Below are 57,671 nucleotides of genomic sequence, written 5' to 3'. Positions count from 1 at the left end.
AAAATTATCCAAACAAGCATTGGAACAAGGCTGGACGGATGATTATAAGAAACGTATTGAACGGTTGAATAAAAAGCTTGCTAGACAGTAATTAAAATCGACTAATCTCTAACGTGTGAAAAAACTCCCCCTTACGATGTAAGAAAACTATGCCTGCGCGTATTGGTTAAGAAACTCAGAGTGTGAACCTCTTTGACGTCCGCAACGTTATTTTCATTCAGCATGACCTTCAAATATTAATACGTAATGATAATAAGCTTAGAAGTTAACCACTCTCACACTTGTCATTTATGTTATTCACAAAGCGAATAGTCGCGTCAATAGCGACTTTATTGCAGGTTCATTCAACGCTGCTGGCAAGGCAAAGGGCTGTTTGAGGGCGTTTGTTATCCCACGTTGAGGTTATTTAGAATATATCTAAGCCACAATAGCATTTGCTCATTTGCATAAGCGTCTCACGAGAGTGGCTCAGTTGACATTGCCGCCCTAGTCTCGACGGATATAGGCCGGATTTTTTTCTAGGAAGGCTTGGGCGGCGGTAATGGCTACCACGGCTTTAGAATTAAACTCGCGTTGGTACAAAGTGTATACCACAAATAAACTGGCCAAAATAAATATCCCAGGATGCATAAACCAGCACAATGCGGCCATGGAATAATAATAAGATCGTAGGCCGTAGTTATATGAATGTGCAGCTTGATCTTGCACAACAGCCATTTGCCTTGCGTAGCCAAGTGCATTTTTATCGGTGCCAGTTTTATCTAATGGCGCGGCCCCAATCATGATATTCACAAAACCATATTGACGCATAGACCAAGTAAATTGGAAAAAAGCTAGCACGAAGATACCAGCTAAAAGAGCCAGTTTGACTTGGACCAAGGCATGGTTAGGCGATGAGGTAAAAGGAATAGAACCAATAACAGTTTCAAGCTTTTCCACTTGCGAAAAAAGCGTTAATACCCCCGCAATGATCAGTAAGGTTGTGGAAGCAAAAAATGCAATATTACGCTCTAAATTAGCCAACAATGCCGCTTCGGCCACACGTATTTCTTTGGCGATAACTTGTGACATCCAATGTATGCGCTGCTGATGCATCACTCGCGCAATACAGTTGGTGTTTTTCGCTTTACGTTTGGCAAAACTGGTATAACCGATCCAACTGACCAAAAATACACTTAACGCTAGCGCATCTAACCAAGACATAACCATACTGATTAACCCGCGTAATAATAAATAATAGATTGATTATGCATTAGATTTCATCATGCTAAAATCAGTTTGTTTGTTGAGCGGTTAAATAGCTCACTCATTAAAAGGGACTTGGACAAACATAATCGATCCTTTGTTCGGTCACTGGATGAGTAAAAGATAATCCACTAGCGTGTAACATCAAGCGACTCGACATCTGCTGAGAATGTTCATTATAGTACAAGTCACACCCTAAAATAGGATGACTGATTTGTTGGCTGTGCAAACGTAACTGGTGTGTACGTCCAGTTATAGGGGTAAATTCCACTCGGGTAGATATCCCCTCTTGATGTCGCTTTATTACCTGGTATTGACTGTGAGCGAGCTTGCCATGGTGATGACACACTTTCATTAACGGAAAATGCTCGCTGTCTTTGGCTATCGGTAACCTAATATCACCAAAGTCGTTAACTACATCGCCATAAAGTATAGCGGTATAGTGTTTAGTAATAGTGCGCTGCTGAAACTGTTTTGTTAATAATCCATTGATGACTTTGTTTAATGCCACCAGCATGATGCCAGAGGTACCAAAATCAAGTCGATGTACTAAGGTTGCCGTAGGAAAATCTTGCACTAAACGATAGTGTACTGAATCCTTATTTAATGGATTTTTCCCCGAAAGACTCAATAAACCTGTTGGCTTATTGATAAGCAGTAGATGTTCATCTTGGTATAAAACATCAATAATTCCATCACAAGGTGGCGCAATAAATTCAGTCATAATATTTCGTCAGCATATCTTAATAACCATCATATCTTAGTAACATGATATTTGTGATAACCATATCGTAGTCGCCATACCCAATGAGTAACATCTTAGCAGATGTCCTACCTTGAGCGGGACAACAATAAAAAAGGTGGCTAATAAGCCACCTTTTTTCATATTCACACAACAGCATACAGAATTAAGTTCGTAATTTTGCCAACTGCTGATGCTGCTCATCCACTAGCTTGGCTAAACTGTCACTGCTTTGCTGAGCGCTGTCGGCAAGCTGTGACAATTCTGATGCAGAATCCGAAATACCAGTAATGTTACGATTAACCTCTTCGGTTACCGCACTCTGCTCCTCTGCGGCGGTAGCAATATGCGTCACCTGACCAGACACCTCGTTAATTTGTTCTACAATGGCATTAAGCGACTGCAATGCCAGCTGAGTTTGCTCTACGGCTTTTTGTGCACCTTGAGCGCCTTTATCAATAATACTCGAAGCATTTTTAACTTCTTTTTGTAACGATTCAATTAAGGTACTAATTTCATTAGTCGACTTTTGCGTTCTAGACGCTAGAGTCCTCACTTCATCAGCAACAACAGCAAAACCTCTACCTTGTTCTCCGGCACGGGCCGCCTCAATCGCTGCGTTTAGTGCTAATAGATTAGTTTGTTCAGCAATCGAACTGATCACCTCTAAAATACGGCTAATATTGGAGCTACTTTGCGACACCATGCCCACCGCTTTCTGAGCTTGCTCAGAATCTGTCGACATACCTTCAACAAACACCATAGCCTGGGTTAAACGCGTCTGACCATCTTTAACATTGACAGTCATTGACTCGGTTTCCATTGCCGTTTGCTCAGAAGCTTTTGCCACTTCTAGCGCGGTAGCACTCATTTGATTAACCGCAGTAACCACACTTTCAATTTCGCCATATTGACGATTAACACTTTCGCGAGTGTGCTTAGCAATGTCTGCCGACTTAATACTTTCTTGCTGTGAGCGGTCTGCAAGCACTTTTAGTTCGGAGATCAGATAACGTAATTTCGCAATAAAGGCATTGATACCACTGCCAAGAGCAATTAATTCCGCATGGGATTCAACTTCAATCGATTGGGTTAAATCACCTTCTGCACTGGCAAGGTTCTCAACCCTAGCTTGGATCATATTAAGCGGCGAAATAATGCTCTTAATCACCAGACTGATAATCAATACAGCAATAGCGGTAACTATGATGCCTATGGTTAGCAGTAAACTCCCCAGCGACGTTGCCATCTCATTCATGGCAGTGTTCATATCATCAACCGCCATAAATGCGTTACTTTTTGGCGCTTCAATAATTAATGACCAAGTCGCATTGGCGATAGGAATATTAATAGGATAAGCCACAGCGATAGTATTGGGCTCATTAACAAACCCCGATGAATTGTTTAACGCCAACAGTTTTTTGGCCAATTCTGGCCCTACAGACTCACTCAAGGGTCTAGCAAGCTTTTTATAATGACTGGCAGCGACCACAAATCCTTTTTGGCTCACCAAGGTCACCTTGGCCTCTCCACCATATAAGCTTTTAGATAATTCCATGATCATGGTTTGAAATATCGGCAAATTAATATCTGCACCAACTAAACCTTTAAATTGGTTATCAACAATCACAGGCACGGTTAGCGAGGTCATTAACGCTGTATTACCTGGGGTGATTTCGTATAAATAAGGCTCCATTAAACAAGGCTTCTTAGTATCTTTCGCGCATAAGTACCACTCTGCTTCGCGCATACCAAACTCATTTAACGTCGTAATATATTTTTCAGCAGCATCATCAACTTGGTTCTGCTCAACAGTGCCATCATCATTGCGAGTATAATATATTTCCATGGTGCCCGAGCTCACGACACTGTGAGGTGCACCTTGAGTGTATTCACTATCAAGACCATCATAACCATTTGGTTCAAATTGCGCGTACATAGATGACAGTTGGCTATTTTTTTGAAGTATTGCAGCGACAGACAACTCAACACGTTCACGACTTAAAGGATCTTTTTTTGAGCTTTGCTCAAGTAAGCCAGCAAATGAAAAAGGGATCCTATAGGCCTCATTAATAAATCCCGCCACTCGTTCGCCATATTCCCCGGCTCTTGCTGACAGTTTGTCGTTAATCTCTTGCTTTAGCGCTATCTCTACTTGTGTGGCTAACTCAGCATTTTTTTCTTTTAATCCCAGCCAGAGACTTAGAGAAAGTGAAATTACTGTGACAATAAATAATGTCGAGGTGATCCATAACAACTTTGACCTAATGGATAATTCCTTCATTCAAGTGGGCTCCTGCTTTAGTATGATTTTTAGATATAAATAAAGTGTAGTCAGCTTTAAAAATTAAGTTTGTTTAATCCAAAAAAAATCCCACAAAAGCAGGATTTTATTTATTCTAGATCATAAAAAGACTGGTTATTTAAACACCGCTTGAAATGTGGTATCCATAATCGCCAGACCGGCATCAATTTGTGTATCAGGCGCTGTTAACGGAACTAATACACGAATAACGTTACCGTAGGTGCCACATGACAATAAAATAAGCCCACGGCTTCGCGCTTCAGCTAAAATTTTGCCACTATACTGCGGCGCAGGCTCACCGTCTTCCATCAGCTCAATGGCGATCATTGCACCTAAGCCTCGAACATCAGCAATTTGCGGGTATTTAGCCTGCATGTCGGTTAATGCTGATTTGAGTTTGTTACCCACTTGATTGGCACGGGCTAACAATTGCTCTTCTTCAAACACTTCGATAACGGCTAATGCCGCAGCACAAGCAATAGGGCTACCACCATAAGTGCCGCCCAAACCACCTGCAGTAACGGCATCCATCACTTCGGTTTTACCAGTAATGCCTGATAATGGGAAACCACCGGCAATTGACTTAGCAAAGGTAGTGATATCTGCTGCTACGCCCATTTGCTCCATCGCAAAAAACGTGCCTGTACGACCCGCACCGGTTTGCACTTCATCAGCGATTAATACAATGCCATGGGCGTCACAGAGTTCACGTAGACGTTTCATAAATGATGGCGTCACGGCGTAGAAACCACCTTCGCCTTGAACGGGTTCTAAAATGATGGCAGCAATATCAGCAGGCTCAGCATCATTTTTAAAAATGCGCTCTATCGATGCCATAGCATCGTCTTCAGACACGCCATGCATTTCACATGGAAATTCAGCTCTAAACACGTTAGCTGACATTAAGCCCATGCCTTTACTGTAGGGGGCAACTTTGCCAGTTAATGCCAGGGCAGCAATAGTGCGACCATGGTAACCAGATGTAAATGCAATAACCCCCGCTCGTTTGGTATAAGCCCGCGCGACTTTAACGGCGTTTTCAACCGCTTCCGAACCACTGGTGAACAACGCGGTTTTTTTAGCAAAGTCACCAGGCACCAGATGATTGAGTTTTTCACACACTTCAATGTAACTTTCGTAGCCAAGCACCATAAAACAAGTATGTGAGAACGCCTCTAACTGCGCTGCCACTGCTGCTTTAACTTTAGGGTGTAAATGGCCGGTGTTAAGTACGGCGATACCACCTGCAAAATCAATATATTCACGGCCTTCAACATCCCATACTGTGGCGTTTTCCGCTCGTTCAGTAAAGATTGGGTGGATCTGTCCTACACCTTGAGCCACTGCCGCTTGGCGACGTGCCATTAGTCCATCATTTGTTTTAGTCATTGCCCACTCTCTTAAACTGACATGCAGATATATTTCATTTCCAGGTATTCTTCGATACCAAACTTTGAACCTTCACGGCCTAACCCAGACGATTTAATACCACCAAAAGGTGCTACTTCAGTCGAGATTAATCCTGTGTTGACGCCAACCATGCCATATTCAAGCGCTTCAGCAACCTTGTACACTAACGAAATATCACGACCGTAAAAATACGCCGCTAAACCAAACTCAGTGTCGTTTGCTTGCTTGATCACATCATCAACATCATCAAACTTAAACAATGGAGCCAAAGGACCAAAAGTCTCTTCGGTTGCCACTAACATCTGGCGTGTTACGCCGGTTAAAATAGTCGGTTCGAAGAAATAGCCACCAAGATCATGAGGTTTACCACCAGCAAGGATCTGCGCACCTTTTGCTACAGCATCATCTAAATGAAGCTGAACTTTTGCTACGGCATCGGCGTTGATCAATGGTCCAGTGGTTACACCCGTTTCTGTACCTAGTCCCACTTTAAGCTTAGCCACCGCGACAGCGAGACGTTGCGCAAATTCATCGTAAACGCCCGATTGCACATAAATACGATTGGCACACACACAGGTTTGACCCGCATTACGATATTTGGCAATCATTGCGCCTTCAACGGCAGCATCAATATCTGCATCATTGAATACGATAAACGGTGCATTGCCACCTAGCTCAAGTGATAGTTTTTTCAGTGTTGGCGCGCATTGCTCCATCAGTTTAATACCAACTGGTGTTGAGCCAGTAAACGATAACTTACGCACAATTGGGCTGTCGCACATGGCCTTACCGATGGCGATTGAGTCACCGGTAACCACACTAAATACACCTGCAGGAATACCAGCACGCTCAGCTAACTCGGCTAATGCTAATGCGGTAAATGGCGTTTGCGGCGCAGGCTTAACGACCATAGTACAACCAGCAGCTAATGCTGGCGCGGCTTTACGAGTAATCATAGCCGCAGGGAAATTCCATGGTGTAATCGCCGCGGTAACGCCAACAGGCTGCTTAATAACCGTAATACGTTTATCTGCTTGATGCCCAGGAATAGTATCGCCATACACACGCTTAGCTTCTTCTGCAAACCATTCAATAAAGGACGCGGCATAAGCCACTTCACCTTTAGCTTCGGCAAGTGGTTTGCCTTGTTCTGTGGTCATCAATAGTGCTAAATCATCGCTGTGTTGCAACATTAGCTCAAACCAACGACGCAGCTTTTGGCCGCGATCTTTTGCGGTTAATGCTCGCCACGCTGGTAGCGCCGCATTTGCAGCATCGATAGCCGCAAGTGTTTCGGCATTGCCCATCACAGGAACATGACCAATGACCTCATGCGTGCCAGGATTCGCTATGGCAATCGTTTTACCACTATCGGCATTGCGCCACTGGCCATTAATGTAGCACTGTTGACGTAATAAACTTGGATCGATTAATTTCACAATATTCTCCTAAACTGACGTTTGTACTCAACCTACTCGCACTCTCTCTACCAGTACGTAAAGCAGGTTAAATTCCAAACTTATCTCTAAGGGTGTAATACCAAGCGCCTATGGCACTAAACGGTACACGCATAGCATGACCACCAGGGAATGGATAATGAGGTAATGCGGCAAAAGCATCAAAACGTGTGGCTTGACCATTAAGCATTTCAGCAATCAGCTTACCCGCCAAATGAGTGTAGGTAACCCCATGGCCACTACAGCCTTGTGAGTAATAAATATTGTCGCCAATACGTCCCACTTGCGGTAAACGCGACAAGGTCATTAAAAAATTACCTGTCCAAGCGTAATCCACCTTAGTCCCTTTTAATTGCGGGAAGGTCTTTAATAACTTAGGCATAATTAAGGCTTCAACGTTAGCAGGATCGCGTGCGCCGTAAACTACGCCGCCACCAAATACCAGGCGTTTATCTCCGGTAAGGCGGTAATAATCTAATAGATAATTACAATCTTCTACGCAATAATCTTGTGGCAGTAAACTGGCTGCCATTTCATCAGACAATGGTTCAGTGGTGATCACCTGAGTACCACACGGCATGGATTTAGCTTGCAGCTCTGGCAGTAACTTTCCTAAATATGCATTACCTGCAACTACCACGTATTTACACTTAACTTGGCCCAGCGCGGTATGCACAATCGGTGAAGCACCGTCATCTACCTTTATAACAGCAGAGTCTTCAAAAATTAGCCCACCAAGAGATTCAACCGCACGAGCCTCGCCTAAAGCAAGGTTTAGAGGGTGAATATGACCACCGCTTTTATCGAGCAAACCACCAACATATAAATCGGTATTGACGACATTACGTATGCCATTATGATCGAGTAACTCTAAATGATTGTTATGACCATGCGCTTCCCATAAGGATTTTTGACCTTCTAAATGACGCATTTGTTTTGCGTTCATGGCGGCAAATACACCGCCATCTTTTAGATCACAATCAATGTTGTATTTGGCAATACGATCACGAATAATTTGGCCACCTTCGAATGCCATTTTACCAAATAACTTAGCTTGTTCTTTGCCGACAACACCTTCAATAGAATCAATATCGCGACTAAAAGAATTGACGATTTGACCACCGTTTCGACCGGATGCTCCCCAGCCAATCCTTGCTGCTTCAAGCACCACAACTTTCATGCCGCTTTCTAATAAATGTAACGCAGAAGACAGCCCGGTATAGCCCGCGCCAATGATACAAACATCTGTTTCAATTATAGATTCTAAGCGAGGGCGTTCAACTTTATCATTAGCCGACGCGGCATAATATGAACTAGCATGAGGTGTGGCGGACATAGCACTTCCTTTATAGGTTCAAAACGTAAAACAACTGATTCATCCTACACTTAAGCAAATTCAAAAACTAGCATTTACTATGAAATTTTTGACACTTTGTAGAATATATTAAACACCCACGTAATCAAAATAGCGTAAAAACATTTGAGTAGCAGACATAGCGAATAAAAAAGCCATACTGATGTCAGTATGGCTTTTAATCTTGGTCTATTGAATGATGTTATTCCATCGCAGCTTTGGCTTTTTTCTCTGCTCGGCGGGCTAAATACCAAGACAGGAAAGCAACCAAGGACACAGCTAAAATAATAATTGTCGCTAGCGCGTTAATCTTAGGTGATACCCCTAAACGCACAGACGAAAACACGACCATTGGCAAGGTTGTAGAACCCGGACCAGAGGTAAAGCTGGCAATCACTAAATCATCTAATGACAAACTGAATGATAATAACCAACCAGCAATAAGAGATGGGGCTATCATGGGTATGGTAATCAAAAAGAAGGTTTTTAATCGCGTTGCACCTAAATCCATCGCAGCTTCTTCAATTGATAAGTCCAGTTCACGCAGTCTTGACGACACCACCACAGCAACATAAGCCGCACAGAAAGTAGAGTGAGCAATCCACACGGTAAACATGCCACGCTCAGTGGGCCAGCCAAAGGTTTCTGATATCTGTACAAATAATAATAATAACGACAAACCGGTGATGACTTCTGGCATAACCAAAGGAGCAGTAATCATATTAGACAGGGTTAACTTAGCCCATGAGCGTCTAAAACGGGTCATAACAAATGCCGCCATCGTACCAATTATCACCGCCATAGTAGAACTGTAAAAGGCGATGCGTAAACTGGTCCAGACGGCATTTAATATTTGCTCATCTTGAAATAGTTCGCCATACCATTTAGGTGAAAAACCTCCCCATACGGTAACCAATTTTGATTCATTAAATGAATAGATCACCAAAATAAGCATTGGCGCATATAAAAATATCAATCCAAACCACAACATCACTTTAGAGAAACTTAAGTTCTTCATAGATCGTTCTCCATGTTGCGTGACTGATATCGATGGAACAAGGTAATCGGGATAATCAGTAACGCTAACATCACAATGGCTAATGATGACGCTACAGGCCAGTCGCGGTTATTAAAGAACTCTTGCCACAACACCTTACCAATCATTAACGTGTCTGGGCCGCCCAGTAATTCAGGAATAACAAACTCACCTACCGCAGGGATAAATACCAACATAGAGCCAGCGATAACACCGCCCTTTGATAATGGTAGAGTGATTTTCCAGAAGGTATTAAGACTGCTAGAGCCTAAATCTGAGGCCGCTTCAATTAAGCTTAAATCCAATTTAACCAGAGTGGCGTACAGCGGCAAAATCATAAACGGCAGGTAGGCATAAATAATACCTATGTACACAGCAAAGTTAGTATTGAGCATTTGTATCGGTTCTGAAATAACCCCTAACCACATCAAGGCATTATTAATTAGACCGTTATTGCTTAAAATACCCATCCAGGCATAAATGCGGATCAAAAATGAAGTCCACGATGGCAGCATGACCAACAGCAGTAATACCGCCTGCATCTTTACTGGAGCACGGGCAATGGCATAAGCCATTGGAAAACCGAGTACCAGACACCCAATAGTGGCAAAGAAAGCCATTTTTAATGAGGTCAGATAAGCCATGTAATACATCGAATCTTGCAATAACAATAAATAGTTACCCAAGTTAACGAATATATTGAGTGCCTCATCTACATAATTAAATGTTGCCTCGTAAGGTGGAATCGCAATCGCAGCAGTAGAAAAACTAATCTTTAGCACAATGGCGAACGGTAAGGCAAAAAACAATAACAACCATAGGTATGGAATCCCCATGGTGAGATGTCGGCCTTTGAATATTTTCAATGGATTCTTCATGAGTTCAATACAACCCCGCTGGTGTCTTCCCAACTGATGTAAACCTCTTCTTCCCATGTAGGATGATCGGCGCGGCGTTCACGATTAATCATTGAGCATTGGACAATTTGATTGTTTTTTAACTTAATGTAATACACTGATAAGCCACCAAGATAAGCAATATCATGCACTACACCATGAGCCCAGTTGTAATCACTTTCGGGCTTTTGACGGCTAATAATGGTTTTTTCTGGGCGCAAAGCTAAAAATACATGTTTATTTTCAAGGCTGGTTGAAATACCGTGACCAATATAAAACAGCTGCGATAAGGTTGGAGACTTAATGATTGCGTGGTCAACTTCATCTTCGATGATCTCACCATCAAATAAATTAACCGTACCAATAAACTCTGCCACCATTCGACTGGCCGGCGACTCATAAATATCCATTGGGCTGCCAGTTTGTGCAATCCACCCTTCATGCATAATAGAAATGCGTCCAGCCATGGTCATGGCTTCTTCTTGGTCGTGGGTAACCATCACACAAGTCACGCCTACCGCTTCTAAAATATCGACCACTTCTAACTGCATTTGCGTACGCAGCTTTTTATCTAATGCGCCCATTGGCTCATCAAGTAATAATAATTTAGGTCGTTTCGCTAACGAACGAGCGAGTGCCACACGCTGACGCTGGCCACCTGATAACTGATGCGGTTTGCGTTTACCGTACTTTTCCATGTGCACCAGTTTAAGCATTTCTTTAACCCGCACGGCAATATCAGCCTTGGGCATTTTGTCTTGCTTTAATCCAAAAGCGATATTTTGCTCAACCGTCATATGCGGAAATAATGCATATGATTGGAACATCATATTAATAGGACGCTCGTATGGCGGCATATCAGTTATGTCGACACCATCAAGGAAAATACGCCCTTCACTTGGCTTTTCAAAGCCCGCTAACATACGTAATAAAGTTGACTTACCAGAACCTGAACCACCCAGCAGCGCAAATATTTCGCCACGATTAATGGTTAACGACACATCGTCTACTGCACGGACGTCGTCGAAAATTTTACTCACACGCTCAATTTTAAGCAGTACTTTATCTTGCGTCTTTGTGATTGGTTTATTGGTGACGCCCGAGGTGTTTACCATAATACTGCTCCGCCTTTTTGGAGTGTGCATACCACAACAGAAAAGTCTGTTTCAGGGCACACGTAACAATCTGTTAGATGGCTAAATTAGCCAATAAATACATAAATATGTTTAAAAAACAGGGCGAGAAACTCGCCCTGTTATGAGCGAGAAAGGTTATTGACCTGACTTCACTTTAGTCCAAGCACGTGTGACTACACGTTGAATTTTTAATGGACGAATATCACCAATATATAACTTATCAATTACCGATTGAGGTGGGTAAATGGCTGGGTCATTACGGATAGCTTCGTCAACTAATGCTTGTGCTGGTGCGTTAGGATTTGCGTAAGCAACATAGTTACTGATAGGTGCAATCACTTCAGGGCGAAGTAAATAGTTTATCAGCTTATGGGCGTTATCAATGTTAGTGGCATCTTGTGGAATAGCTAACATATCAAACCATAAGTTGGCGCCTTCTTTTGGAATAGAATAGCCAATCTTATTACCGTTACCGGCTTCATCTGCACGTGCAGCTGCTTGGAATACATCACCAGAGAAACCAAACGCGACACAAATATCGCCATTCGCTAAATCAGAGATGTAGCGTGATGAATGAAAATACGTGACGTAAGGACGTACTTTTTCCAATACTTCGGCGGCTTTTTCATAATCATCAGGATTTTTACTGTTAGGATCTAAGCCTAAATAAATCAGCGCTTGAGGTAACATATCATCAGCAGAATCTAACATCGAAAAACCACATGATGCGATTTTTTCTGCGTACTTAGGATTAAAAATTAACTCTAGAGAATCAAATGGCGCATCTTCACCTAATACCGCTTTGACTTTATCGATATTGTATCCGATACCATTAGTGCCCCATAAATAAGGGATTGCATACTGGTTATCGGGATCGGCTTTTTGAAGCTGTTTCATTAAATCAGGCTTTAAGTTGGCATAATTAGTCAACTTAGCGCGATCAAGTTTTTGAAAAGCGCCCGCTTTAATTTGCTTTGCTAAAAAGTGATTAGACGGAACAACAATGTCATAACCGCTGTGGCCAGAAAGTAATTTTGCTTCAAGTACTTCATTGCTGTCGAACACGTCATAAATGACATGAATACCGGTTTCTTTCTCAAAATTGGCTAAAGTATCTTCGGCAATATAATCCGACCAGTTGTACATTTTAACCACTTCCTGAGCCTGAATAGCGGTGCTAGCAAACACACCTGCTGTAATTAAGGCCACTGTGGATAGTTTGTTTAATAGCTTCATACTTTCTCCCTTTTGGATAATGGTCAGAATGGTACTGACATTCGTTTTTTTCGCTAGATCTTAACAGCGTGTAAAATCTTCTTTCTATTGAAAGAAATTATCCAATGCTACAACTTAACTATGCATCGGTATGGTTAACGCAACATCACTTTCGCCTTTCACTGTGAATACTATCAAAAACATTTTCGATTACTAGATCTGCTAAATGCAATTGGTTAAAAAATCACTATATCGCAATAATCATTCAGTAATTATGTATTAGTTGAGTATATTTAGGTGTTGATAAGTGTCATTTAATGCTTGGGTTGCTTTACTCACTAGCTCGTCAATTTCTGCGTGGCTAATGGTTAATGGTGGCGAAATAATCATAGTGTCGCCGACCGAACGCATAACTAAACCATGAGTGATACACGCATCGCGGCAATATGTTCCAACACCGACCTTGGCGTCAAATCGCTGCCGTAATGCTTTATCTTTCACTAACTCTATGGCGGCAACTAAACCAATGCCGCGAACCTCACCCACTAATGGATGTTCGGCCAATTGTTGTAAGCGCGACTGTAAATACGGCGAACTATCATTTGCCACACGTTCAACTAATTTTTCTTGCTCAATAATACGAATATTCTCTAATGCAGCGGCAGCGGCAACCGGATGACCGGAATAAGTAAAACCATGGGTAAATTCGCCACATTCTTGCTTAATAACGTCTGCCACTTTGTCTGACACAATCACCCCGCCCATTGGCACATAACCCGAAGTCATGCCTTTGGCGATAGTGATGAGATCAGGCTGCAAATCATAATACTCTGCCGCAAACCACTTTCCGGTGCGGCCAAAGCCGCTGATCACTTCATCAAGAATAAATAAAATATCGTATTTGGCTAAAATGCGTTTTATTTCAGGCCAATATGTTGAAGGTGGAATAATCACCCCACCCGCGCCCTGAAAAGGTTCAGCAATAAACGCGGCAACATTGTCTTCGCCTAGCTCAATGATTTTGGCTTCTAATGCCTGTGCTGTTTGTAACCCAAATGCTTCAGCAGACAAGTCTTTGCCCTCTGCATACCAATAAGGTTGCGCAATATGCACCACACCAGGAATAGGTAAATCACCTTGTTCATGCATGCCAGACATACCACCTAAACTGGCCCCGGCAACCGTTGAACCATGGTAAGCATTCACTCGACTGATAATGGTTTTCTTGTTTGGCTTACCTTTTAAATCCCAATAACGTCGCACCATGCGCAAATTAGTGTCATTTGACTCAGAGCCTGACCCGGTAAAAAACACATTATTCATGTGCGCTGGAGCCAGAGAAGCAATTTTTTGAGCTAACTCAATTGCAGGAGGATGAGAGCATTGAAAAAAACTATTATAAAAAGGTAGCTTCTGCATCTGCTGGCTGGCGGCATCAACGATTGACTGGCGACCATAACCCACATTGACACACCATAAACCTGCCATCGCATCGAGCAGTTTATGTCCCATTACATCCCACAAATAGACGCCATCTGCACGTTCAATCACCCGAGTCCCTTTTTCGGCTAACCCCTTTGAGTCGGTGAATGGATGAATAAAATGTTGTTTATCTGCAGTTTGCAGACGCTCAAGCTCATGTTGCTGGCTCATCGCATCTGTCGGTAATGGGTTTGGCATACTGGTATCCTTACAAACAGGTAACAAATTAATGTTTATTTGCTACCTGTTGTTATCCACAAACATTAGTAATCTAAGTTAACGTTCTCAACTATCATTACACGGTTAATAATAAGAACTCACGTTCCCATGAACTTACAACGCGTCTAAAGTTTTCAAGCTCTGCTTGCTTAACCGCCACAAAACCTGTGGTAAATGATTGGCCTAGATACTCAATACAAGCATCACTGGTTTGCATCGCAACTAACGCTTCTTCTAAGGTCAAAGGTAAGCAGTTGTCATTATTAGTACGGCTTTCGTTTGACTTGCCGGTCACAGGCGTAGAAGGTTTTAAATCATCAACCATACCGATATAACCACATAATAAGCTGGCAGCAATCGCGAGATAACAGTTAGCATCGGCACCTGGAATACGGTTTTCAATACGACGATTTTGTGGTGATGATTCTGGAATACGTAAGCCACAAGTACGGTTTTCAACGCCCCATTCAAGGTTTACGGGTGCAGATGTACCAGGCAAGAAACGGCGGAACGAGTTAGCACTTGGCGCCATTAACGGTAACAATTCTGGAATGTACTGTTGTAAGCCCGCAATGTAGCTAAGGAATAATTTGCTTTGAGTACCATCTTCTTTAGTGAAAATATTTTTACCGGTTTTAATATCAAGCACGCTTTGGTGAATGTGCATTGCACTACCAGGCTCATCGGTAACTGGCTTGGCCATGAACGTGGCACACACATCATGCTTTAACGCAGCTTCTTTCAATGTACGCTTAAAAATGAACACCTGATCGGCTAATGACAATGCATTGCCATGGCTGAAGTTAATCTCCATTTGTGCCGGACCGTCTTCATGGATCAAGGTATCAATATCAAGGCCTTGAACTTCACACCAGTCATACATGTCTTCGAACAAAGGATCATATTCGTTAGCAGCGTCGATAGAGAAAGACTGACGTCCAGCTTCTGGGCGACCAGAGCGACCAATAGGTGGCTTAAGCGGTAAATCATGGTCGTCAGAGCGTTTGGTGAGGTAGAATTCCATTTCTGGCGCAATAACCGGTTCCCAGCCTTTATCTTCATAAAGCTTTAGTACTTTCTTCAATACATTACGCGGTGACAGTTCAATCGGGTTGCCCATACGATCATAACAATCGTGAATAACCTGAGCGGTAGCTTCAACAGTCCATGGCAGCATGAAAACAGCGTTTTCGTCTGGCACACAAACAAAATCGATATCGGCATCATCAAGAAGTTGATAGTAAATCTCATCATCGATGAAATCACCAGTCACTGTTTGTAACAACACACTCTCAGGTAAACGCATGCCTTTTTCTGATACAAACTTATCTACTGGGGCTATCTTGCCACGTGCAATCCCAGTCATGTCACTGATAACACATTCAACTTCGGTAATTTTTTTGTCTTTCAAAAAAGCGATTAACTTATCCATTTTTATCTCACTTGTGTTGCCGCATAATGTCTACAGGCTTGTCCGAATGCTTCGAAAATAGCAGTATAGAATGCATTTTCAGTTACTTTCCATTCTGGATGCCATTGAACACCTAATGCAAAATTTTTAGCATTTTTAACAGAAAATGCTTCGACTAATCCGTCTGGAGCGAATGCTTCTGGCTGTAACCCCTCACCAAGACGATCAACGCCTTGAGTATGAACAGAGTTAACCTCTGCGGTGTTACAGCCCCATGCATCGTGAAGAAGCCCGCCAGCGACAAGATTTACTTGATGCGAAATACCATATTGTTCATCTAAAGGGGCTTTCTTATCTTCACGATGTTCAATATACGTGCCAACTTCATGTAGCTTTTGATGCAAACTGCCACCATACACCACATTCATTTCTTGAAAACCACGACAAATACCCAATACCGGAATACCGGCATCAATCGCAGCTTTTATCATGGGTAAGGTTATTGCGTCACGCTTGGGATCATGATGAGTGCCCTCATCACTAGGGAGCCCTTGGTAGTGGTGAGGTTCAACATTTGATGGTGAGCCAGTGAAAAGAATGCCGTCAAGACGAGCAAGAATAGCGTCAATAGGCGCATCGACACCAAGCGATGGGATAACTAAGGGAAAACCTTTTGCGCCATTGACCACACTCAACAAATATTTTTCGCCCACTATGTTAAATGGATGAAGACCTATTTGCTGATTGCACGCTACTACCCCTATGAGGGGAATACCTGACTGAGACATATCTCACCTTTAGCAAAGAATGTGATGAACTTATTGTTTTACGTGTTCATTTTTTCACACACTACACGGATTTTTTTAGCTAGGCAAGAGGATAACGGAGGATAAAAATAACTTTTAATAAAAATAAATTAAAACACTTTAAATACATTACGTTAACTTTAAATCAACCAAGATGTATAAAAAAATCATCTCATCAACATTGATGAGTTATCACGATAAAATGCGCCAAAATGGGGAGATGAATGCACAATAAAAGGGAATTTGTTGCTTAATATTCTTTACACAAAACAATAATCACATGCTAGGAGGAGAGTCTGTAACAGCAAAAAGTAGACTCATTATTTACTTTTGATAGGTGGGAATAGCTAGATTAATGGATGATCTTGCGCTATTCCCTTGAACAAAAACAGTCGATATAGCAGAAAGAAATGAATGATAAACCATCAAAAATCAGCGGGGGTCGTTGCGCTTACAACCTTACAAGCTTGCTCAAATGGGTTACGAAAACGGTGTGGTTGTTCACTGTTAAAATAATAACTGTCACCTTCTTCAAGAGTAAAAACTTCTTCACCCACAGTAAGCTCAAGTTTACCAGAGACAATGATACCGCCTTCTTCACCCTTGTGCTGCAGCATTTCAGCGCCGGTATCAGCATTCACTGGGTATGTTTCACTCATCACTGACATTGCTCGGTTGGGGTAATCTCGGCCAATTAGCTTATAGACTAATTCACCAGTACCAATATCGAGCAACTCATTACTGCGATAAACCACTTTCAGGTCTCCAACAGAACCGTCATCAATTGAGAAGAAATCGACTAATGACATCGGGATCCCAGATAAGACCTTTTTCAGTGAACTCACCGAAGGACTGACACTGTTTTTCTCAATCATTGAAATTGTACTGTTGGTCACCCCTGCACGCTTGGCCAACTCGCGTTGAGATAACCCTTTCAATTTGCGAACAGCTTTTAGGCTTGTACCAATATCCAAATTTATTCCCCTATTAAATCTTGACTGATAGCCTGCGACTAAGTGTTGCAGATTATTAACACTTTACCAAAAATCTGTACTAATTAAGCATGATAACTTACTTAAATCAAAGCAATTGTATTTTACACTAAATAAGTGTTAAATAAAATGCACACTCTAGATGTGTCACCTTGCATCTAACTATTTATTTAAAATCTATTATTATAATACAATCAATAGCTTGGAGAGTATATGCCACGTAATACCCCGATTCATAGCCAACAGTACCCAGATTCCTTTTATGTCGCGACAGCAAAAGAGCTTTATCAGCACCCAAAACTGACCGAAAATATAACGGCAGATGTGTGTATTGTGGGGGGTGGATTCAGCGGGATTAATACCGCTATTGAACTCAGACAACGTGGTTACAGTGTGGTATTACTCGAAGCTAAACGCATTGGTTGGGGCGCATCTGGGCGTAATGGTGGTGAACTGATCCGTGGCATAGGGCATGACGCGACTCAATTCCGCAATGAAATTGGTGGTGAAGGCGTAAAAGCCATTCAGCAAATGGGTTTTGAAGCGGTTGATATCGTCACGCAGCGAATTACCGATCATAAAATCGATTGCGACTTGCATATGGGCTATTGCGATTTAGCCGTAAAATCACGACATATGGATGATTTAGCTGCAGAATACCAAGATCTAAAAGACCAAGGTTATCAAAAATCAATCAAACTGCTGGATCGTTCGCAAATAGGTGAAGTTATCGGTTCAGACTTTTACCAAGGCGCATTAGTTGATATGGGCAGCGGACATTTGCACCCACTAAATCTAGCCTTGGGTGAAGCAAAAGTAGCTCGTGAGCTTGGCGCACAATTATTTGAATACAGCGCCGCAGAAAAAATCATTAAAGGCAATAAACCCAAAGTGATTACCGCTGAAGGCGAAGTGAATTGTAACTATCTCGTGTTGGCTGGCAATGGTTATATCGGCAATAAATTAAGCCCTTTTCTTGGCGGAAAAGTACTCCCCACAGGCACCTACTTATTAGCCACGGAGCCGTTAACCGAACAACAATGTGCCAGTATCATCCCGCAAAATATGGCATTTGCCGATATGCGCGTGGCATTAGATTACTTCCATTTATCGGCAGACCGCCGTTTATTGTTTGGCGGTTTATGCACTTATTCTGGTAAAGACCCAAAAGATATTGAAGCTGAATTAAGACCTAATCTTGAAAAAGTGTTCCCGCAATTAAAAGGCATCAAAATTGATTATGAATGGGGTGGCATGATGGGCATTGGCGCCAACCGCATGCCGCAAATCGGCCGCTTACCCGACGCAGCCAACATCTACTTCGCCCAAGCCTATGCAGGTCATGGTGTAAACGCCACCCATATGGCTGCTAGATTAATAGCTGAAGCAATTAGCCAACAATCACAACGCATTGATGTGTTTAATGACATTAAACACATGACTTTCCCTGGCGGCCCAATGTTGCGCTCGCCATTACTTGCTGCTGGAATGTTGTATCACAGAATGAAGGATTTGCTTTAGGTTGATGGATTTGCTGTGGGTTGGCAAAAGGGTCAACCTTATGTCCAAACTTCGTTGGATTGAGATAGCAGGTTCAATTCCATCTTAGTTGATCATATGAATTGTCACCCTTTTATGGCCTACGGCCACCAACGTCGTGGCGCTTCGCCCACACCAGACTTTTCAAACTTCGTTTGAAGTAACATCGCAAAGTTCCACCCTGCACGGGCCAAATACGGCGTCATTCCGGCAATGCTTTTGAGCCGCAATCCAGGTGTTATTTTTGCTTTGTACTTTATGGCCTGCGGCCACTAACGTTATGGCGCTTCGCCCTCACCAGACTTTTCAAACTTCGTTTGAGGTAAGATCGCAAGGTTCCACCCTGCACAGGCCAAATACGGCGTCATTCCGGCAATGCTTTTGAGCCGGAATCCAGGTGTTATTTTTGCTTTGTACTTTTGTACTTTTGTACTTTTGTACTTTATGGCCTGCGGCACTAACGTCGTGGCGCTTCGCCCACACCAGACCAAGAGGAAACCAACGGCTGTTCCCTCTTGGAACTCCCAGCCGCCCCGCAACATTTTCGCGATTTACAAAACAACAGCTGCGAAAAGTCGCCATGGGGTCAGATTTAACTTTGACCTACATTTGCAGACTGCTTCGGCCTTATTCGAAAATGCTAACGCTTCAGATGGGGCGTCCCTTCCCCTCCAAAGCTAGCTGGCCGTCCATGGCCAGCTCACGCAATTTTCTTCAAAGGCCTCAAGTCCAGAGTTGAATTTGGGCGTTTTCAATCAAGGAATCTAAATCATTTTTGGACAGAAACGAGCTAGGTTTCCAAATCTAATTCGTAAGTTTAGGATTGAAATTTCTATGGATTAACGCTCAAAGCAGCTGCGCGGTACGCGTCGGCTAGCTTTGCTTGTTAGCACTAAAACTCGACCTCAACTTTATCAAATTTTGATTCCTCTATCCGGGAAGTTGCTATTTGATCAGCTGTAAAGCCTAAGCTCCTTAACACTGGGAACACGGCTTTATTAGAGTTTAAGTCTCTAGCAAAGTTAAATCGTTCGCGATGCTCAAGAAGAAAATTTAACTCATGCAGCAACATGCAAGAAAGCTTAATAGTGTTTTTTATTGATGAAACACAATATTCACCGTTCTCGGTGAATTCATTCAAATACAAGTCTGAATGACGCTCAATTTCACTTAGCCTAATTGGAATGCGTTTAATTGCCAGCCTTTGCTGCGATGTTAGCAACAAAGCCGATTTCTTATACAAGTCAACGAGTACACCCGAATTAATTCTTTTTGGCATAGGAACTGGAATCTGCCCTGCACCTGCAAGGTCAGGTTCCGATCTCAAATTTAGCAGGAACTTAAAATTTGCAGCCAAATCCTCCGCAAGCTCAACATGGATATCTTCAAGCTCAATAAACACTTCCTTAAGACTTTCCTTCCGGAGGGTTTCAGCTTTCTTTTTCTCAATGGTTGGAATTAAGAGAACCGACGTCAGAACACCTAAAAAAAATATTCCAAATTTAACTACAAAGTCCATACGGTACCTTAGAGGTGCTAACGCTTTAAATATGGGGCGCGTGCTGTTTGCTCGTCCCAGCACAGCTTGCTGGGCAAACACAATTTACTTGTTAGTACGATATGCCGCACCAACGCCTAATGGGTCTATTTCAATCTGAGACGTAAACCTTACGTCTGCTATTTTAACTACACCGTGCTTAACAAACTGGGCGACTATTTCGAAAGCTTCAGAAGCTTTCACTTCAGTGACATTGATTGAACTTTGATATATCAGAACAATGTCGGATTGAATGGCTTCATTTAGGAGTTTACTAAACTTCCTTTCGTCCAGTTTTTCACTATCATTAAAAACCCGCACCCAATTACCCCGATGCCCTATTCTGCCGTGTGATAGCTTGTGCATGAGTGTGATAATTTCTCGATTCGTCATTTATCGTACTAACGCTTCAAAGCAACAGCGCAGCTTTTTCGCGACTGATGCCTTTATAGTTTTACTCAATGTATTTTGATACAACACCACGTAGATCCGAGAAGAAAAAAGCTCCCCAAAATGTAGTTTCTTTAAAGAAAATTGTTTCGTTCGAAGAAGCATCAAATACAACTGGAAACTCAAATATACTCCAATGTTTTGATGGTACTTGTGAAACAAATTGTTTAACTTCATCACTAACATCGTTTGCAATGATTATAGGAATAATCATATATCCAAATTGTAGTCCCCGTAAAAGAGGAACTCGATTTAGTTTCTTGCCAATATTGAAACCAGCATTAAATAAATTTTTAAAATCCAAAATTGTCGGTGCATCAACAACTTGAATAACAATATGCTGCGATAAAATCACGAGACCTTTCCACGAAAAATAAGTTCGTGATGCAACAATATTTGCATTCGTATCATTCTGAAGCTCGACATCTACTGAAACTTTATATCCTGCGTTGGATAGTTTTTCTTTGATTAATTCCAATTTATTCAATTCATGACTCTACATTCACTAGATAGCTAACATTTTATTAGTGCGCATGCGCGTTTACCTCATTAGACCGGTGAAAACGCGCACAGTTAACTGATTGTATTACAAAGAAGTTACCAGCTTTTTATCAAATACACCATCAAGGAAAACGCGCATGCACGTTTTCCAAACCTATTAACTAATTTGGGGGAAGTATATGCAAATGATTTTAAAGGTTTTTGTTAATTTCAGGCTGAAAAATGCGCAAGCTAATGAGTTTGAAAACGCTCAAAACGACTTAGATTTGAATATAACTGTATGCCCATCCAATTCCGCTCACTCATGAAGAAGATCTACAGGCAGCGTTAATAGATAAGAATTTGTAGGGCAACTCGTTCGTCGATTTTCGATTCACTAAACAAGTGCTAGCAAGTTTCGGGGCATAAATGATTTGCATACCTTGCTTGAAATTGGCGTGATTCAACTCTGAACTTGAGGACGTTGAAGAAAATAGCGTGAAGCTCACATGGAGGTGAGCTTAGCTTTCGCGGTACAGGATGTACCATCGGAAGCGTTAGCATTTTCACTCCTTATTACAAGATAGGCCGAAGCAGGTTTCAAATGAAATTAAAAGCTTGTTCAATCCCCATGGCGACATTTTCGCAGCTGTTGTTTGCAGCTGTTGTTTTGTAAATAGCGAAAATGTTGCGGGGCGGCTGGGCTAATTCATTTATAAAGAGTAAAGAGGGAATAGCCGTTGATTTCCTCTTGGTCTGGTGTGGGCGAAGCACCACGACGTTAGTGGCCGCAGGTCATAGCCTAACCAACTTTGGGGCAACAATGCGTTAGCGACTTATTGTAAAATGAGTCTAATTTAATCTTTAACCTTTACCCAATTCATGTATTTCTCATCAGCAATACTCAACATATCTAAATCTTCAGCGGTATCGCCGTAAGCATAAACACAATCATAATGATCTAAATTAAAACGTTCACAGATCCGTTTAGATTTCATTTTTTCACTACAATCGCCTGAGGTATAAAAGCCAGATAATTTGCCATTGATTACCGCTAACTCACTACAAATCAACATCACTCCTAATTCATTACACCAATGCTTTAAATAGATATCAATGGATGCAGATACCACAACAACATGATCGCCGTTATCTTTATGCCAGCGAATTTTATCAAGTGCGTGAGATCGAATGAACTGAGGAATAACTTGTTTGGTAAAATCCAATCCCATTACATCAAGCGCATGGTGTTCTTTTTGATAAAAAGCGACAAAACTGGCAATGGGGCGCATTTTATTGGCAGGAAGTATGCCCAATTTATACATAATCACAAAAGGAGCGAGCAACACATTACCTACTATTAATCGAGCACCTGTGGTCGAGTAACGTAAAAATTTACTATACATATCGGCATTCGTAATCGTGCCATCAAAATCAAATAAGGCTAAATTCACTTTAATTTCCTTTAATGCATTAGCTTTTATGGCGATGATTAAGTGACTCACAATCTATTGACTGAATGTATATAAATTGTCTGCTTCGATTCAGAGTCGATGTCATGACACTTATTAACTGAAAAAATAAAATATGCTACTCAATTATAATTGCTGCAACCTTTGAACATGCTGCATCATTAAAGTGTCTAACACTTCAGGGCTTAAGCTAAATATTTGTACTATTTCTTCGCCGGTTTTAGAAAGCGTTGCTTGCTTGTCTTCAAAAGTAATATGTAAACCTAACGCTTTTAACGTCTGCTGATCATAACTGTATAATGGCGTGTTTCGTTTATCTTTTAAGCCTGGCATCATCCCCAATACTGTGACAGCTTGATTAACCTTAACCTTGTCAAAAAATACACGTTCGGCTTGTTCCCACTGCAAAATATATTCAACCATAGTTTTGCTGTACTTACTTAAGTCTTCCGAGCCGTATAATAGTGGTTGTAACGCCCCACCATGCCAACCTAACAGGGCATCTTGTTTTATCGTCACATCATCACTGGCCGTTACAACATAATTAGCACAAGATGACGCACAGACTTTATCGACTGTGACCTTTAATTTATGCCGATATACCAATTCACCTAATCGTATTCCAGCAAACACATCGCCCCCACCACTAGTAATAACCAATGAGGTGATTTGAGTTGAGCTATTTGCTATACCTTGTTCAAAGGCGGCAACATTGTCTGGGTTAATTTCACCGTTATAATTAATGGTATTGGGAAGTAAGGGATCGATAACAAGGCTGAAAGCAGGTTGTTTGCTTGCACAACCGGTTAAGGTTAGCAGCATAGCGAGCAGTAGATAACGCATTCATATTCCATCATGATGTTGAGTTGGCAAAAAATTAGCACAACAAGCTCATTATCCACAAGTAAATGATGTCACTTCCTCGATAATATTGATTAATCAGACTCTAACTGAACATTATTGCCAAATACCTCTCATTGCAGGTCGTTGGACTATATAGCTTTTAGATTATGTTGCTGCTTTAACCATCCGGTTTCATTTTGATTAAGTGCGTTGAAGACTCTTTATAAAAGAATGCGTGAGCCTGACATGGCCTGTCTCGCACATCTGACCTATATGGATATTGGAAATGTCATAATGATGTCGGGAACATCATTGACCATGTGCTTTAAGGTATTCAGACATCCTGTCTATCAGATGCCCGCTCGCTTTCGAGAAGGAATGTCGTTCTTTAGCATCCACGACATTCGTGAATCCATTCACATCAGATTCCCATGGGAAGCGTTAGTATTTTCATTATTTATTAATAAGATGGCCGAAGCGGAGCTCAAACTAAGCCAAAGGCTGGATCAATCCCCATGGCGACCTTTTCGCAGCTGTTGTTTTGTAAAAAGCGAAAATGTTGCAGGGCAGCTGGGCTAATTCTTTTATAAAGAGTAAATAGGGAACTGCAGTTGGTTTGCTCTTACTCTGCTATGAGCAAAGCACCACGACGTTAGTGGCCGTAGGCTATAAAAAAGCTGGATTCCGGCTCAAAAAATAATGCCGGAATGACAGCAACATTGGCCCTACTCTATTGGTAAAGCTGCATCTCCGCCCCACACAGCCCAAGAACCATCGTATAAAACCGCTTGATGGTGTCCGGCTACATAGGAAGCTAAAATCAAAATACATGCGGTAATGCCTGAACCGCAACTAAACACTCGTTGAGCATTATTACTGGTATCTAAGGTCGCGAAAATGGTATGCAATTCACGAATCGATTTCATTTTAAAACCATTTAATACCTGCGCAAAAGGCAAGTTGAGCGAACCGGGAATATGACCACTGCGCATGCCCACTCTAGGCTCTGGTGAGGTACCATTAAAACGCCCTGCTGCACGTGCATCAATCACATCAACGTTGGCATGGCCAAGATGGGTTAACACAAACTCAGTGTCACACATTTTGTGTTGTTGCAAACGACCTTTGATATCGCCTGAGTGAGTAGCAGATGAGAATTGGCGGACGGTATCTCGTCCTTCTGCTTGCCATTGTGGTAAACCACCATCGAGTACAAATACCTTATCAAAACCCATAGTTTTGAAAGTCCACCACGCTCGCGGGGCAGAATAAATACCTTGATTGTCGTAAATCACTACTGTGCTGTTATGGGTTATTCCCAATGACTGCGCAGCATCAGTAAACTGCTCATCCGTAGGCATTGCATGAGTTTGTGATGATCGATGATCAAAAAAAAGCTTGTCCATTTGGCATGATAACGCGCCAGGGATAACGAAAAGTTCATCGTATACTAATGGCTCTTTTCCCAGCACAATTTCCATACTGGCATCAAGTAACACAAGCTCAGGATCATCAAGATGTAATGCTAACCAATCAGTTGTCACTAAAGGATTATTCACGATTAACCTCACTGCAATTTGTTTATAAAACAACAATATTGCACTGTCATAACGCAATAGCAAGTCATTCAGCTATTGATAGCAATTAACCTCATTGTGCTCGATTAATATCCATATCTTTATTCGCTGGATAAATGAAATCCTACACCTTAAATTGTGACACTAGCTGGTTTAACTGCTCAGCTAAACGGGCTATTTCAGCACTTGAACTGCGGGTTTGAGTTGAAGCTTGTGAGTTTTCTTCGGCGATACGTTTAACATTAATAATATTCTCATTAATGCTCTCAGCCACTGAACTTTGTTCTTCTGCGGCGCTGGCTATTTGCATGTTCATGTCATTGATCAAATTTACAGCATTCGTAATTGATTTTAGTGCAGTATTGGCTTTACTGGCTTGCGCTACACAATGTTCAGCTTGTGTTTTTCCCTGGCTCATCACAGAGACAGCATTTTCTGTTCCGGCCTGAAGCTGTTCAATAATGGTCTGGATTTCAGACGTTGACCTTTGAGTTCTCTCTGCAAGAGTGCGAACTTCATCAGCCACAACGGCAAAACCTCGCCCTTGCTCTCCTGCTCTAGCGGCCTCAATAGCAGCATTTAACGCAAGTAAATTGGTTTGCTCTGCAATACTTCGAATAACACCTAAAATGGAACTGATGTTTAGGACTTCTTTTTGCACTTCGTGTAATTTCTCTGAGGAATCATTCACACTCGATGACAGAGAATTGATAGAGCTTATTGTTTGGTCCACAACTTGTGAACCTGATAATGATTCAATATTTGCCTGATTAGCGGCATCAGCCGCTTTTGCCGCACTATCTGCAACATCATGAACGGTTGCAGCCATTTCATTCATTGCGGTGGCAACCATATCCGTTTCAGATTCTTGTCGAGAAATCCCATTGGACGTTTGTTCTGTGACAACAGCGAGCTCTTCAGATGCTGATGCTAACTCAATACTGGCGGCATTAATTGTGGTGAGCATCAGTTTTAATTTAGTTGACGTATCTTGAATAGCATTCAGTAACATACCCGTTTCATCTTTACTGCTACTCTCTAACCGAACTGTTAAATCGCCTAAAGCTAATTGATTTGCCGCATTAACAGCGGTTTGGATGGGCCGAGTAATACTGATGGTGAGAAGATATGCAATAACGAGCCCTATGACGATTGCAGTAATAGACATGATCAATGTGAACTGAATACTGTCTGCAATGGTGACATCAAGCTCAGAGCCTAATGCTTTTTGCTCATTCATTACTGAGAGTTTTATATCTTCTGTGGCATGAGCGATTTTAGGGCCATGCACATCTAAAACATTTTTAATTAAGTTATTTCTGCTGACAATAGCATCATGTACCTGATTCATTGATGCTAAGTAAATTTTATGGTTTTTTTCAAACTCGAGCATTAAACTTCTTTGCTCGCTTTGATTAAGATTTTTATCGAGTTGATCGAGCTTAGTTGCCATCTGATTAGTCATTTTCTCAAGGGCTAAGCCAAAATCACTTTCTTGATTAGTTTGCAAATACTTCACCATAAATAAACGCCCCATTAGCAGGGTGTCTTTAACATAACTGGCATAATAAACCGCTTGATTATCTTCATTATCATTTGACGATTGAATAAGACTTTCTATGGTGGCAAGCATTTTCTCTCCGCTTGGTACCAGCTGAGTGTCATTGATTTTATGTCTTTGTCGAATCAACTCAACAACCTGCTCAAATGATTGTTGGTAAGTGCGAAATGATTCTTCAACAAAGGTAATCTGTGCGGCTCTCTCAGGCGCCTTGATTTGCTTTTTCGCTTCCTCAAGGTAAGTTTTCATTTTGGTCACATCACTGTTGTACTCGACTAAATCTTCATCAGACTGACTGATGAGATAATCTTTCACCTTAATACGCACCAATAACATATTAGCCTGAAGTCTTCCGGCGATATTCGTGTCTTGTGCTAGTGATTTATAATGAAGAAAACTCGAACCAGATGAGTTAAGTGCGCTAATGCTAGTCACCACAACAATTGCAAGTAGTATGAGCACCAAACCAAAACCGCCACTGATTTTTGCACCGAGCTTTAGATTGTTAAACATGAGTCACCTCAAATAATATCAACTAGCAAAATTGTGATTAGCTGAATGTCGCCATCAGCAGCTAAAAGGATATAACCAGCAAATATTATTACCAACATCTTGCCAACATATCAATTTAAATAATTGATTTAACATGCTAAAAACCATATTTATCAACCAATAATAAAACTAAAGGTTTACATAAAAATTGATTGTTAATACTTAAAGCTAGTGTTAAATAAAGAGTAAATAAGAAATACAAAGGTAGCTAAATAACAATGAAAACTGAGAAATTTGACGGGAATTACTAGGACAATAGTCGCTGGATGAAGCATATTTGGCGGCAGTACTCACCACATAAGGGGGGCTAGAAAGGTGTTACTTTTAGCAATATGCTTTTGCATCTATGCTGATATGTTAATCATAAATAAACCGTGAGTTCATCCTGCAATCAATTTATCATCTGACTAATTTTGAATCATTTATACACTGTGGTTTAGGGCGAGTAATCACATTCTTTAGCTTGAATACCTACTAATAAAAAAGCCCTTTATTAGCAAATAAAGGGCTTTTCAAATCTAAAACCTTAGTGACTATAGAGCAATCCAAGTCGCTTTAAGTTCAGTGTACTTATCAAACGCATGTAATGACTTGTCGCGGCCATTACCAGACTGCTTATAACCCCCAAATGGAGCCGTCATGTCACCACCGTCATAATGGTTTATCCACACCATACCGCTGCGCAGCGCTTTAGCCGTTTTATGGGCTTTACTTAAGTTTGAGGTCCACACACCAGCAGCTAGGCCATAGATAGTGTCGTTGGCAATCTTAATGGCTTCTTCCATGCCATCAAATTCAATAACCGATAACACAGGACCAAAAATCTCTTCACTGGCAATTTTCATGTCATTTTTAACATTACTGAAAATAGTCGGTTGCACAAACATGCCGCCGGTTTCTACCATCACTTGTTTGCCGCCATCAACTAAGGTAGCACCTTGTTCGCTGCCGCTTTTAATATAGTTCAATACATTAGTGAGCTGTTGTTGATCGACCATAGCACCACAAGTGGTTTTAGGATCAAGTGGATGCCCTGGTTGCCAGCCCTGCATTTGTTCAACTATCAACTTGATTAACTCATCTTTAACGCCTGACTCAACCAATAAGCGAGAACCAGCAGTACACACTTCGCCTTGGTTAAACGCAATCGCTACCGCAGCGGCTTCTGCTGCCGCTTTCAAATCTGGAGCATCGTTAAACACAATGTTTGGGCTCTTACCACCAGCTTCCAACCATACGCGCTTCATGTTCGACTCACCCGCATAAATCATTAACTGTTTGGCAATTTTTGTTGAACCGGTAAATACCAAAGTATCAATGTCCATGTGCAACGCCAGCGCTTTACCCACTGTATGACCAAAACCAGGTAATACGTTTAATACGCCTGCAGGAATACCCGCTTCAATGGCTAACTGGGCCATACGAATAGCGGTTAATGGTGATTTTTCTGATGGCTTTAAAATCACACTATTACCTGTCGCTAATGATGGCCCTAGCTTCCAGCATGCCATAATCATCGGGAAGTTCCACGGTACAATCGCGGCAACCACACCAACGGCTTCACGGGTGATCATGCCAATTTCGTTATGGGCTGTTGGCGCTATTTCATCATAAATTTTATCGATTGCTTCACCAGACCAACGGATAGCACGGGCAGCACCGACAACATCAACCCCTTTAGAATGCTGAATGGGCTTCCCCATATCTAGGGTTTCGAGTAACGCCATTTCATCGGCATTAGCTTCAAGTAAATCGGCAAACTTAATCATGACTTCTTTACGTTTTACTGGTGGTAAATTAGCCCAGGTACCCGCTTCGAATACTTCACGCGCATTGGCAACAGCAAGGTTTGCATCGGCTAAATCACAGCTCGCGACTTTGGCAAGAACTTTGCCATCAATTGGGCTGATACAGTCGAAAGTGTCACCAGACACAGCACTTTGATATTGACCATTGATAAATGCACTGCCATTGATTTGTAAACTTGCTGCCAGTGCTTCCCAATCGCTACGACTTGTTGGAGTACTCATTGTGACCTCGAAATAATAAATGGATTGATAAACACCAAAACTAAGAAATAAAGCAGGTGCCAAGACTAATTTGTGCCGTCTAAAATGGCTTACTGACACATTTATGTTAATCAATATTGTCACCTGATTATGCTGAACAGCAAGAAATTTTCAATATATTTTACAAAATAGGCACATTTAGTTTAAATAAATGCACAAAACACTTTTATGTTCATTATTTTTGACATAGCATAGCGAATATTCGTCACTCATTATTTAATCAGTTTAAGATGAATCCCTAATAATTGTAGCTATCAATGTAGAGTCAATTTATGAGCGAATATAAGCAAAATGGAATCAGCGATTCATCACAATCTTGGCCAAATATGGCGCACTTTTGGATGCCATTTACCGCCAACAAGCAGTTTAAAGCCAATCCACGTCTCCTTGTTTCGGCACAAGGAATGTATTACACCGATATTGAAGGCAATAAAGTACTCGATGCTACCGCAGGTCTATGGTGTTGTAATGCGGGACACGGAAGGCAAGAGATCTCAGAAGCGGTAAGTAAACAAATTAGCCAAATGGATTATGCGCCGTCGTTTCAAATGGGTCATCCACTTGCATTTGAATTAGCGCATAAACTCAGTCAGCTCAGTCCAGATGGATTAGATAAGGTATTTTTTACCAATTCAGGCTCAGAGTCGGTTGATACTGCACTTAAGATGGCACTTTGTTATCACAGAGCCAATGGTCAGGCATCTCGAACGCGCTTTATCGGCCGTGAGCTTGGCTATCATGGTGTCGGTTTTGGTGGCATCTCAGTGGGTGGCATTAGTAATAACCGTAAAACATTCAGCCAACAATTACTGCAAGGTGTTGATCACCTGCCTCACACTCTCGACATTGCCAATAATGCTTTCAGTCATGGTTTACCTCCACATGGCTTAGATAAAGCCGAAGTGCTTGAGCAACTGATTACGTTACATGGCGCGGAAAATATTGCCGCGGTCATTGTCGAGCCAATGTCAGGATCAGCAGGGGTTATTCTGCCACCAGACGGTTACTTGGCGCGCCTGCGTGAAATCACTCAAAAACACGGTATTTTGCTTATTTTTGATGAAGTGATCACCGGCTTTGGCCGAGTTGGTGCTGCTTTTGCCAGTGAACGCTGGCAAGTGACGCCAGACATGATAACCACAGCGAAAGCCATTAATAACGGTGCAATTCCGATGGGCGCTGTATTTGTCAGTAATACCATTCACGATACATGTATGAATGGCCCTAATGAGTTAATTGAATTCTTCCATGGTTACACTTATTCAGGCCATCCGGTTGCCGCAGCGTCAGCACTTGCAACTTTATCAATATATGAAGATGAGCAGTTATTTGAACGCGCTAAGGGACTTGATGCTTACTTTGAACAAGCCGTTCACAGCCTTAAAGGACTGCCAAACGTCATTGATATTCGCAATACCGGTTTAGTGGCAGGTATCCAACTGGCACCGAGCGATAAAGGTGTGGGTAAGCGAGGTTACGCCATTTTTGATCACTGCTTTAGGCAAGGTGCCTTAGTGCGAGCAACCGCTGACATCATCGCGTTATCACCGCCATTGATTGTAGAAAAATCACAAATCGACGACATGGTTAATCACATAAGCGATGCGATTAACGCGGTTGGTTAATCGTTTTTAAATACCCATTTCTTGAATACCTATTTTGCTTAAAAGGATCCAGTTCATGCTTAACATTACTCATTTTGTCGATGGGCAACACACACCCGCGAGTCAGCGTAATCAAACAATCTATGATCCTGCAACGGGTGAAACCCGTGGCCAAGTATCACTGGCGAGTCGTGAAGAAGTGAGCTTAGCGATTAGTGCGGCTAAAAAAGCTTACCAAACCTGGTCACAAGTCACCCCACTCAACCGTGCTCGGGTATTATTTAAATTTAAAGCCTTAGTCGAGCAACATGTTGATAAATTGGCACAATTAATCACTATTGAACACGGCAAAGTATTAGATGATGCTAAAGGTGAAATAACCCGAGGGCTAGAGGTCGTTGAGTTTGCTTGTGGCATTCCACATTTGCTCAAAGGCGAACATACTCAGCAAGTGGGTGGCGGTGTTGACTCATGGTCAGTTAACCAATCGTTGGGTGTGGTGGCGGGTATTTCTCCGTTTAACTTTCCAGTGATGGTGCCAATGTGGATGTTCCCTATCGCGATAGCCTGCGGTAATGCTTTTATCATGAAGCCATCTGAAAAAGATCCAAGTGCAGTAATGTTTATTGCCGAACTGCTTAAACAAGCCGGTCTACCTGATGGTGTATTTAACGTTATCAATGGTGATAAAGAAGCGGTTGATACCTTGTTAACTCACCCTGATATTCACGCCGTCAGCTTTGTTGGCTCAACCCCTATTGCTGAATATATTTACAGTACAGCTTCTGCTCACGGTAAACGTGTACAGGCGTTGGGCGGTGCTAAAAATCATATGTTATTGATGCCAGACGCTGACTTAGATCAAGCCGTTAATGCGTTAATGGGGGCAGCATACGGTAGTGCCGGTGAGCGCTGTATGGCGATTTCAGTCGTATTGGCGGTTGGTGATGTGGCTGACAAATTGGTGAAAGCATTACTGCCACAAATTAGTGCCTTAAAAGTGGGTAGCGGTGTGACGCCAGAAATGGACATGGGGCCGTTAATTTCGGCGCAACACTTAGCCAAAGTACGTGATTACGTTGATGCTGGCGTGAATGAAGGCGCGACGTTAGTGGTTGATGGCCGTGATATCAGCATTAGCGACCACCAGCAAGGTTACTTTTTGGGTGCGTGCTTATTTGATCATGTCACGCCAAACATGAGCATTTACCAGCAAGAAATTTTTGGCCCTGTATTAGCAATAGTGCGAGTCGATACCTATGCCGAAGCCTTGGCGTTAATTAACCAACATGAATTTGGCAATGGCACCGCCATTTTCACTCAAAGCGGCCAAGTTGCACGCCATTTTTGTCACCATGTTGAAGTAGGTATGGTCGGAGTGAATGTGCCCATTCCGGTTCCTATGGCATTTCATAGTTTTGGGGGGTGGAAACGCTCACTATTTGGGCCTCTGCATATGCACGGACCTGATGGAGTACGTTTTTATACTAAGCGAAAAGCCATTACGGCTCGCTGGCCACAAGCTAAAAGCGACAGTAACGAACCTTCAGCATTTATCATGCCTACGATGAAATAAGTGAATACGATGAACAAAAACATTAGCGATATTACCGTGTTTAGTCGCCAATCAACTGCGGTTGAGTCTTATCACTTGGCCAATGAAAAACTGATAACAGGTAATCCATTACAGTCAGTACAAAATCATTTTGAAAGCCCATGTAAGCAATTTAATGTCGGTATTTGGCAAAGTGAGTCTGGCAGTTGGAACATTAATTATAGCGAATATGAATATTGTGACATTCTCGAAGGCACTAGCATCATCACTGACAGTCAAGGTCAACGCTTAACCGTCAGTACGGGTGATAAGTTTGTTATTCCAGCTGGATTTACCGGCACGTGGGAAGTGGTTAATCACTGTAAAAAAATCTACGTTATGTTTGAACAACAGTAACGTTTAACCGCCATGCGGTACAGACGAAACCATGACGGTTTTGCTTCTGATAAGTGGCATACGCAGTAGCTAGATAGCTCAATATCAGTCACTGTATTTTATGTAAATGGAGATAATATCGTGTCGAAAACATTTAAAAGAACGCGAATTGCACTGTTAAGCGGATTAACGTTATCAGCTACTCTTCTGGCTCCGTTAGCTACGGCAGAAGTATCTGGTGCGGTCACTGTAACCAACGATTATCGTTTCCGTGGAATATCACAAACCGCAGGGGACCCAGCGCTACAAGCTAATATCGATTGGAGCCATGAAAGTGGTTTTTTTGTCGGTGCTTGGGGCAGTAATGTCGATTTCGATGAGCCAGATTACAATGGCCCAGACGTCGAAATAGACTTGTATGCTGGTTACTATGGTGAACTTAACGACGATACCAGTTATGACTTAACCTTATATCGTTACAACTACCCAGGCGAAAGCGATCTGGATTATTTGGAGATTAGCGCAGGTATCGACTTCAGTGGTTTCAGAGCAGCATATTGGTATACGAATGACTACGGTGGAAGCGATCTTGATCTGCACTATACCGAAATCAATTATGGCTGGGAGTTTACCGAAAACTGGAGTTTAGACCTGCATTATGGCTACAACTTTGGTGACGCCATTGATGATGGTGAAGGTTTTGACAGCTATTCAGATTACTCTGTGGGCGTATCAACCGAAGTCTCTGGTTTTGGCTTATCTTTAGCTTATTTAGACACCGACATGAGTGGTGATTACAAAGTAAGCTCTGGGCTATATAAAAACTCAGGCACAGTACTAGCCAGCGTTAGTTACGCATTTTAACCCCTAGGGGTTAATTGCTACGCAACAGCGCTGATCATTGTTTATCGTATTATCACTAGCCCATTGTGGCTCACTATGTACAAGTTGCAATGTGACATGAGTGTTGGCGATAAACGGTTATCAGCCGGTGTTAAAAACAAAAAACCGCATAATGCGGTTTTTTTTATGGTTAAACCATAAACTAAGATTGGATATTTATTATAAAGGTCATAAAGCAGAAGTTATTTGGTCGACAATCCATTTAGCGATTGCCCTTGGGCTTGCTTTTTAACGCATTGCCAGCCGTCAGCAATATGTTGTAATTGTTCGCGTCGCTGCGGGAATTTATCAGCTAAATCGAGCATTAATGATGTTTGGATTTCACAGATTTCGGCCCAACGACTAGCATTAGAGAGTGACATATTTAGTCCTTAAATAAGTTATACATCCATTTACATGCACCTGCATCGTCATTAAATGTAGCACATATTCATCGTTTATAAAGCCATTTCGATAACTAAACCAGCCAAAAGATCACCACTCAGATATCCATTATGCCCTAGGTTGAATGACAGCAAATTTAGTTTAGGCAGCACTCAAATGACAAAATCATCTTGGATTAATCAATAAGGTCTTAACCATAGAATATAACTTGGATCTAGCGCATATATTTTAATAAATTAGCATTGCATCCAGAGCGTAGCATAGTATCTTATGGTAATAGCCATCGTATAAATATACGGTTTAAAGGAGCAAACTATGGTTGATACCATCATCAAAGTACTGATAATTGCAGTATTATTTTTTCTGGCCTACAAACTGATTTTTAGTGGTAGCCGTGGATTAACCCTTTTTGAAATGCATTTCAAAGATGGCAAACTCAACAGACATAAAGGCAAAATACCAGAGAAGTTTGAGCGAGACTGCCGTGCAATCGCTAAATCGAACAAACTCACTTGCACTGTTAGAGCGGAAAAGTCAGGTGACGTGCGCTTACATGTTTCGGCTAATATAGGCGATAACCTAGTACAACAGATCCGCAATCAGTTTCCATTTGAATATTACGATAAAAAACATGTTGATGCGTCTAAGCTTAAAGGCTAATACAGCTTAATGACGAACATAAAAAATGGACTCTAATGAGTCCATTTTTTATGTTCGCAGAGCACCAGCCTATAGCTTGGTCCGCTAATTAATCAGCTTGCTTAGCAATAACTAAAGTGACCTGAGCTACGGTAACACCAAACTTAATGATGTCACTTTTATTGATAATGGTTTGGTCATCGACTAAAAACATCCAATCATCAAAATGCACTTGATACTCACTGCCATCAACAGCTAATTGCATATCATAGCGCCAGCGTAATGCACTGCCGCGCGACTCACCCTCTGCAATACCTAATATATCATTGGCTGTGCCTTGGTAAATACCATTACCTTTGTCAGTAATTTTCCATACTCGAGTTTGTTTTTCGCCATCATCGTAAACAAACCATTCGTTAATCACACCTTGCTTGCCTTGTGGCGTGTCGGTCCAGTGCGCTTCCATAGTCACAGTAAATTTACGCGTCACCTTGCCAGAAAAATCTTGTACTATGCCTGCCGCCGTTAGCTTACCGTCAAAAAATGTGGCTAAGTCTAACTTAGGCGTCGTTTGTTGATAATCTTCAATCGAGGCTGATGAACATGACATCACACCTAAAAGTAATCCGCTAAACAAAAACACATGAGCAAACTTTTTAATCATGCCGCGCGCTGAGAAAGATATCTTTTGAGGTATGGATAATAGGCTGGTGCGCATTAGTTGACTCCAATTAATTGTTTACGTAATTCGGGGTGACTGGTTTTTTCTGACAACCAGATATCGAGAAAAGCTTCAGGGAACTGGCTGTTATTAACTTGATAATATGGCTTATCATTAAGTAAAAATGCTGCATCTTCAGGCGTGTTAACTCTAAATGTGAGTCTATCGCCCTCTTTAACATCAGGCCATGCTTTGACTATCTGTTGACGATAAAGCTCAATATTATCTTTAGTTAACCCCAAATGTTGCCATTGCTCAATTGTCGCATCAACCAAATCACTGGCATCAATATCGCGGTGATATTGGATGTCGAGAGTCATTGGAAATCGATTAGCTTGATATTTACCGTCGATGGAAAATAATTTAGCGCTATAGATATCCAGCCACAGAAGACTCATATCGGCTGTGCCAACTTCAATCAGTGGCACATCAGCTGTGTCGGCTTTAACCAAGGGGGCTGTTGTCGCAATATGTGAAACACTGTCACCATCATTAGCAAAAGCATCACTGACACTCAACATGACAATAAGTGCTAATACCAGTGCGCCCACCACACCAAAGAGTAATTCTGCTAACCAGTGCATCGACTGGGGTATCTGCCAATGTGGCTGCGATTTAGCAGCCTTGGTTAAGGTTTTCATCTAGGATTCTCCAAAACGAGAGCCACCGTTGTAATACGGGAGTTTTTTGCTACTGATTATTAACAGTACGGGAAATAAGCCACTCCAGATCAGTGCCAATATCAGTGCACTCCAAGCATCTCCCAATGGCAGCTCAACTGCATCAAATTTAGCGCCAGCAAGATAACTTAAACAACCAAATACCCCACCCAATACTGACTGTAACCACAGAGGGAGCTTTCTGAACACAGATAAGCTGTAGTCTAAACAAAGTGCAAAATAAAGCCATAATAGTCCCAGCCAATAAGGGATATTAGCGAATTCAAATACGCCAAACCACACCAATAGACTATCAACCGCGATGCCAATTGCCCCACAAACACCCATAACTAATGCATCATGACGCGCTGATGGTGATAATAAAAAGTGACTAATGATCAATAAAATAGACAGTAATATGAGTTGATTTTGAGCCAATACTCCCGCCCACCAAACTAATTGGAAGCACACGGCGTTAATTAAGATAAATAACGTTGGCGGAATACCGTAAGAAGACATAACACCTCACACACAGGATGAGACGTCCCGGTAATATATTACCGGGGATGTAAATAGCCAGAAAACACTATCATTGATTAAGATCGGTATTGAGGACGCACGGCAACTAAATGCACTGTACTTGTAGTACGTTCTAAAAAACCTCCTTCGCAGTAGCTCAGATAAAACTTCCACATACGAATAAAGTCATCGCCATAATTTAAGGCTTTTATTTTGTCGTAAGCGGCATCAAAATTCTCATGCCAATGCTTTAAAGTACGTGCATAGTCTTTACCCATATCATCAATAGACCAGGTGACCATGTCGGTTTTCTTGGCGATGTGACGAGTCATTTCACTCACCGACGGTAAGCAACCGCCGGGGAATATATAGCGCTGTATAAAGTCGACACTCTTGCGATAGCTATTGTAACGTTGGTCGGCAATAGTAATCGCCTGGATAAGCATGCGCCCGTCTGGTTTAAGCATATGCTGAAGTTTTTCGAAAAAACCGCCTAAATATTCGTGGCCGACAGCTTCAATCATTTCAATCGATACGACTCGGTCATATTCACCCGTCAATAAACGATAATCTTGTTTCAACAAGGTAATACTATTTTCAAGCCCTTCTTGCTTCACTCGCGCTAGTGCATAATCGTACTGAGCATCGGAAATGGTCGTGGTAGTAACATGCACGCCATAATGTTTCGCCGCATAAATGGCCAAAGCGCCCCAACCGGTACCAACTTCAAGCAAGGTTTGACCTGGACTTAAATCTAAACGCTCACAAATGGTGTGCAACTTATGCAATTGTGCTTCATTTAGACTGCTATCATCTGCCGGATAAAGTGCACTTGAATACATCATTTCTGGGTCAAGAAACTCTTTATACATGTCATTACCTAAATCGTAATGCGCCAGAATATTTCGCTTAGAGCCGGTTTCAGAATTACGATTAAATACATGTTTAATACGATTGATACCATTGCTCAACCATGAAAAATAACGCTCTATATTGTCTAGCAAGGCTAAGTTTTTAGCAAAAATCTGCACCACTTTGGTCAAATCAGGGCTACACCAATGGCCTTGAATATAAGCTTCACCAGCGCCAATTGAACCGCCAAACACCACTTGACGGTAAAAGTTAGCATGCTGAACCTGCATTGTGGCGTGCACATCGCTTTTAGGATCGCCAAATTCTGAAGTTTGATTACCATCAACAATCGTTAAATGACCTTCAGCAAGATGCGCTAATGCGCGAAGAAGAATTTTCCTTGCCAGGCTGTCAGATAAACTCGCTTGAGTCATGCTACTTTCTGTCACCATATTTTCCATGTCATTTCTCCAGTTCATACACTGTCTTATTCGATCGCTTTATTGGCGTAATGCAACTGTAATACGTGATAACCACTTATTTGGTTTACATTTTTCAATAATGATTAATTCAACTTAACGGTCTGCTTGCCAACAAATGGGATCCGTTTAATAAATAACTTCATAGCTTGCCAATAAATACCCAACATAATTTTGAGCGTCATCAATGGGTAACCCAACATAAATTGGCGTATCGAACTTGAGGTAATCAGTTGGCGTTTTAACACTAAACCAGCATCAAATAGCTTATCGTTGTTGGCATTTCTATTTTCAATAGTCACTTTCAAATGTTTAGCTGGGGGCGTAATACGCCACAAGTAATGCATATCTAAGTTCATAAAAGGCGACACATGAAACACTTTGTCTGTTTGAGTAGTATTGGCAATATCCACCAGATAACAATGACGCTCATTCCAAGGAGTATTACTCACCTCAGCGAGCATATAGATTAGCTCATCTTGATGATAACAAAAGTAAAAATTGACCGGACTAAAATAAAAACCAAAATGGCGTATCTGCCCAGAAAATATCACTTTATCGCATATTTGTGTAGCACCTAAATGCTCAATGGTTGCCAACACGCGATGTTTCAATGCCACAGCATCAGAGCCTACACAAGCTTGGCTTAACGCAAGTTTCTCACCAAATTGCTGCTCAAGCGCATTGAGATAATCGCTAGGCTTAAATTTAAGTGGGGTAAACTTGTCTGTTGAAAACAACTTACTCACCGCCGTTAATGCTGGCAGTTCATCTAAATCAATTGCCATCATCGCAATGTTATAACCGAAACTGTGCACCTTAGGCGTATGACGGCGATGGTTAACCTTGCCACAATAAATGCCACTGTTTAATTGATCATGTTTCATTACCGATGTGGGTTGATTCATAAACTAATCCCAAAAAGATCGCATACTTCAACCGCACTCCGAACGCCGTCTTCATGAAATCCGTTGTGCCAGTAAGCTCCCGCAAAGTAGGTATTGTGTTTACCATTGATAAGCGATCTTTTTGCTTGAGACTTCATGCTGGCATCATTAAATACTGGGTGAGCATAATTAAACTTACGCAAAATTTTACGTTCGTCAATTAACGCCGTTTGATTGAGGGTGACACAGAATGTTGGCGCACTGGCTGGTAAACACTGCAAAATATTCATGTTATAAGTCACACTGGCAGGACGCTGGGCAATATCTTGCTGATTTTTACCATCTAAACGATAATTCCAACTTGCCCATGCCGCTTTGCGTTTAGGCAGCAGATTAATGTCGGTATGTAATACCACTTCATTATTCTGGTATTCCATTGCACCTAACACGTCAATCTCGTCTTGAGTAGCATCAGTTAACATCGCTAATGCCTGATCGCTATGGCAACTTAATACCACATCATCAAAACGCTGCCATTCCCCTTTAGCCACTTGAACATATACGCCATCATCGCTGCGCTTAATACCTGTAACGGGAGAATTAAGCTGAATGCGATCTTTGAAAGGTGCCGTTAAAGCAGGAATATAACTGCGCGAACCGCCTTCAAGTACATACCACTGCGGGCGATCATTAATATTTAATAATCCATGATGTTGGAAAAAACGAATGAAAAATCGCAGTGAAAAACCGCGCATATCATCAATACTGGCAGACCAAATAGCGGCGCCCATGGGTAAAATGTAATGCTCACAGAAAAAGGCAGAAAAACCTTGCTGGTCAAGATATTCACCTAGTGAAGCCGTAGGGTATTTATCTGCCTCATAAATCACTTTACAACCATTGTTAAACCGAACTATCTCGCCTAAAAACTTGTAAAAACTTGGACGAAATAAATTACGGCGCTGGGCAAATAAACTCCACAAATTATGGCCATTATATTCAAGCCCCGTGAGTGCATTGTTAACACTAAAGCTCATTTCAGTGGGTATCGATTTAATCTTAAGTTGCGCCATTAATGTTTCAAAAAGCGGATAAGTACGATCGTTAAACACAATAAAGCCTGAGTCGATTGCGTATTGCTGGCCAGCAACTTCTACATCTATGGTAGCTGTATGACCACCAATATAATCATTAGCCTCAAACACAGTTACCGTGTGTTCCCGGCTGAGTAAGTGGGCACTCGTTAGGCCTGCAATTCCACTACCTATTACAGCAATATTTTTCATTTCGTTAATCCCTGACACTAATACTTTATTGTTGATTGACTTGAGCAAGCTATTTAGGAGCCAATAAAGACACTAATAATTTTTCTGGCAATAAAGAGGCTAATTTAAGTAACCAAGTGAATTTGGTTGGAAAATGGATCTCACATTTCTGGCGTTGCATACCGTTATAAATGGCCACAGCGGCTTGCTGAGGCGAGATTTGCATTGGCATAGCAAAGTCATTTTTAGCGGTTAAGGGGGTTTTCACAAAACCTGGGCAAATCACGCTAACCCCAATCCCATGTTTGGCAAGATCAACTCGTAAACTGCGACCTAAATAAGTAATGGCCGCTTTTGATGCGCCATAGGCTTCGGCACGCGGAAACGGCAGATAGGTGGCGCTTGAACTCATCAGCCCCAGCTGAGCACCACGGCCTAAAAGCGGTAAAAAATGTTCTAGACAATAACCCATAGCAACCACATTGGTATTGATCACTCGCGCAAATAAAGCTGAGTCAAAATGCAATGCATCATCAATGTATTCGCAGCTTCCGGCATTCAATACCACTTGCTGTAGCTGCCAACCATTATGCTGCAATAGTTGCTTAAGCTTAGCGGCGGCGGCTTGTACCTGCTCATTATCAGTAATATCAAATTCTAACGGTGTGGCGCCGGTAATCGCCTCTAATGCTTGAGAATTTCGGCCACAAGCTATTACAGCAATACCTTTTTCAAGGTAATATTCAGCTAAAGCTAACCCAATACCTGAGCTGGCTCCAGTAATTAATACGGCCTTGGAACTCGCGTTAACAGTTGCCATTACTTCGCCACCCTATTTTTAAGTAAGCCGATGAGACCTCCTAAAAAAGGCACTTGCTCATAGAGCATTTGTCCTAGGTCAAAGTAGTCTCTATGAGAAAATATCTTATCGGAAAATTTAAGTTGCGACATGCCTTCAACATTTATTAGCTGGCCTTTACATAATTTAGGATGTGTATAACTCATGGTCCAATACAAAGCGGCTTGCTGATTATCAGCACTGATGACCACTTCTTTGATATCAAATTCAATGTGGGTGACGTTTTGATACATGTTGGCAAAATAATGCGTTAATGCTTCCATGCCCTGGACATGATGCATCGGATCTCTAAAGCAAATATCATCGCGATAGACTTGACTGAGTAGAAACAAATTATCTTTATTGAGCTGTTGATACATATTAATAAAGGCATCAACAATAGCCGGATGACCACTCACAGACGCAGAATTGTCCGTATTTAATGGTACTGATTGAGTATCAACTATCGATTGTGCACCTTGCATTAACAGACTCCTACCACGCGACCCTAAAAACTCACGGAACATAAATATAACAATGCCTTATGTGACAATCAGATAAAAGCATTTAATGACCGTGAAACAAATAAAAACTTATGGGGGTTGATACGACATACTCGCAAAAGTAGATCAACATGTTAAATGAGCCACACAGCAAAACGCCTAAGCAAAGCTTAGGCGTTAATAAAGTCAGTAATAGTGTGTTTTATTCAGAAACTGAGTAACCTGTTTTGGCCACTGGATGCCAGTATTTATCAACTTCCTGTTGAATAAATGCGTGTTTCGCCTTCATCGCGTCGGCTTCAACAAAGCCAATAGCAGCGTGGGCTTTTTCTTTGGTACTGTAATCTGGGTACTCAACTTCAGTAACTGACATTTGACTTAATATGCGGGCCAATGCTTGACGGGCATAAATAACCTGTTCAGTCGATTTATCCAGTAGTTCAATCCCCTCTTTAGGGTTATGAGCATACATACCATGCGATGCAGTGGCAAAATCCCAACGCCATTGTGAATGACGAATAGCCATAATCGCATCATTCATTTGCGCCCATGTAGCCCCCGCATCCCACGCAGCTTTGGCTTCGTAATGCGCCTTAATCAGCAATGACTCTACATGTCGTGCTTTGGCATCAATAGTAGCTTTGGTTTTATCAAGCTTTTTGGTGATGGCCGCTTTACTGCTATGACAATTTACACAACTACGATCAAAATTGTCTAATGCACCACCAACCTTATGGTCAGTAAATGTAGCGCCTTTTTCATCGGTCGCAGGCGGCATATGACAGGTTATACAGGTCACGCCTTGCTTAGCGTGAGCCGAACGACTCCAATGTTCAAACTCTGGATGACGCGCTTTTAATATTGGGGTTTTAGAAATAGGGTGGATCCATTCGTAAAAGCGACGTGTGTCGTAATACTTTTCAATTTCATCGGCAGTGCTGCCAAAAATCCATGGAATATTAACCTTGTTATTATTTTCAGGCTGGAAATAATAACTCACATGACATTGACCACAAACCTGTGCCCCTTGCATTGTGTGGTTTTGCCTATCAAAAGGCAGTTTAATTTTTGCCATCGCATCTTGTGCATGTGGTCGAGGTAATGCGAGTTTAGCACTGCCATCAACATGACAATCACTGCAGTAAACAACGGATTTGATTTCACGGCCTAAATCGACAAAATTGGCACCTGAAAAACCTTGAATACCCATTTCTTTAATCAATCTAGGGGCATCGGGTGTTTTACAGGTCCAGCAACTGGCTGATAAACCTTTGTCACCTTCAGCTATTGCAACACCAGTTCGCAAGGTATGTGTCACGTCAGCTACAGCAAACTGATGCCCGCGAGGGCTATGATATTCTTTGGCAAATGATGAACCTGCCCATAAAATGATATTGGCAGGATATTGCGCCAGTATATCGTCTCGCTCTACTTGGTCTTCGGTTGCTTGCCATGAGTCATATTGTTGTGGAAACTTTAGTTGATTAGGATCCACCTCAGCACCTTTGAGCGACCAAGAGGTTAGACTCAACAGAGCTATTGCCCCAAGAATAACACTTAAGCCTACCTTGCTTCGCATCGGCTGCGTAGCCTTCATTATCACCTCGATAAGTAGATCCATCATATTGCTAACCTTTGTTTATTCATCACGTTAATTAATCTTTGAGAACTAAGCCTAAAGTACTGCTTATCTATAAATGGGTTCACTGGTTATGACACCGTCTGTTTAACTACCTAGCCGGGTTATTACTTAAATAACTTGATATAAAAGATACAGTGGCCAGATTATCCCGGACGACCATCAAGACGTGGTCGCATTAATATCGGCGCGTAAAACCACACAAATAATCCAAAGCCCATAAACCAACAAGCCCCTGCTGCCCATAACCAAATTTGCGTGTATTCAGGCATCAACAAAGGCATAACGGCACGTAACACTGCAGCAAGCGGCACACATAAAAATGCCCAGGTCATGTTAGGTCCTTGGTAGATATTACGACTAGTATGCCCAAGTGAAACTCTTGAAATCATTGATAAACATAATGAAGCAATCCCGCCAATGGCAAACAGATGCAGCAAGGTACGATAGGCATATTCGTTATCAATATTTACAGCCATTAATAACAGTGTGATAGGCAACGAAAAATACGATATATGTAACGACCATAACATCGGCTCTTTTAGGGTTTTATGTGCTTGCCATCGTGCAAAACGGAGTAAATGTAATATGCCTGCAACAACAAGCAGCAGTTGCTCTGCCCCCTTAGGAAGCCAATGAGTGATGGCTTGAATAAACAGTAAACCCATTGCCAATATTAACGTGTTCTCGAGTGCGATAATGGGATCGGGTTTGGGTTGTTTAATTCTCATTGCGGTAAAAAATGGGATCACGCGGCCACCGACTACAGTGATCACCATGGCGAACCACCAAATCATCCCTTGCCACAATTGAGTTGATAACGAGAAGTTACGTTCAGACAGAGCATAGTAACTGACTAAGTTGACCACTAAGGCCACCAGCAATAGCAGCGGAAACCCAATATTTCGCCATTGCTTAACGGGATAAATACAACGCCACAATGCATAAGCGCTCAAGCCTAAAAATAAGCTGTCGAATATTGCCGGTAAAAATAAAGGAATATTCATTGGCAACAGCAACATCAAGCGAGCAATAAACCAACACCCAAAGGTGATCATTAATACGCGCCCTTTAATGGTCGGTTGGTTAGTCCACGCCTGAACGGCTGTGAGTAAAAAGCCACATACTATCGCCATGGCAAAGCCGAATAACATTTCGTGAGGATGCCACCATAACGGCACCACGTTAGCCCAAAATTCACTGTTAAATAGGCTAAATTGTGGCGTAAACCAACCCATTAACCACAATGGAATATATAAGGCCGCAATACTCGCCCCACCCAAAAAAAATGGTCTAAAGCCTAAACGCCATATAGCAGGAGTGTTATCAGTTTCCGCAGGATCATCAATATTTAACATAAACAGTTCACTCACTTAGTGGCATAACAGCAATAAGATTTAAACATGCATAAATTTTAAATCTTTAATAAGTCATTCTATGCCGTTAATTGAACTGCTTCAATCAATACCCACCAATCGACCGCTTAGCCAAGCCCATAGTGTGATCTAAGCCCAAAAAAAAGGCCGCTATTATCATAAGAGATAATAGCGGCCTTAAACTGTATTCACCGATTTGCGAACTTAAGCAGTCAAGTTAATCAACTCAATAGCTCGTCAGTAGTGACAATAAATAGGATTAACCACGCTTTAGCGCACTTAACACTTCTATTGCCCGGAGGCGGGCCATCTTGTGTTCAACAATAGGTTTTGGATAACTGTCGCCTTGTGGTGAGGCAAATAAGTCATTAACGTTAACCGTTTTAGGTTCATGGATATCTTTTAACGACCAGCGAGCAACCTCTGGAACGTAACGTTTAATAAAACTGCCATCAGGGTCAAACTTACTACTTTGGGTCATAGGGTTAAATACCCTAAAATAAGGCTGCGCATCGCATCCGGTGCCAGCAGACCATTGCCAACCACCATTATTGGCCGCTAAGTCTCCATCAATCAATTGCTGTCTAAAGTAACGTTCACCCCAGCGCCAATCGACCAATAAGTGCTTGGTTAAAAAACTGGCGACCACCATACGTAAGCGGTTATGCATCCAACCCGTTTGATTTAATTGGCGCATGGCAGCATCAATAATCGGATAACCCGTCTGCCCATCGCACCAGGCGGTAAACTCCTGAGCATTATTTCGCCAAACAATCCCTTTACCCAGCTCATTAAAATTTTGCGCCATTGATAAATAGGGGAATGCCACGAGCAGATGTCGATAAAATTCACGCCAAATAAGCTCATTTAACCAGGTTTTCGCCGCGCAAGTATCATCAACTAATGCTTCTGGGTATCGCGCTAATATTGCCGCAACACATTGACGAGAACTCACCACTCCGATAGCTAAAAAGGGTGATAAGCGACTCGTGCCTTCAAGGGCGGGGAAATCTCGTTCTGCTTGATAATCTGCAACCTGACTTGCTAAAAATTGTTCAAGTATTCGCTTTGCTGCACCTTCGCCAGCAGCCCATTGTTCGCTGTTACGCGAAGGGCAAGTAAACTCAATAGCGGCAGGTGATGGCAAGGCTGCCGCAACTGGAGCTGGCACTGCGAGGGGGACTATCGCTTTTTGACTGGCAATGCTTTTCCATTTTTTCGAAAATGGGGTAAACACCTTATACATATCACCAGACAAATTTTGCACTTGCCCACTTGCCAATACACAGTCTTGATCAATTAACGTCAGGGGTAACCCTTGCTCAATTAAGCCACTGTCGCGGCGGCGTTCGTTAATTTCCGGCTCGCTACCGGCAAACACGGCATCAATATTATGCTGCTGCAGGTAATCATTTAACGCGGCATGAGTATCACTAAACCACTCAAGATGCAGTACGTCCAACGGTATGCCTAACGCGGCAAGTGACTGGGCTAATAAATTGACGTGCCGCTGAATAAAGTTAATTTGTATTGGCGCAACATCATGCTGCGCCCACTGTGACGGAGTCACAATATACACAGCCCTAACCTTACTTTGATGTTGCTTGGCAAATTGACAAGCCGCGACTAACGCTGGGTTATCGGCAACACGTAAGTCTTGCCTGAACCACATCAAGCTATTCATAGAAGTCATTAACACTCGACCTAATAGGCGTAACGAAGCTTTAACGCTTCAGGGTGCGGATTTAAATACACTTGCTCTTCAATATAGGGTGTCGGAAACTCACGCACATAATGATTGATCAAGGTAATAGGAACCAGTAAAGGTAATAGTCCTTGACGATATTTTAAAATCGATTCGCTTAATTCTTCTTTCTGGGCTGCCGTCAGTTTCTTCTTAAAATAGCCCTGAATATGCTGCAAAGTACTGGTGTGATTTTTACGGGTGGCAATAATTTTAAGCGCGGTCATAAAGCCCTCAAAGTATACCTGCGCCGACTGCTCAACATCTTGAATATCAGCCAGAATAGGGCCTAGCTCGCGATACCATTGGGGGCTATGTGCCATAAGTAAGTACTTATAACGCGAATGAAACTGCATTAACTTGTGCTTAGTTAGCCCCGACTGAGTCATTTTACGCCAATCGTTATAGGCAAACACTCGAGTAAAGAAATTCTCTCTTAATGGCAAATCATGTAAACGGCCTTCTTCCTCTACTGGTAATAGTGGATAACGCTCCATTAATTTCTTGGCAAACACGCCGACACCAGTCTTGGTTCCATTATTGGTGCCAATTTTGTACTCGGTTACCCTTTCCATACCGCACGTTGGCGATTTAGCACATAAAATATAACCACCAAGGTAGTCTAACTCTTCTACTTTAGCTTGAGAGTATTCATTCAATTTATCGGTCACGTCTAACGAGCCATCGGCACTGCGGATATGGACAATATCGCCATCTCGCACTTGGCGAATACTTTTACGTGGTGCACCCATGCCAATAGCCATTTCAGGACACACTGTGGTGTATTCAAAAAACGGTTCAATTTCTTGTCTGCAGTAATAGGAGTTTTTGTGGCCGCCGTCAAAACGAACTTGGTTACCCAGCAAACAGCTGCTGATCCCAATCTGGATTTTTTCTGGCACAAATATATCGATATCTGGCATGTTATGCACTCCTGTGGCAAAAGTAATATTCCCAAGGTGGGATTAAAAAAGATAGCATAGTTAACGCATATGTAATTAGACCAAATATACGAATAAAACAAAATTAAGTTCATTGTTTATAGGGATATTTGTGGTTTTGTGCAACATAAGATTAGGGAGGTTAAAGTTTGTTCGCAGCAAACGGTTTTCAATCGCAGTATAAGATGTGCCACTTAGTCATGCTAAACAAAACCTGATAACAAACTCATTGTATCAAGATAACCAAGACCCTTTAGCCGCCCATTTGGATAGCATCCGAAGCCACCTTCTAGTGCGTTATTGGCTTATTATCGAACAACCATTTGCGGCAAAACATAACACCAACATAACACCAACATAACACCAACATAAGCTTACTTAAAAATAGCGATAAAAAAACAGAACCTAAGTTCTGCTTTTTATTCATATGCAACTTAAGGCGTTAACTCAACGCCACTGATTGAAATGTTAAATGAGTTTTACGCTCGATTACCCACGCGCTCTAGGCCCCAAACCAAACCAATCCCAATCAGCAGACACACTATAGCGACGATCATTTGTGATGACTCACCGGTAATGTGCTCAAACTGAAACGGAGATAAATTTTGCTCAACCAATGGCACTAACTCGCCTTTAGAGTTTTCACGCCAGCTAATCACTTGTTTCCATGGCCAGATTTTACCGAGCGTGCCTAACATCAACCCAGTTAAAAAGAGTAAAGTCGCATCGTGGAATTTACGCAACAATGCTGATAACACATGGCTAAAACTCAATAGTCCCGCAACAGCACCTAAAGCAAAACAGGCTAAATAAACAATATCAAACCCTTTTGCAGCAGCTAACACCGCAGGATACATCCCTAAGAGCAGTAAAATAAAACTGCCCGAAATGCCTGGTAATATCATGGCGCAAATAGCAATGGCACCACAGAAAAAGAAGTTAAGGTAACTCACCTGCATTTCAATAGGGTGCAACACTGTGATTGCCCATGCAAATGCGACACCGACAATAAACATAACAACCCGAACAACAGTGAATTTATCCACTTGCTTGAGCATGTGAGCCACAGAAAACAAAATTAAGCCAAAAAAGAACGACCACACAGGAATAGGATGCGTCGCTAATAGCCAAGAAATTAATTTAGCTAAGGTAAAAATGCTGGTTAAAATACCGCCAAAAACACACAATAAAAAAGGACCGTTAATGTGTAAAAAAGCACCTTTAATCCCTTTTTGTTTAATCACCCCCACTAACGACAAATTAATTTTGCGAATACCATCCAACAGCGGGTCTAAAATACCGGTAATAAATGCAATTGTGCCGCCAGACACCCCAGGAACAACATCTGCCGCCCCCATAGCCATACCTTTAAAATAATTTAATATCAGTGAGTCAGTTTTCAAAATTCATCCTTAAAGTGTCTAATCAAGTAAATTATACCTGTGGCCAGTGTAATGAGCGATGGAAAATATTGATCATGACTTCACCGCAGGTTACAACAATGCTAACCTCATCCGACCAGACAACTTACTTACACAATAACCAGAGTCTTTCCAATGGCCCAAACTAAATCTAATAAAGTCATGTCGCTATATCAAAAAGTGACCGCGTACCCTTTTGGTAAGCATATATTCTCTAAAATGGTAGCGCGTATGGCGCCCTATTTTGGCACAGTACATCCTTACATAAGCGATTTACGTGTAAACCGTTGTGAATGTTTAATCAAAAAGCGTAAAAAAGTCCAAAATCATATTGGCACTGTGCATGTTATTGCTATTTGTAATGGTTTAGAAATGGCTATGGGCACTATGGCTGAAGCATCGATTCCGGCGCATTTACGTTGGATACCAAAAGGAATGTCGGTCGATTACACCGCAAAAGCGGCGAGTGATATTTTATGTGTTGCAGAGGTAAAACCAGAGCAGTGGCAAGTGGGCGATATGTTAGTCGATGTTAAAGCCTATGATACCAATGGTGTGGTGGTCGTCCAAGGGCACATTAAACTGTGGATTTCACAGAAACCTCAAAAATAATTAACTAAAGGTTGTCTATATCCACAGTTTTTATTGAGTTTTTTATTCAACTGATTGAAAGGCATAATGTTAATAACGCTGTGCGCAAGCCAATATAAATCATCATAATTGCTATGCTCTATGATGACTGTAAAGCTCACAGTTAAGGTATTTCAGACGAGATTAGTCAGTTTGAATGGCAGAACCTAGTTAATCATCTTGTTGATTAATAAGCAATTGCATTTGCATCAGCTCAGAGATCGTTCGAGTCTGAGCTTTAAAAGGCGTCATATAACATGACGCCTTTTTCATTGGTTATACGCTAAGAGTGTGACTTGTCGAATTCCTTTTTAGCCTCATCTTTAGCCATACCATATTTCTCTTGCATCTTACCTTGGAATTTCTCAAGTTTTCCATCGATTTCCTGTAAATCATCGTCGGTTAATTTACCCCAACGTGCTTTTAGTGAACCAGATGCCTGCTTCCATTTACCTTTAATAATGTCGTTATTCATAGTTAAATACTCCTCCATGTGAGAAAAATTCTGGGTCGCCGCAGTAGACATATCCATCTTAAATAATTACATCTTGGACAAAACCCACAGCCAATGATGTGTATTGATGATATGGCTCGGTATTAAATACACATCAGCGACAGCTATAATTTAGATATATCCCTAATCCGTAGTCCGGCTTTAGAGATTATAACCAAGCTTTCAAATACCCCGCCGCAGGGCATTTACACAATGAACCAGTACTAGTTTTTCTGTAACTGTTGCAGAGTTTTCATTTCGTCGTGCATCGATTGCGCATCCGCTCGAATATTGGTCAGTATAAGCAATGCCTGACCCTGTTGATTTTTATCGATTGCATCATCCAGCACTTCAAGCACCTTATCTTCAACTTCTTCAAGTTGCTTAATATAGGTGTAGTCTTCATCACTTGAGAACACTGCCACAAATTTGGTGTATATTTTGCGCGACTCTACCGCAAAAGAACTCCCATCTTCAATATCACCTTGCTCAGCAATGGCAAGTGGTTGTAATGCTTGAATCGCTGTGGCTTTTTTCGTGGCCATTTTGGTGAAAGTACTTTTGAGCGCTGGGTTACTGACCTTCTCAATTGCGTCTTGGTAAAACTCGACACCAGCTCTCATAACTTGGATGACATCTGTTACATTCTCTACACTTGTTTTTTGATTTAACATATTCACTCCTGTTTTGACTGTACTACTAACCATTGTTAGCTTACTTTCTTAGATGCAATAAACACCCCAATAATAAAATAAACTTATCAACTTGATTTTATTGAAAAATAAAATCAACCTTGATCTGCTTAATCTATAAAAGATGAATAATTTACAAGGAATATGAAGTTTTTACACACACGGTTGTGGTTTAATTTACTCCCCAATAGAGAACATAAACTTGTCTGATATCTACATGATTGACTCAAATCATTTAACCAAGCCTTGTGGAGTATTAATGTTTATACTGGAGTGAATAAAAGATTAAATAGCGAATTAAGTCGTCAATGTTTATGCGGTTTGTGGCAGCGCAAAAAGCTCACCTATTTAACTCACTTCAACTCGAGTTAAGTGGTGGGATATGTAAGGAAAAAGACAATATTAGTGGGTACACTTATTACCGCTGGTATCTTAAACACTAGCGTACAAGCAAAAACATATAATCCAGAAGTAGATGGCTGCTAACTATGGTTATTTCCGAGTAGACGGCGACGAAGAATGAGATGACGACAAAGATGCATATCAAGCATTTGCAGATTATGGATTGAATCAATACATTGCAGTTGAAGATGGTTACATTGACTTTGGTAACTAGAGCAAGAATTTAGCCAATGCAGATACTAATAGCTATTCCCTAAATTTAAAATTAGGTTTGCCAGTGTCAGACAACATCAGTTTTTATGTCCATGGTGGTCAATTGTGCTACAAAACTGATTATTCGGTTCTTGGCGCTCGCGACAGCACTGATGATGAAGGTTTATTTGCTAGTGTTGGTATTAGTTATCATATCAACGAAAGCTGGACCGCTGATGTCGACGACACACTATATGACAGTGACTTAAACCTTGATAGTGCAACCGATGATTGTGCAACCGATGATATTGATGATGCTAATTTCTCAACCGATTTAAAATAGCCCTCGGTCGGGTTTAAATATAAATTTTAATCGTAGTGATTCGGGATAAATAGCCCCATGTTTTTATCCAAAGCTGATTATCAATGGCTTCAACACTAAAATGTGTTGGAGCTTTTTTAGATAACGATTCAGCCCGTAATATACTTTACAGCCAGTAAGCACATATCTAAATAATCTCTTATACCGTTTTATACAACCATAAAATGAAACAAAGGCAGAGGCCTAACTAAGTGTATTGTAGGTAAGTATTACAGCGCTAATGTAACTATTACACCGTATTATTAAACACGACTATATTAGCTGTGCCCTGTTAGGTAAGAAGAATTGATAGGATAATCGATTAATTTGCTTTAGGGCTAGCGCTGATGCGGTGCATCGGCAAGCTATCCCTATGGCTATGAAGAAAATTTACGTTAATAAAATATGAATTAAACAAACTAATTTAATGACTTACGCTACTTTATTCCCGCTACTTAGTTGGCATAAGGGTTATTTCACGTATATCACATCGCGGATTAGCAGAAATAGCATATATAACAGCATCTGCTATATCGCTAGGGTCTAGTTTGTCAGGTTTAGCCTCATCGAAAAATGGCGTGTTAACCATGCCGGGGCATATCGTGGTACACCGTCCGTTCCATTCAGCCATTTCGGCAGCCAAATTCTGTCCAAACCCGTAAGCAAACCATTTTGAAGCGCCATAAACAGAGCCTTTAAGCGTTATCTTGCCAGCAATTGAACTGGTAATAATAAAGTGCCCCTGCGTTTCTTTTAGCGAAGGTAAACTGGCTTTTGCGGTAAATAATAAAGCGTTAATATTGACGTCGAGCATCGTTTTCCATTCATCTGGATCGCCATTTTCAATGCCAGCAGCATTAACACCAGTACCGGCATTAGCAAAGACAACATCAATTCGACCAAATTTCTCTTTCGCCTTGGCAACGACATTGTTAATCTCATCCAGTTTGGATACATCTGCCGTTACCGCCAAGACCTTGTCTTCGCCCCAACGTTTAGCTATTTCATTAAGTTTATCAGTGCTTCTTGCCGTGATCACGGCTTTGTGTCCAGCTTCTAGTACCTTATCTACGGTTGCGGCACCTATGCCACTAGAGGCACCGGTAATCAATATTATTTTTTCATTTGTCATGAGATTTATCCTTAATTCAAGCATTACTTAACTTGTTGGTTTTTTCTGTGAAATGGTATCGATAAAAACAACAGCAATGCGATATCGCTGCTAGGTATGGTTATAGCTATGCAATACAGATACCACTTTACTCAGTACAAAACTCAACGTTGGGCCTATATAATGGCTTTTTCAAGCTTAAACGCATTATCTAGTTGCATTACAACAGGTGGTTGGTAATCTCTAACAGCGCCTCTTTAATGAATAAAGAGGGTTCATAAATAGCTAATAGCAAAAGGAATTCGGTTATTAACGTTACAACTGACATGGATGAGCAAACTGCTCCGAGTAAACCGATACGTTTGGCTAATCTTGACGCGATTAGAGGGCTTGGCGTATTAGGTATTTTCTTCCTTAATATCTATTTTATGGGCAATAGCTTTTTCGGGTATGCTCCCCATGAAGTTCAACCCAGCTCAGATATTGGCATACTCATTTTTAGCAATTTCTTTTTAGAAGGTCGTTTCTTTAGCCTATTTGCGATGATTTTCGGTGTAGGAATGTTAATCCAATACCAACGCCAGCAAATGGAAATGGATACAGCCACCACTACCCAGAAGAATAAACACATAAAAAGCCGCCAATATTGGCTAATTGCCTTTGGCGTAATACACGCCATATTCATCTTTCCCGGCGATATATTATTATCATATGGTGTCGCAGGACTATTAGCTTTTCGCTACATCAGACTCAGTGCCGATGAGCTAATTAGCAAGGCTAAATGGTTTATCTTTTTATCACTAATCCCCATCGCGCTTATTTCACTGATGCCTGACGATCAAGTTTACTCACGCGAATCAGCTTTTTTCACTGAGCAACTGTCGGCTTGGACCGGCAGCTATTGGCAACAACTGAAGCTGCATTTAAGCTTGTTTGCTTACATGTTAGCGGTGATCCCATTAACGTTAATGTGGTATATCGCAGGCTTAATGCTATTGGGTATGGCGTTATATAAACGTAATATATTTATTGATGGGCTGGACAATAAAACCCTGTGGCAATGTGTGTTTTGGGCCGTGGTATTGTCATCATTAGATTCACTGCTGAGTCTTAGCGGTAATCCAATGTGGGAAGCGATATCAGATCTATCATTATGGTTCAGCGCGCTTGCTACTGCTTTGATTTATATCCATATTATTGTAAAGCTATGCAAAAATACTCCCCATAGATTAACTCTGCTGCAGAACGTTGGTAAGCTGGCATTTAGTTTATACATTCTGCAATCAATTGTCGGTATATTGCTACTACGTTATATCGCACCAGAGTGGCTTTACTCGCTAGATAGAATAGGTTACTTATTAATTGCAATTATCTACAGCCTGTTACAGCTGGTGTTAGCCGATGTCTATTTACGTATATTTAATCAAGGTCCGCTAGAAAAGCTTTGGCGTATGCTAGTCTCACGTACCAGCTAATGAATAATCAATACTTATGAGAAAATCGTCTGTAACAGACATTCTGTGCAATATTGCTCTATCTCATCAGATAGATGAACTTACTCTTACTGGGCTGACGCTAGCATGAATAAATTTGCTTGGTTAATGTTACTGCTTATCGGTGCTATTTGGGCTGCAGTCCAGCCTTGGCTTGCTGGAGTATATGGCATAATTAATCTGCTCACATTTACCTTGTACTACCGCGACAAATCGGCGGCTAAACGAGGGAAATGGCGCATAAAAGAAAGTACCTTACAATTTTTTGCCTTAATTGGCGGCTGGCCTGCAGCGCTACTTGGGCAATATCACTTACGCCATAAAACCCAAAAATCATCTTTTAAATGGGTGTTGTGGTGTTGTATCGCACTCAACTCAGCAGGGCTAAGCTTATTGTGTTACCAGCTGTGGCATCCGTTATTAGACGCATACCGTTAACCTCTTAGCTCAATGTTACCTTTAGCTACGTTGAGAAGTATTAGCCCAGCAGTTTTTGCGTTAAACTAGTCGCACTATCTACCCAACAATTCGAGATCAATTATGCGTATGATTTTGGCCGTACTGGTCATTGCGGGCGTTATTTTTTATTTTTTTACTCAATCTAACAATTCTAAAGCCGCGAAAGAAAATATTGAGAAAGGTAAGGTTTTTTTAGCTGAAAATGCTAAACGCGAAGGCGTGATACAAACCTTATCGGGCTTACAATATGAAGTATTAGTCAAAAGCGAAAACACTGAACATCCGAGCGCAAAAAGTAAAGTCACCGTGCATTATCACGGTACACTGATTGACGGTACAGTATTCGACAGTTCTGTTGATCGCGGCGAAACGATCAGCTTTGGCTTAAACCAAGTCATAGCTGGTTGGACCGAAGGTGTACAACTAATGAGTATTGGCGATAAATTCCGTTTTTATATTCCTAGCCAATTGGCTTACGGCAATCGCTCCACCGGCAAAATTGAAGGTGGTTCTGTACTCATATTTGACGTTGAGTTATTTGAGATTAACTAATCAGCACTGAGTATCAGTTTAAACTGAAAATAAAAAAGCCTCCTTGTTGGAGGCTTTTTGTTATGGGTTATTGACTCATTAGGCTTCACTCGATAACAATTTGATTATCATGCTAGATAAAACGGATCATCGATAGACTTCGCCGGCGGTGTAAACCATTTAGGCCCTTGCGCTGTCATATAGAAATGGTCTTCATGACGAATACCAAACTCGCCTGGTACGCATAACATTGGCTCGTTACTAAAGCACATACCAACCGCCAGCGGGGTAATATCATTACCCACCAAATATGGCCATTCATGAATGTCTAAACCAATACCGTGGCCTGTACGATGAGGTAAGCCCGGAACTGCGTAACCGGGACCAAAACCAGCAGCTTCAAGTACTTTGCGCGCAGCAGCATCTACCTCGCCACACGGTGTACCAATTTGCGCCGCCTCAAATGCGGCAATTTGCGCATCTTGTTCAAGTTGCCATAACTGACGTTGACGAGCGTTGGGTTCACCAAATACATAAGTACGGGTGATATCTGAATTATATCCCTGTAACTGACACCCTGTATCAATCAGGACAGTATCATTTAGCGCTAATGCTTTAGGCGATTTAACCCCATGCGGATAAGCAGTATCTTCGCCAAATAGTACGATGCAAAAATACGATCCTTTAGGCGCACCAACGGCAACATGAGCTTGGTGAATAAAGTTTTCAACCTCTATGGTAGTAATACCCTCGTATAATATGCTGGCCGCCGCTTTATGTACTTCAAGGGTCATATCTTTAGCACGTTGCATTAAGGCAATTTCAGCAACCGACTTCATCATCCGACATCCAGCTGTAACCGTTGTGGCGCTGACAAATCGATGCTGTGGAGCGGCTTGGGCTATGCCATCACTGATGAAAAAGGCGGTTGACTCATCAATACCAATTTTGGCTTGGCTCACGCCAATGTTATCTAACACGTCGGCAAATAGCTGAAATGGACTTTCATCCTCATGCCACGTATTCACTTGGCCCTTAATGGTCATATATCCCTGTAACGTATCGAGCTCAAAAGCTGGCGCAATATACTGCACCTCACCCACAGCAGGGATAATCGCACCAACCATACGCTCACTCGCAAACCAACGAGTGCCAGTAAAATAGTACAAGTTAGTGCCAGCATTAACATAAATCGCATCTAAACCGTGTTGTGCCATCAATCGTTGTGCATGTTGAATTCGTCGATTAAATTCATCATCACTTATCAACCCTATGCCATGAGTCATATTAGTGAGTGTGGCTAATGCTTGTTGCGGGCTAACGCCGCCGACACCGATTGTCATAGGTTTTCCTTTAGTTATTTTTATTGTTATTTATCTAGCAATAGAATGATTGAATCAAATCGTCTTATCTTGTCCAAATATACAAGATAGTTACTACCGATAAGAATACCGTCTGCATCGCTTTGTTACCATTGTATACAATATAAGTTTACAATTTTTGTCTGATTGATAAACATTATGTCAGCGACTTCACTTGCCAGTTTGCCGTCACACTTGCGATAATCAGCCTTCATTCTACAGAGCTGAGTTCATCAGTCGCCTCCAATGGAGAAACCATGTCCAATATTATTGCTACGCGCCTTAGCGCCATTCGCCAGCAGCTTGAAGTAAATCAAATAGATGCATTCATCATTCCCCGCGCTGACGAATATTTAGGTGAATACGTACCTGCCCGTAATGAACGTTTACATTGGGCCACTGGCTTTACCGGTTCTGCTGGCATGGCTATTGTGCTAAAAGACCGCGCGGCAATATTTACTGACGGCCGTTACACAGTGCAAGTGCGTCAACAAGTAGACGGTAACTTGTTTGAATATTTAAGTCTGTATGACGATCCACAAATTGACTGGTTAATTGAGACGTTACCTGCTGGCGCGAGTGTCGGTATCGATAGCCGTTTACACACCCTAGCTTGGTATCAACAAACTAAAGCACAATTTGATAAAGCCGACATCAATCTCGTCGACGTAGATAACAACCCAATCGATATAAGTTGGTTAGATCGCCCTGCACCGTCAGCATCAACCATGACGCTATTCAGTCATCAAGGAGCAGGACGTAATAGCGTTGAGAAACGTCAACAAATTGGTGTGCTGGTTAAAAAACAAGGTGCCGACGTCGCTCTAATTGCAGCATTAGACTCATGCTGTTGGTT

Annotated in this window: 54 protein-coding genes (2 of these 54 running past the window's edge); 14 read left to right on the top strand and 40 right to left on the bottom strand. The window is 41.7% G+C overall.

The annotated features are described in order from the left end of the window. Positions 1 to 91, top strand: the 3' portion of a protein-coding gene (locus H5164_RS00810) for a hypothetical protein (protein ID WP_182754282.1). The gene continues 575 nt to the left of window position 1, outside the view; only the last 91 of its 666 coding nucleotides appear in the window; the start codon falls outside the window, past its left edge; its stop codon occupies positions 89 to 91. A gap of 395 nt (positions 92 to 486) precedes the next feature. On the opposite strand, the gene H5164_RS00805 is transcribed toward H5164_RS00810, so the two are convergent. The 14 genes from H5164_RS00805 to H5164_RS00740 form a co-directional block, all read right to left on the bottom strand. Further along, positions 487 to 1,209 (bottom strand): DUF599 domain-containing protein, encoded by a 723-nt coding sequence (locus H5164_RS00805; RefSeq protein WP_124017046.1) that lies wholly within the window; start codon positions 1,207 to 1,209, stop codon positions 487 to 489. A gap of 100 nt (positions 1,210 to 1,309) precedes the next feature. After that, a complete protein-coding gene (locus H5164_RS00800) occupies positions 1,310 to 1,969 on the bottom strand; it encodes an RluA family pseudouridine synthase (protein WP_182754279.1) in 660 nt (219 codons plus the stop codon). Positions 1,970 to 2,153: 184 nt separating this feature from the next. Beyond that, on the bottom strand, positions 2,154 to 4,271 hold the full coding sequence (locus H5164_RS00795) for a methyl-accepting chemotaxis protein (protein ID WP_124017044.1): 2,118 nt from the start codon (positions 4,269 to 4,271) through the stop codon (positions 2,154 to 2,156). Positions 4,272 to 4,406: 135 nt separating this feature from the next. Continuing rightward, positions 4,407 to 5,681 (bottom strand): 4-aminobutyrate--2-oxoglutarate transaminase, encoded by a 1,275-nt coding sequence (gene gabT, locus H5164_RS00790; protein ID WP_182754276.1) that lies wholly within the window; start codon positions 5,679 to 5,681, stop codon positions 4,407 to 4,409. Positions 5,682 to 5,692: 11 nt separating this feature from the next. Next, the gene (gene gabD, locus H5164_RS00785; protein ID WP_182754273.1) at positions 5,693 to 7,141 is read right to left on the bottom strand and encodes an NADP-dependent succinate-semialdehyde dehydrogenase; all 1,449 of its coding nucleotides are present in this window, start codon (positions 7,139 to 7,141) and stop codon (positions 5,693 to 5,695) included. A gap of 67 nt (positions 7,142 to 7,208) precedes the next feature. Next, positions 7,209 to 8,495 carry an FAD-binding oxidoreductase gene (locus H5164_RS00780; protein ID WP_182754270.1) on the bottom strand — a complete coding sequence of 429 codons (1,287 nt, stop codon included), beginning with the start codon at positions 8,493 to 8,495 and terminating at the stop codon, positions 7,209 to 7,211. A 220-nt stretch (positions 8,496 to 8,715) separates the two neighbouring features. Then, positions 8,716 to 9,531, bottom strand: a complete 816-nt coding sequence (locus H5164_RS00775) for an ABC transporter permease subunit (protein ID WP_124017040.1) — start codon at positions 9,529 to 9,531, stop codon at positions 8,716 to 8,718. Continuing rightward, the gene (locus H5164_RS00770) at positions 9,528 to 10,427 is read right to left on the bottom strand and encodes an ABC transporter permease subunit (protein WP_124017039.1); all 900 of its coding nucleotides are present in this window, start codon (positions 10,425 to 10,427) and stop codon (positions 9,528 to 9,530) included. Before H5164_RS00770 ends, H5164_RS00775 begins: the two co-directional genes overlap by 4 nt. Beyond that, a complete protein-coding gene (potA, locus tag H5164_RS00765; RefSeq protein ID WP_124017038.1) occupies positions 10,424 to 11,560 on the bottom strand; it encodes a polyamine ABC transporter ATP-binding protein in 1,137 nt (378 codons plus the stop codon). Before potA ends, H5164_RS00770 begins: the two co-directional genes overlap by 4 nt. A 156-nt stretch (positions 11,561 to 11,716) precedes the next feature. After that, complete coding sequence (locus H5164_RS00760) at positions 11,717 to 12,817, bottom strand: polyamine ABC transporter substrate-binding protein (RefSeq protein WP_124017037.1); 1,101 nt, start codon at positions 12,815 to 12,817, stop codon at positions 11,717 to 11,719. A 258-nt stretch (positions 12,818 to 13,075) separates the two neighbouring features. Further along, complete coding sequence (locus H5164_RS00755; protein WP_310736162.1) at positions 13,076 to 14,476, bottom strand: aspartate aminotransferase family protein; 1,401 nt, start codon at positions 14,474 to 14,476, stop codon at positions 13,076 to 13,078. Positions 14,477 to 14,573: 97 nt separating this feature from the next. Next, positions 14,574 to 15,929: a glutamine synthetase family protein gene (locus H5164_RS00750; protein WP_124017035.1), complete on the bottom strand. Its 1,356-nt coding sequence runs from the start codon at positions 15,927 to 15,929 to the stop codon at positions 14,574 to 14,576. Positions 15,930 to 15,931: 2 nt separating this feature from the next. Beyond that, the gene (locus H5164_RS00745; RefSeq protein WP_182742484.1) at positions 15,932 to 16,696 is read right to left on the bottom strand and encodes a gamma-glutamyl-gamma-aminobutyrate hydrolase family protein; all 765 of its coding nucleotides are present in this window, start codon (positions 16,694 to 16,696) and stop codon (positions 15,932 to 15,934) included. Positions 16,697 to 17,139: 443 nt separating this feature from the next. Further along, positions 17,140 to 17,688 (bottom strand): cupin domain-containing protein, encoded by a 549-nt coding sequence (locus H5164_RS00740; protein ID WP_124017033.1) that lies wholly within the window; start codon positions 17,686 to 17,688, stop codon positions 17,140 to 17,142. Between the two features lie 231 nt (positions 17,689 to 17,919). Here H5164_RS00740 and H5164_RS00735 point away from each other — a divergent pair, with 231 nt between their 5' ends. After that, a complete protein-coding gene (locus H5164_RS00735; protein ID WP_182754267.1) occupies positions 17,920 to 19,227 on the top strand; it encodes an FAD-binding oxidoreductase in 1,308 nt (435 codons plus the stop codon). Positions 19,228 to 20,137: 910 nt separating this feature from the next. Here H5164_RS00735 and H5164_RS00730 read toward each other — a convergent pair. The 5 genes from H5164_RS00730 to H5164_RS00710 form a co-directional block, all read right to left on the bottom strand. Continuing rightward, positions 20,138 to 20,764, bottom strand: coding sequence for a hypothetical protein (locus tag H5164_RS00730; protein WP_182754264.1), 627 nt, complete (start codon positions 20,762 to 20,764; stop codon positions 20,138 to 20,140). Between the two features lie 84 nt (positions 20,765 to 20,848). Further along, positions 20,849 to 21,175: a hypothetical protein gene (locus H5164_RS00725; RefSeq protein WP_182754261.1), complete on the bottom strand. Its 327-nt coding sequence runs from the start codon at positions 21,173 to 21,175 to the stop codon at positions 20,849 to 20,851. Positions 21,176 to 21,236: 61 nt separating this feature from the next. Then, a complete protein-coding gene (locus H5164_RS00720; RefSeq protein ID WP_182754258.1) occupies positions 21,237 to 21,719 on the bottom strand; it encodes a hypothetical protein in 483 nt (160 codons plus the stop codon). An 850-nt stretch (positions 21,720 to 22,569) separates the two neighbouring features. Beyond that, positions 22,570 to 23,166, bottom strand: a complete 597-nt coding sequence (locus tag H5164_RS00715) for an HAD-IB family hydrolase (protein ID WP_182754255.1) — start codon at positions 23,164 to 23,166, stop codon at positions 22,570 to 22,572. Between the two features lie 144 nt (positions 23,167 to 23,310). Further along, positions 23,311 to 24,027 carry a hypothetical protein gene (locus H5164_RS00710; RefSeq protein ID WP_182754252.1) on the bottom strand — a complete coding sequence of 239 codons (717 nt, stop codon included), beginning with the start codon at positions 24,025 to 24,027 and terminating at the stop codon, positions 23,311 to 23,313. Between the two features lie 231 nt (positions 24,028 to 24,258). Here H5164_RS00710 and H5164_RS19925 point away from each other — a divergent pair, with 231 nt between their 5' ends. Then, entirely contained in the window at positions 24,259 to 24,606 is a 348-nt protein-coding gene (locus H5164_RS19925; protein WP_220492625.1) for a hypothetical protein, read from the top strand. Positions 24,607 to 24,752: 146 nt separating this feature from the next. Here the strand turns inward: H5164_RS19925 and H5164_RS00705 are convergent, their stop codons facing one another. The 3 genes from H5164_RS00705 to H5164_RS00695 form a co-directional block, all read right to left on the bottom strand. Continuing rightward, positions 24,753 to 25,586 carry a sulfurtransferase gene (locus H5164_RS00705; RefSeq protein WP_182754249.1) on the bottom strand — a complete coding sequence of 278 codons (834 nt, stop codon included), beginning with the start codon at positions 25,584 to 25,586 and terminating at the stop codon, positions 24,753 to 24,755. A 142-nt stretch (positions 25,587 to 25,728) separates the two neighbouring features. Continuing rightward, the gene (locus tag H5164_RS00700) at positions 25,729 to 27,678 is read right to left on the bottom strand and encodes a methyl-accepting chemotaxis protein (protein ID WP_182754246.1); all 1,950 of its coding nucleotides are present in this window, start codon (positions 27,676 to 27,678) and stop codon (positions 25,729 to 25,731) included. 572 nt (positions 27,679 to 28,250) lie between these two features. Then, on the bottom strand, positions 28,251 to 29,747 hold the full coding sequence (locus H5164_RS00695) for an aldehyde dehydrogenase (RefSeq protein ID WP_182698964.1): 1,497 nt from the start codon (positions 29,745 to 29,747) through the stop codon (positions 28,251 to 28,253). 311 nt (positions 29,748 to 30,058) lie between these two features. Between H5164_RS00695 and H5164_RS00690 the strand changes: the two genes are divergently transcribed. The 4 genes from H5164_RS00690 (at position 30,059) to H5164_RS00675 (ending at position 34,184) form a co-directional block, all read left to right on the top strand. Then, positions 30,059 to 31,411 carry an aspartate aminotransferase family protein gene (locus H5164_RS00690; protein WP_182754243.1) on the top strand — a complete coding sequence of 451 codons (1,353 nt, stop codon included), beginning with the start codon at positions 30,059 to 30,061 and terminating at the stop codon, positions 31,409 to 31,411. 55 nt (positions 31,412 to 31,466) lie between these two features. Next, positions 31,467 to 32,966, top strand: a complete 1,500-nt coding sequence (locus tag H5164_RS00685; protein WP_182754240.1) for a CoA-acylating methylmalonate-semialdehyde dehydrogenase — start codon at positions 31,467 to 31,469, stop codon at positions 32,964 to 32,966. Between the two features lie 9 nt (positions 32,967 to 32,975). Next, on the top strand, positions 32,976 to 33,341 hold the full coding sequence (locus tag H5164_RS00680; RefSeq protein WP_124017897.1) for a cupin domain-containing protein: 366 nt from the start codon (positions 32,976 to 32,978) through the stop codon (positions 33,339 to 33,341). Positions 33,342 to 33,461: 120 nt separating this feature from the next. Then, entirely contained in the window at positions 33,462 to 34,184 is a 723-nt protein-coding gene (locus tag H5164_RS00675) for a TorF family putative porin (RefSeq protein WP_182754237.1), read from the top strand. A gap of 221 nt (positions 34,185 to 34,405) precedes the next feature. Here H5164_RS00675 and H5164_RS00670 read toward each other — a convergent pair whose 3' ends face one another. Beyond that, entirely contained in the window at positions 34,406 to 34,585 is a 180-nt protein-coding gene (locus H5164_RS00670; protein ID WP_124017895.1) for a hypothetical protein, read from the bottom strand. A gap of 337 nt (positions 34,586 to 34,922) precedes the next feature. Between H5164_RS00670 and H5164_RS00665 the strand changes: the two genes are divergently transcribed. Next, on the top strand, positions 34,923 to 35,267 hold the full coding sequence (locus tag H5164_RS00665) for a DUF3634 family protein (RefSeq protein WP_124017894.1): 345 nt from the start codon (positions 34,923 to 34,925) through the stop codon (positions 35,265 to 35,267). Between the two features lie 88 nt (positions 35,268 to 35,355). On the opposite strand, the gene H5164_RS00660 is transcribed toward H5164_RS00665, so the two are convergent. The 13 genes from H5164_RS00660 to H5164_RS00600 all read right to left on the bottom strand — a co-directional run bounded on the left by H5164_RS00660 (position 35,356) and on the right by H5164_RS00600 (position 49,033). Then, positions 35,356 to 35,910, bottom strand: a complete 555-nt coding sequence (locus H5164_RS00660) for a DUF3833 domain-containing protein (protein ID WP_182754759.1) — start codon at positions 35,908 to 35,910, stop codon at positions 35,356 to 35,358. Between the two features lie 53 nt (positions 35,911 to 35,963). Then, on the bottom strand, positions 35,964 to 36,608 hold the full coding sequence (locus H5164_RS00655) for a chalcone isomerase family protein (protein ID WP_182754234.1): 645 nt from the start codon (positions 36,606 to 36,608) through the stop codon (positions 35,964 to 35,966). Next, the gene (locus tag H5164_RS00650) at positions 36,609 to 37,145 is read right to left on the bottom strand and encodes a DUF2878 domain-containing protein (RefSeq protein WP_182698969.1); all 537 of its coding nucleotides are present in this window, start codon (positions 37,143 to 37,145) and stop codon (positions 36,609 to 36,611) included. Positions 37,146 to 37,222: 77 nt separating this feature from the next. Continuing rightward, positions 37,223 to 38,458 carry a cyclopropane-fatty-acyl-phospholipid synthase family protein gene (locus tag H5164_RS00645; protein ID WP_124017920.1) on the bottom strand — a complete coding sequence of 412 codons (1,236 nt, stop codon included), beginning with the start codon at positions 38,456 to 38,458 and terminating at the stop codon, positions 37,223 to 37,225. A gap of 104 nt (positions 38,459 to 38,562) precedes the next feature. Then, complete coding sequence (locus H5164_RS00640; protein WP_182698970.1) at positions 38,563 to 39,384, bottom strand: DUF1365 domain-containing protein; 822 nt, start codon at positions 39,382 to 39,384, stop codon at positions 38,563 to 38,565. Next, a complete protein-coding gene (locus H5164_RS00635) occupies positions 39,381 to 40,649 on the bottom strand; it encodes an NAD(P)/FAD-dependent oxidoreductase (RefSeq protein ID WP_182698971.1) in 1,269 nt (422 codons plus the stop codon). Before H5164_RS00635 ends, H5164_RS00640 begins: the two co-directional genes overlap by 4 nt. 49 nt (positions 40,650 to 40,698) lie before the next feature. Further along, the gene (locus H5164_RS00630) at positions 40,699 to 41,448 is read right to left on the bottom strand and encodes an SDR family NAD(P)-dependent oxidoreductase (RefSeq protein ID WP_182754231.1); all 750 of its coding nucleotides are present in this window, start codon (positions 41,446 to 41,448) and stop codon (positions 40,699 to 40,701) included. Then, positions 41,448 to 41,951, bottom strand: coding sequence for a nuclear transport factor 2 family protein (locus H5164_RS00625; protein WP_404716985.1), 504 nt, complete (start codon positions 41,949 to 41,951; stop codon positions 41,448 to 41,450). The genes H5164_RS00630 and H5164_RS00625 overlap by 1 nt, the downstream gene beginning before the upstream one ends. Positions 41,952 to 42,171: 220 nt before the next feature. Further along, positions 42,172 to 43,593: an ammonia-forming cytochrome c nitrite reductase subunit c552 gene (locus H5164_RS00620; RefSeq protein WP_182754228.1), complete on the bottom strand. Its 1,422-nt coding sequence runs from the start codon at positions 43,591 to 43,593 to the stop codon at positions 42,172 to 42,174. Between the two features lie 161 nt (positions 43,594 to 43,754). Further along, on the bottom strand, positions 43,755 to 44,966 hold the full coding sequence (locus H5164_RS00615) for an NnrS family protein (protein ID WP_182754224.1): 1,212 nt from the start codon (positions 44,964 to 44,966) through the stop codon (positions 43,755 to 43,757). Positions 44,967 to 45,243: 277 nt separating this feature from the next. After that, the gene (gene phrB / locus H5164_RS00610) at positions 45,244 to 46,677 is read right to left on the bottom strand and encodes a deoxyribodipyrimidine photo-lyase (protein ID WP_182754221.1); all 1,434 of its coding nucleotides are present in this window, start codon (positions 46,675 to 46,677) and stop codon (positions 45,244 to 45,246) included. A gap of 11 nt (positions 46,678 to 46,688) precedes the next feature. After that, positions 46,689 to 47,651: a DUF523 and DUF1722 domain-containing protein gene (locus tag H5164_RS00605; protein WP_220487700.1), complete on the bottom strand. Its 963-nt coding sequence runs from the start codon at positions 47,649 to 47,651 to the stop codon at positions 46,689 to 46,691. A gap of 497 nt (positions 47,652 to 48,148) precedes the next feature. Continuing rightward, complete coding sequence (locus tag H5164_RS00600) at positions 48,149 to 49,033, bottom strand: DUF368 domain-containing protein (RefSeq protein WP_182698986.1); 885 nt, start codon at positions 49,031 to 49,033, stop codon at positions 48,149 to 48,151. A 192-nt stretch (positions 49,034 to 49,225) separates the two neighbouring features. On the opposite strand from H5164_RS00600, the gene H5164_RS00595 reads away from it, so the two are divergent. Further along, positions 49,226 to 49,702 carry a hotdog fold domain-containing protein gene (locus tag H5164_RS00595; protein ID WP_182722487.1) on the top strand — a complete coding sequence of 159 codons (477 nt, stop codon included), beginning with the start codon at positions 49,226 to 49,228 and terminating at the stop codon, positions 49,700 to 49,702. Positions 49,703 to 50,003: 301 nt separating this feature from the next. Here the strand turns inward: H5164_RS00595 and H5164_RS00590 are convergent, their stop codons facing one another. Together H5164_RS00590 and H5164_RS00585 are read right to left on the bottom strand one after the other, a co-directional pair. Further along, positions 50,004 to 50,195, bottom strand: a complete 192-nt coding sequence (locus tag H5164_RS00590) for a CsbD family protein (RefSeq protein ID WP_124017883.1) — start codon at positions 50,193 to 50,195, stop codon at positions 50,004 to 50,006. Between the two features lie 242 nt (positions 50,196 to 50,437). Continuing rightward, the gene (locus tag H5164_RS00585; protein ID WP_124017882.1) at positions 50,438 to 50,887 is read right to left on the bottom strand and encodes a PA2169 family four-helix-bundle protein; all 450 of its coding nucleotides are present in this window, start codon (positions 50,885 to 50,887) and stop codon (positions 50,438 to 50,440) included. A 697-nt stretch (positions 50,888 to 51,584) separates the two neighbouring features. Between H5164_RS00585 and H5164_RS00580 the strand changes: the two genes are divergently transcribed. After that, positions 51,585 to 51,842 carry a hypothetical protein gene (locus H5164_RS00580; protein WP_310736161.1) on the top strand — a complete coding sequence of 86 codons (258 nt, stop codon included), beginning with the start codon at positions 51,585 to 51,587 and terminating at the stop codon, positions 51,840 to 51,842. Between the two features lie 469 nt (positions 51,843 to 52,311). Here the strand turns inward: H5164_RS00580 and H5164_RS00575 are convergent, their stop codons facing one another. After that, positions 52,312 to 52,992, bottom strand: coding sequence for an SDR family oxidoreductase (locus H5164_RS00575; RefSeq protein WP_182742087.1), 681 nt, complete (start codon positions 52,990 to 52,992; stop codon positions 52,312 to 52,314). A 305-nt stretch (positions 52,993 to 53,297) separates the two neighbouring features. Between H5164_RS00575 and H5164_RS00570 the strand changes: the two genes are divergently transcribed. From H5164_RS00570 to H5164_RS00560, 3 genes are all read left to right on the top strand, one after another. Beyond that, positions 53,298 to 54,446, top strand: a complete 1,149-nt coding sequence (locus tag H5164_RS00570; protein WP_182754218.1) for a DUF418 domain-containing protein — start codon at positions 53,298 to 53,300, stop codon at positions 54,444 to 54,446. 105 nt (positions 54,447 to 54,551) lie between these two features. Further along, entirely contained in the window at positions 54,552 to 54,902 is a 351-nt protein-coding gene (locus tag H5164_RS00565) for a DUF1294 domain-containing protein (RefSeq protein WP_182754215.1), read from the top strand. A gap of 102 nt (positions 54,903 to 55,004) precedes the next feature. Beyond that, positions 55,005 to 55,475, top strand: coding sequence for an FKBP-type peptidyl-prolyl cis-trans isomerase (locus H5164_RS00560; protein ID WP_182754212.1), 471 nt, complete (start codon positions 55,005 to 55,007; stop codon positions 55,473 to 55,475). A gap of 107 nt (positions 55,476 to 55,582) precedes the next feature. Here the strand turns inward: H5164_RS00560 and H5164_RS00555 are convergent, their stop codons facing one another. Then, entirely contained in the window at positions 55,583 to 56,797 is a 1,215-nt protein-coding gene (locus H5164_RS00555) for a Xaa-Pro peptidase family protein (RefSeq protein ID WP_182722482.1), read from the bottom strand. Positions 56,798 to 57,072: 275 nt separating this feature from the next. Here H5164_RS00555 and H5164_RS00550 point away from each other — a divergent pair, with 275 nt between their 5' ends. Beyond that, positions 57,073 to 57,671, top strand: the 5' portion of a protein-coding gene (locus H5164_RS00550; RefSeq protein ID WP_182754209.1) for an aminopeptidase P family protein. 1,189 nt of this gene lie beyond the right edge of the window; only the first 599 of its 1,788 coding nucleotides appear in the window; it begins with the start codon at positions 57,073 to 57,075; the stop codon falls past the right edge of the window.

The sequence above is a fragment of the Shewanella sp. SG41-3 genome (assembly GCF_014164545.1).
Classification (GTDB): domain Bacteria; phylum Pseudomonadota; class Gammaproteobacteria; order Enterobacterales; family Shewanellaceae; genus Shewanella; species Shewanella vesiculosa.
The sequence above is the reverse complement of the archived record's forward strand: the minus strand, read 5'-3'. Positions and strand labels throughout refer to the sequence as shown.

Coding starts and splice junctions, on each gene's coding strand:
- H5164_RS00590 (WP_124017883.1), bottom strand. CDS start 50,195: ATGAATAACGACATTATTAAAGGTAAATGGAAGCAGGCATCTGGTTCA.
- H5164_RS00635 (WP_182698971.1), bottom strand. CDS start 40,649: ATGAAAAATATTGCTGTAATAGGTAGTGGAATTGCAGGCCTAACGAGT.
- potA (WP_124017038.1), bottom strand. CDS start 11,560: ATGGTAAACACCTCGGGCGTCACCAATAAACCAATCACAAAGACGCAA.
- H5164_RS00695 (WP_182698964.1), bottom strand. CDS start 29,747: ATGAGTACTCCAACAAGTCGTAGCGATTGGGAAGCACTGGCAGCAAGT.
- H5164_RS00650 (WP_182698969.1), bottom strand. CDS start 37,145: ATGTCTTCTTACGGTATTCCGCCAACGTTATTTATCTTAATTAACGCC.
- H5164_RS00600 (WP_182698986.1), bottom strand. CDS start 49,033: ATGGCTATGGGGGCGGCAGATGTTGTTCCTGGGGTGTCTGGCGGCACA.
- H5164_RS00770 (WP_124017039.1), bottom strand. CDS start 10,427: ATGAAGAATCCATTGAAAATATTCAAAGGCCGACATCTCACCATGGGG.
- H5164_RS00640 (WP_182698970.1), bottom strand. CDS start 39,384: ATGAATCAACCCACATCGGTAATGAAACATGATCAATTAAACAGTGGC.
- H5164_RS00775 (WP_124017040.1), bottom strand. CDS start 9,531: ATGAAGAACTTAAGTTTCTCTAAAGTGATGTTGTGGTTTGGATTGATA.
- H5164_RS00655 (WP_182754234.1), bottom strand. CDS start 36,608: ATGAAAACCTTAACCAAGGCTGCTAAATCGCAGCCACATTGGCAGATA.
- H5164_RS00575 (WP_182742087.1), bottom strand. CDS start 52,992: ATGACAAATGAAAAAATAATATTGATTACCGGTGCCTCTAGTGGCATA.
- H5164_RS00760 (WP_124017037.1), bottom strand. CDS start 12,817: ATGAAGCTATTAAACAAACTATCCACAGTGGCCTTAATTACAGCAGGT.
- H5164_RS00780 (WP_182754270.1), bottom strand. CDS start 8,495: ATGTCCGCCACACCTCATGCTAGTTCATATTATGCCGCGTCGGCTAAT.
- H5164_RS00725 (WP_182754261.1), bottom strand. CDS start 21,175: ATGACGAATCGAGAAATTATCACACTCATGCACAAGCTATCACACGGC.
- phrB (WP_182754221.1), bottom strand. CDS start 46,677: ATGACTTCTATGAATAGCTTGATGTGGTTCAGGCAAGACTTACGTGTT.
- H5164_RS19925 (WP_220492625.1), top strand. CDS start 24,259: ATGCGTGAGCCTGACATGGCCTGTCTCGCACATCTGACCTATATGGAT.
- H5164_RS00645 (WP_124017920.1), bottom strand. CDS start 38,458: ATGGAAAATATGGTGACAGAAAGTAGCATGACTCAAGCGAGTTTATCT.
- H5164_RS00710 (WP_182754252.1), bottom strand. CDS start 24,027: ATGCGTTATCTACTGCTCGCTATGCTGCTAACCTTAACCGGTTGTGCA.
- H5164_RS00700 (WP_182754246.1), bottom strand. CDS start 27,678: ATGTTTAACAATCTAAAGCTCGGTGCAAAAATCAGTGGCGGTTTTGGT.
- H5164_RS00670 (WP_124017895.1), bottom strand. CDS start 34,585: ATGTCACTCTCTAATGCTAGTCGTTGGGCCGAAATCTGTGAAATCCAA.
- H5164_RS00800 (WP_182754279.1), bottom strand. CDS start 1,969: ATGACTGAATTTATTGCGCCACCTTGTGATGGAATTATTGATGTTTTA.
- H5164_RS00620 (WP_182754228.1), bottom strand. CDS start 43,593: ATGATGGATCTACTTATCGAGGTGATAATGAAGGCTACGCAGCCGATG.
- H5164_RS00730 (WP_182754264.1), bottom strand. CDS start 20,764: ATGGACTTTGTAGTTAAATTTGGAATATTTTTTTTAGGTGTTCTGACG.
- H5164_RS00680 (WP_124017897.1), top strand. CDS start 32,976: ATGAACAAAAACATTAGCGATATTACCGTGTTTAGTCGCCAATCAACT.
- H5164_RS00805 (WP_124017046.1), bottom strand. CDS start 1,209: ATGGTTATGTCTTGGTTAGATGCGCTAGCGTTAAGTGTATTTTTGGTC.
- H5164_RS00665 (WP_124017894.1), top strand. CDS start 34,923: ATGGTTGATACCATCATCAAAGTACTGATAATTGCAGTATTATTTTTT.
- H5164_RS00750 (WP_124017035.1), bottom strand. CDS start 15,929: ATGGATAAGTTAATCGCTTTTTTGAAAGACAAAAAAATTACCGAAGTT.
- H5164_RS00685 (WP_182754240.1), top strand. CDS start 31,467: ATGCTTAACATTACTCATTTTGTCGATGGGCAACACACACCCGCGAGT.
- H5164_RS00605 (WP_220487700.1), bottom strand. CDS start 47,651: ATGCCAGATATCGATATATTTGTGCCAGAAAAAATCCAGATTGGGATC.
- H5164_RS00555 (WP_182722482.1), bottom strand. CDS start 56,797: ATGACAATCGGTGTCGGCGGCGTTAGCCCGCAACAAGCATTAGCCACA.
- H5164_RS00735 (WP_182754267.1), top strand. CDS start 17,920: ATGCCACGTAATACCCCGATTCATAGCCAACAGTACCCAGATTCCTTT.
- H5164_RS00660 (WP_182754759.1), bottom strand. CDS start 35,910: ATGATTAAAAAGTTTGCTCATGTGTTTTTGTTTAGCGGATTACTTTTA.
- H5164_RS00795 (WP_124017044.1), bottom strand. CDS start 4,271: ATGAAGGAATTATCCATTAGGTCAAAGTTGTTATGGATCACCTCGACA.
- H5164_RS00585 (WP_124017882.1), bottom strand. CDS start 50,887: ATGTTAAATCAAAAAACAAGTGTAGAGAATGTAACAGATGTCATCCAA.
- H5164_RS00615 (WP_182754224.1), bottom strand. CDS start 44,966: ATGTTAAATATTGATGATCCTGCGGAAACTGATAACACTCCTGCTATA.
- H5164_RS00565 (WP_182754215.1), top strand. CDS start 54,552: ATGAATAAATTTGCTTGGTTAATGTTACTGCTTATCGGTGCTATTTGG.
- H5164_RS00745 (WP_182742484.1), bottom strand. CDS start 16,696: ATGTCTCAGTCAGGTATTCCCCTCATAGGGGTAGTAGCGTGCAATCAG.
- H5164_RS00625 (WP_404716985.1), bottom strand. CDS start 41,951: ATGCAAGGTGCACAATCGATAGTTGATACTCAATCAGTACCATTAAAT.
- H5164_RS00630 (WP_182754231.1), bottom strand. CDS start 41,448: ATGGCAACTGTTAACGCGAGTTCCAAGGCCGTATTAATTACTGGAGCC.
- H5164_RS00755 (WP_310736162.1), bottom strand. CDS start 14,476: ATGCCAAACCCATTACCGACAGATGCGATGAGCCAGCAACATGAGCTT.
- gabT (WP_182754276.1), bottom strand. CDS start 5,681: ATGACTAAAACAAATGATGGACTAATGGCACGTCGCCAAGCGGCAGTG.
- H5164_RS00595 (WP_182722487.1), top strand. CDS start 49,226: ATGGCCCAAACTAAATCTAATAAAGTCATGTCGCTATATCAAAAAGTG.
- H5164_RS00570 (WP_182754218.1), top strand. CDS start 53,298: ATGGATGAGCAAACTGCTCCGAGTAAACCGATACGTTTGGCTAATCTT.
- H5164_RS00690 (WP_182754243.1), top strand. CDS start 30,059: ATGAGCGAATATAAGCAAAATGGAATCAGCGATTCATCACAATCTTGG.
- H5164_RS00560 (WP_182754212.1), top strand. CDS start 55,005: ATGCGTATGATTTTGGCCGTACTGGTCATTGCGGGCGTTATTTTTTAT.